Genomic DNA, 56,316 nt, shown 5'->3' with positions numbered 1-56,316 from the left:
CCATGACGACGCGGGCCAGCAGCATGTTCTCGCCCACCAGCGAGCCGTCGGGCGTGCCGGACAGGCGCAGGTAGCCGCCCAGCGAGCGTGCCTGACCGCGCTCGGCATGCGCGAACTCGCCGTAGAGCTGGCCGGCCCATTCGCCGAGACGGAAGGCCGTGAGACCCAGCAGCGACGCGTTGATGACGCTGGATTCGCCGCGCGGGTGCAGCCATTCGATGCGTGCCGTCGTCCACTGGCCGCGGCTGGGGAAGGCCAGCGAGTCCAGCGTGTCGGTGTGCAGTTCCAGGTATTGCTGGCCATAGGACTGCGAGCGCCGGATGCTGGGCGTGGTGACGGGCAGCACCACTTCGTCGTCGGCACGCAGGCGGCCGATGCCCAAGCGCAGGTCACCCAGGCCGGCCACCCGGTGGCCCAGTTCGAGCTGGGCGCTGGTCAGGCTGCTGGACAGGCGCAGCGCGCGCTGGCCCTGGTCGAAGACATCGTTGCTGCCGGCCGTGTAGGCGAGCTTGGCACTGGCGAACCACTGCGAGCCGGGGCCCAGCGGCTGGTAGAACTCGGTGTTCAGGCCACGCGTGGAGCCGATGCGCGCGACGCTGCGCAGCTCCGCACCCCAGGGGTTGAGCCAGTTGGCCACGTGCATCGCCACGAGCGAATAGCTGTTGGCGTCGGCGAAGTTGCTGTACAGCTCGAGGCCCAGGCGCACGCGGCTGGCGGCCCAGTCGGCTTCGGTCAGCTTGAACTCGACGCTGCGCTTGCCGTCGCGGTCGTCGATCTCGGTCTCGATGCGCTCGAAGTCGCCGGTGCCGTCCAGCCGCTCGACGGCACGGGTCAGCTCCGCGCGGCCGACCGGGTCGCCCGGCTGCAGCGCCAGCTCGGCGCGCAGCGCCTCGTGGTTGAGGCGGCGCGTGCCGCTGATCTTCAGCTCGGCCAGCGGCAGCGCCGTCATCGCGGACTCGGGTGGCCCCAGTCGGCGTGCCTGCAGCGCCACGGCGGCGGCGGGCGAGGCGAGGGTGGCCAGGCGCTCGCCGGCGGCCAGCGCTGCGCGCCGACCGGTGGCGATGGCCTCGTCGGCGCGGTAGAAGTCCATGAAGCCCATGCCGGGCAGGTCGGGGTCGACGACGATGTCCTGCGGCTGCAGCTCGCGCAGCGAGCGCTGCACGTTCTGCTCGGTCAGGATCTGCAGCATCTGGTTGGCCACCATGACGGCGCTGGTGATCTCGCGCTCCTCCAGCAGCGGCGTGCCGACGTTGACGGCGATGACGATGTCCGCACCCAGCGCGCGCGCCAGGTCGATGGGCAGGTTGCGCACCAGCCCGCCGTCCACCCGTGGGCGGCCGTTGACGCGCAGCGGCGCGAACACGCCGGGCACGGCCATGGACGCGCGCAGCGCCTCGAACAGTGGTGTGTCGGCCTGGTCCAGCATCGCGCCGGACAGCAGGTCGGTCGCGACGGCGCGAAAAGGGATGGGCAGCCTGCGCAGCGGGTCATCGGCGCGCGTGGCGGGCAGCAGCGACGACAGCGTCGCTTCCAGCTGACCGTTGGCGGCGGCGCCCCCGGGCAGCATGGCGCCGCGCTCCAGGTTGAAGCCGAACTCGATGCGCGACGGCAGGCGCTCGTCGTCCTCGCGGCGGCGGATGGCCAGGCGGTCGCGCGCCGGCCGGTCGGCCAGGATGGCGCCCCAGTTGGCGCTCTTCACCAGCGCCTCCAGCTCGTCGACGCTGCGCCCCGACGCATAGGCCCCGCCGACGACGGCGCCCATGCTGGTGCCGACGATCAGGTCCACCGGTATCTGCATCTCCTCCAGCACGCGCAGCACGCCGATGTGGGCCAGGCCCCGCGCGCCGCCGCCGGAGAGGACGAGGCCGATCTTGGGGCGGGGCGGTTCGGCAGCGATGGCCGAGCCCGCAAGCAGCAGGCACAGGAGGAGCAGGCGTTTCATGGCGGGCCGCACCATATCAGGCGGCGACAATGGCGGCATGAATCCGCTGCCGTCTCTTCGCATCGGCGAGGGCTGGGACACCCACCAGCTCGTCACCGGCCGCCCGCTGATCCTCGGCGGCATCACCGTCCCGCACACCCACGGCCTGCTGGGCCACTCCGACGCCGACGCGCTCGCACACGCGATCACCGACGCGCTGCTGGGCGCCGCCGCTTTGGGCGATATCGGCAAGCTCTTCCCCGACACGGCCGCCGAGTTCAAGGGTGCCGATTCCATGGTGCTGCTGGCCGAGGCCTACCGCCGCGTGCGCGCGGCCGGCTGGCAGCTCGTCAACCTGGACACGACCATCGTCGCCCAGGCGCCCAAGATGGCGCCGCACATCGGCGCGATGCGTGCGCGCCTGGCCGAGGTGCTGGGCGTGGACATGGGCCAGGTCAACGTCAAGGCCAAGACGGCCGAGAAGATGGGCCCGGTGGGCGAGGGCCGCGCCATCGAGGCGCGGGCGGTCTGCCTGCTGGCGGCTGGCTAACGCACGCCGAAGGGCACCAGCTCGCCGTCGCGGCGCAGGCGCTCCACGGCGGCGCGCAGTTTGCTCAGCAGGGCCGGCGCCGTGTCACGGTGGCAGGCCATCTCGGCGTCGATGCGGCCGAAGTTCTGCAGTGCCCGCGCCGGCTCGCTGCCCATGCCCTGGAAGGTGGTGCGGGCCAGCAGCTCGTTGACCAGCCAGTAGTCCACGCGCCGCGCCTGCAGCATGCGCAGGCCTGTGGTGGAGTCGCGCACCTCCTGCAGCGTCAGCCCATGCTCGCGCACCCAGGCCGCGGGCAGCGACTCGCGCTGGGCGGCGATGACGGCGCCGCGCAGGTCGGCCACGCCGGCCACCGCGCGGGTTTCGTCAAGGCGGCCGTACAGCATCAGGGAACTGCTGGACACCACGCCGGCCCAGGCCAGCAGCGGTTCGCGCGCCGGCAGGCGCGGCACGCCCACGGCGCAATGGCCGGGCTGCTGCGTCAGTGTCTGCATCAGCCGGGCGACGGGCATGACCGTGATGCGCAGTTCGACACCGCTGGCCTCGCCGATGCGCTTGACGAGATGGGCGCCCGGCCCGCTGACCTGGCCTTGCGCGGACACGTCGAACAGACCCGGGCTGGTGAACACCAGCATGTTCACTTCTTCGGCCCGGGCGGCCGTGGTCAGCAGCAGTGAGAGCAGCAGCAAGGCCCGGAGCATGGGCGCCAGAGTAGCGCAGCCCGTCAGGCCGCCTGCAGCTTCAACACCGTCTGCAGCCCGCCACCCTGGGCGTTGCTGATGGACAGTTGCCCACCCAGGCGCTGCACCGACTTCTCGACGATGGCCAGGCCCAGGCCCGCGCCGCTGGCGGCGGTGCGCGCCGCGTCGCCGCGGTAGAACGGCGTCGTCAGCCGCGCCAGGCGGTCGGGCGGCACACCGGGGCCGTGGTCGCGCACGCGCAGCTCCACCCAGGTACCCTGGCGCGTGGCGCTGACATCCACGCGCGCCGGCTCGTCGGGCTGGTGGCCGTAGCGGCGCGCGTTCTCAAACAGGTTGAGCAGCACGCGGCCCAGCTCGGTGTCGTCGACGAAGACCTTCAGCGCCTCGCTGACCTGCACGCGGAAGCGGATCTGGTCGGGGTCGCGGAATCCCTGCACCTCGCGCTCGACGATGTCGGTCAGGCGGGTCTCGCGCAACTGCGTTTCGTTGGGCCGCGCGTAGTCCATGAACTTGCTGATGATGGCGTCCAGCTGGTCGATGTCCTGGGCCATGAAGTGGCGCGCCTGCTCGTCGGCCACGCTCATCTCGGTCTCCAGCCGCAGCCGGGCGAGCGGTGTGCGCAGGTCGTGCGAGATGCCGGCGAGCATGACGGCGCGGTCCTCCTCCAGCTTGGCCAGCTCGCGCGCCATGCGGTTGAAGCCCATGTTGACCTCGCGGATCTCGCTGGTCATCGTCGTCTCGTCCAGCCGCGAGTCGTATTCGCCGTCACGGATGCGGCCGGCCGCATCGGCCAGCTCGCGCAACGGCTGGTTGATGAGCCGGGCGATCAGCGCCGAGCCGACGACGGTGGCCAGCAGCGCGATCAGCACCCACCACCAGTTGCCGGCCAGCGAGATGGTCAGCGGCGTGGCACTGGTCTTCAGCCAGAAGGCGTCCTCGCCGACGATGTAGCGCACCCACAGGCCCGGCGCGTCGTTGACGCTGCGCGCCACCACCGTGTCCGGCCCCAGCGTCTGGCGCAACTCGGCGGCCAGCTGCTTGGCGAACGGGCTGGTGTCATAGGGCAGCCAGCGGTCGCTGGTCTCGGCCACGCTGACCTGCACCGTGTCGCCGCGTGCCATCGACGTGATGACGGCGACGCGGTTGATGGGGTCGGTGTGCTCCAGCGCGATGCGGCTGAGCTTGACGAGGCCGGCCAGCTGCTCGGCGGATTCGAGCGCGCGGGGCTCTGCCTCCAGCGCCTTGAAGGTCTGTTGCCATGCAAACACCGCGCCGGCCAGCAGCAATGCCAGCCAGGCGAAGGTGCGCCAGAAGAGGTTGAGGGCGAGGTGAGGGCGTGCCATGCCCTGGAGCTTATGGGTTAGCTGTTCTCATCCGGCACGAACACGTAGCCTACGCCCCACACGGTCTGGATATAGCGCGGCTGGGCCGGGTCGGCTTCCAGCATCTTGCGCAGGCGCGAGATCTGCACGTCCAGGCTGCGGTCGAACGGCTCGAACTCACGGCCGCGGGCCAGTTGGGCCAGCTTGTCGCGCGACAGCGGCTGGCGCGGGTGGCGCACCAGTGTCTTCAGCATCGAGAACTCGCCGGTTGTCAGCGGCAGCTGCTCGCCGTTCTTCATCAGGCGGCGCAGCGCCAGGTCGAACTCGAAGGGGCCGAAGGTGACCGTCATCGGCTCCTTGCTGGGCGCGCCCGGGGCTTCCGGCGGCGGGCGGCGGCGCAGCACGGCGTTGATGCGGGCCAGCAGTTCGCGTGGATTGAAGGGCTTGGCGAGGTAGTCGTCCGCGCCCACCTCCAGGCCGACGATGCGGTCCACGTCCTCGACCTTGGCCGTCAGCATGATGATGGGCGTGCTGTCGTTGGCGGCGCGCAGGCGGCGGCAGATGGTCAGGCCGTCTTCGCCGGGGAGCATCAGGTCCAGCACGATCAGGTCGACGGTCTCGCGCGTCAGCTGTTTGTTCAGTGCGCGGCTGTCTTCGGCCAGCAGGACGTCAAAGCCTTCCTGCGTCAGATAGCGGCGCAACAGGTCACGGATACGGGCGTCGTCGTCGACGACAAGAATTCGGTTCTGGCGGGGCGTCGCGCTGCTGTTCATCGCGGTTCCTGAATTTGTAACAGCGCCATTGTGTGCAGGTTTGGAAACCGGGCCTTGTAGGACAGCAGGAAGACGTTACAGCTCGTTGCCAACTGGTCGGGCTAAGCTGGGCTTCCCCTCCTTGTAAAGGCAGATCTCCATGCGCGCAGTCGTCGCCCTTTCAACCCTTGCCCTGAGCGTGGCCGCACATGCGGCCGCGGATGCGCCGCCGCGTGAGCGCCTGAGCCTGTCGGCCAGCGCCAGCGCCGACGTCGCGCGTGACGTGCTGGGCATCGCCTTCTCGACGACCCGTGAAGGCACCGACGCCGCCGGCGTGCAGACGGCGCTGAAGCAGGCGTTGGACGCCGCGCTGGCCGAGGCACGCAAGGTCGCCAAGCCCGGCCAGGTCGATGTGCAGACGGGCGGCTTCTCGCTGAGCCCTCGCTACGACCCCAAGAGCGGCAAGGTCAACGGCTGGCAGGGCAGCGCCGAGCTGCAGGTCGAAGGGCGTGACACGGGAGCCATCGCCCAGCTGGCGGGCCGCATCAACACGCTGACCATCGCCCGCGTGGGCTACAGCCTGTCGCGCGAGGCGCGCGAAAAGGCCGAGGCCGACATTTCGGCCCAGGCCATTGCCCGCTACCGCGCCAAGGCGGCGGACTACGCCAAGCAGTTCGGCTACGGCGGCTATGTCGTCGGCGAGGTGAACGTGTCCAGCGACGAGCCCGGCCCGCGCCCCGCGATGGCGATGATGCGCATGAAGGCCGCCGCGGGGGCCGACGAGGCCTTGCCGACGGAAGCCGGCAAGGCGGTGGTCACGGTGAACGTCAACGGGACCGTTCAACTGACCCGGTAGCCTGCCTAGACGGCGGTCCAGCCGCCGTCCATCGCCCAGGCCTGGCCGCGCACGTTGATCGCGGCATCCGAGCACAGGAACACGGCCAGCTGGCCCAGTTCGTCCGGCGTCGTGAACTGCAGCGAGGGCTGCTTCTCGGCCAGCAGGCGGCGCTTGGCTTCGTCGTTGTCGACACCGTCCTTGGCGGCCAGCGCGTCGACCTGCTTCTGCACCAGCGGCGTCAGCACCCAGCCGGGGCAGATGGCGTTGACGGTGACCGCCGTCGTCGCCGTCTCCAGCGCGATGCTCTTCGTGAAACCGACCAGGCCGTGCTTGGCCGCCACATAGGCCGACTTTTGCGCCGAGGCGACCAGGCCGTGCGTGGACGCGATGTTGATGATGCGGCCCCAGCCTTTCTTGAGCATGCCGGGCAGCGCCAGGCGAGTGGTGTGGAAGGCCGAGCTGAGGTTGATGGCGATGATGGCGTCCCACTTCTCGACCGGGAAGTCCTGCACCGGCGCGACATGTTGGATGCCGGCGTTGTTGACCAGGATATCGATGCCGCCGAACTCGGCGTCCGCGTAGGCCTGCATGGCCGCGATCTCGTCCGGCTTGCTCATGTCGGCGCCGTGGTAACCCACCTTGACGCCCAGCGCGGCCACTTCGGCCTTGGGGCCTTCGGCGTCGCCGAAGCCGTTCAGGATCAGGTTGGCGCCCTGGCGCGCGAGCGCGAGCGCGACGCCCAGGCCGATGCCGCTGGTGGAGCCGGTGACGAGGGCGGTTTTGCCTTTCAACATGCTGGGGTTCCTTGGTGGTTGCTACGATGATTTTCGAGAAGGACGCCATCATGACCGAACCGCGCTTGAAATTCGTGACCTGCCTGGACGCCACGGGCCTGCACCGCATGGCCTACTGGGAGTGGGCTGGCCCGAGCGCGGATGCACCCGTGCTGGTGTGCGTGCACGGCCTGTCGCGCCAGGGGCGGGACTTCGACGCGTTGGCGCGCGTGCTGAGCGGTCGCTACCGGGTCGTCTGTCCGGACGTGGTCGGTCGCGGGCGCTCGGACTGGCTGCGCCAGCCCGGCGGCTACCAGATCCCGTCCTATGTGTCCGACATGGTGGCGCTGCTGGCACGACTGGACGTTGAGCAGGTGGACTGGGTCGGCACCTCGATGGGCGGCCTCATCGGCCTGGGCCTGGCTTCGTTGCCGCGGCCAGAGGGTGCGCTCAGCCCCATCCGTCGCCTGGTGCTGAACGATGTCGGCCCGGCGATCCGCTACGAGGCGCTGCAGCGCATCGGTGGCTATCTCGGCAAGGTGCAGCGCTTCACGTCTCTGGACGAGGGCGCGGGCTACCTGCGCAGCATCTCCGAGGGCTTCGGCCCGCATTCCGAGGCCGAATGGCTGGCCCTGTCCGAGCCGCTGTTCCGCGAGGAAGACGGGGGCTGGAAGCTGCGCTACGACCCCGCCATCGCGCTGCCCTTCGCGGCCGTGACGCCCGAGATCGCCGCCGCCGGCGAGGCCATGCTGTGGGGCGCCTATGACGCGCTGCGCTGCCCGACGTTGTTGATCCGCGGCGCCGAGTCCGACCTGCTCAGCGCCGAAACCGCGCGTGCGATGACGCAGCGCGGCCCGGGCGCCCGCCTCGTCGAGCTGCCCGGCGTGGGCCATGCGCCGACACTGATCCACGACGACCAGATTGCCATCGTGAGGGACTTCCTCAGTACATGAAGACCGGCTTGATGCCCGAGGGCGCGGCCACGGCGCCCATCGTTGCGCTGCTGGATGCGGGCGCCGCGCACTCCAATGCCGAGGTCGTCCGTGCGCGCGCCTTTGCCGAGCCGCTGCTGGCGGGCGAAGCGCTGGACACCGGCGAAAACGCGCTCACCCATGCCGACGGCGTGGCGGCCATCCTGCAGGCCGTCGGTGCCGCGCAGGAGCTGCAGGCCGCCGCCTACCTGGTCTATGCGGGCGACTTCCTGACCAAGCCCGAGGAGGTCGTCGCCAAGGCCTTCGGCGACAGCTATGCCAGCCTGGTCATGCACACGCGCCGCCTCGTGCAGTTGCAGCGCGCCGCGCGCGACGCCAAGGTGCACACCGACCAGCGCGCCGATGTCCGCGCCGAGCAGACCGAGCGCGTGCGCAAGATGCTGCTGGCCTTCTCGCGAGACCTGCGCGTGGTGCTGCTGCGCCTGGCGTCGCGGCTGCAGACGCTGCGCTGGTACGCGGCCAGCAAGCAGGCCTGCCCGGGCGAGCTGGCGGCGGAGTCGCAGTCGGTGTTCGCGCCGCTGGCCAACCGGCTGGGTATCTGGCAGATCAAGTGGGAGCTGGAGGACCTGGCTTTTCGTTTTCGCGAGCCCGAGACCTACAAGGCGCTGGCCAAGGCCTTGCACGAGACCCGCGTGGAGCGCGAGCAGCGCGTGGAGGCCGCACGCGCCGCTTTGCAGGCCGACCTCTATGCGCAAGGCCTGGCCGCGGAGGTACAGGGCCGCCCCAAGCACCTGTACAGCATCCACAAGAAGATGCAGGGCAAGGACCTGGCGCTGGACCGCGTCTTCGACCTGCGCGCGCTGCGCGTCATCGTCGCCAGCGTGGCTGACTGCTACACGGCGCTGGCGCGGCTGCATGAGATCTTCACGCCGGTGCCTGGCGAGTTCGACGACTACATCGCCAAGCCCAAGCCCAATGGCTACCAGTCGCTGCACACCGTGGTGCTGGGCCCGGACGGCCGCGCGATGGAAGTGCAGATCCGCACGCGTGAGATGCACGACCATGCCGAGCATGGCGTGGCCGCGCACTGGGCCTACAAGGAGGCCGGTGCGCGCGGCTATGCCGGGGTCAGCGCGGCCGGCGAGTTCGAGGAGCAGGTGGCGCGCGCACGCAAGGCCGTGCTCAACCAGCTGCTGGCCTGGGAGCGCGACACGGTGCAGAAGGCGCAGGCCGGCGGTGCGCCGAGCTTCGACGACCGCATCTACGTCTTTACGCCGCAGGCCACCATCGTCGAGCTGACGGCCGGCGCGACGCCCATCGACTTTGCCTACGCGGTGCACACGGACCTCGGCCACCGCTGCCGCGGCGCGCGCATTGACGGGCAGATGCTGCCGTTGAGCACGCCGCTGCAAAGCGGCCAGACGGTGGAGATCACGGCCGCCAAGGAGGGTGGGCCGTCGCTGGACTGGCTCAACCCCGAACTGGGCTACCTGCAGAGCCCGCGGTCGCGCGCCAAGGTGCGTGCCTGGTTCAACGCCTTGCAGCAGACGCAGACCATCGCCAAGGGCCGCGAGCTGGTCGAACGCCTGCTGCAGCGTGAAGGCAAGACGGCGGTCAAGCTCGACGAGCTGGCTGCGCGGCTGGGCTTCAAGGGCGCGGATGCGCTGTTCGAGGTCGTCGGCAAGGACGAGTACTCGCTGCGCAACATCGAGCTGCTGCTGCGCCCGCCGGAGCCGGTCGCGGACGAGAACGAACTGCTGGCCCAGCGCCACACGCGCAGCGCCAGCACCGGCACGCGCGGCGGTGTGCTGGTGGTGGGCATTGACTCGCTGCTGACGACGCTGTCGCGCTGCTGCCGGCCCGCGCCGCCGGACGCCATCTCAGGCTTTGTCACGCGTGGCAAGGGCGTGGCCATCCATCGCAGCGATTGCAGCAACCTGGCCGAGATGAAGCGGCGCTCGCCCGAGCGCGTCATTGCGGTGGAGTGGGGCGGTGGTGAAGCCGCGTCGGGCTCGGGCAAGGGCGCACCGGTCTACCCGGTCGATGTCCTTGTCGAGGCCGGCGACCGCCAAGGCCTGCTGCGCGACGTGCTGGAGGTGTTCGCCAAGGAGAAGATGAACGTCGTGGCCGTCAACACGCAGTCCTTGAAGCCGGGTGCGGCCAAGCCCAAGGCCGGTGGCGGTGACACGGCGTGGATGAGCTTCACGCTGGAGCTGTCGGACGCGTCCAGGCTGACCAAGGTGCTGCGCGAGCTGTGCGCCATCTCCGGCGTGCGCTCCGCTCGGCGCAAGTGAGTCTGGACCGGGCCTGCAAAAACCTGCTATAGTGCGCAGCTCTTCAGGCGCGTAGCTCAGTTGGTTAGAGCACCACCTTGACATGGTGGGGGTCGTTGGTTCGAATCCAATCGCGCCTACCAAATACGGTAGGAAAGAAAAAGCACCCGGCGGCGACGCCAGGTGCTTTTTTCTTGTTCTGTACGAAAACTGCGGCGCCTGAATCGCCCAAAGCGCCCAAAAGATGTGTCCGAGGTGGTGGGTAGACATGGCGCAAAGAGGGCCTTGTCGCCGGTGACGGCACTTTATGGCGCAACTATCACCGATACCAAAGGGCCGCCGTGCGCCGGAAGGCGCTCATCCGCGCTTCCCGCTACCAAAGCGTCTGGCACAGATACTTCGTGTGCATGTAGTCGTCCAGTCCGTAGCGCGAGCCCTCGCGGCCATAGCCTGATTCCTTGATGCCCCCGAAGGGCGCGGCCTCGGCCGCCAGCGCGCCTTCGTTGATGCCGACGATGCCGGTCTCCAGCGCCTCGGCGACGCGCCAGATGCGCTGCACGTCGCGCGAGAAGAAGTAGGCGGCCAGGCCGAAGGGCGTGTCGTTCGCTGCGGCGATGACCTCCGCCTCGTCGCTGAATCGCGTGATGGGCACGACGGGGCCGAACGTCTCCTCGCGGCTGCATTCCATGCCGGACCCGACGTCGATCAGCACCGTCGGCGCGAAGTAGTTGGGTCCCAGGTCCAGACGCGTCCCGCCGACGACGACACGCGCACCGCCTGCGACGGCGTCCTGCACATGGCGCTCGATCTTGTCGACGGCGCGCCGGTTGATCATGGGGCCGATCTGCGAGCCGGGCTCGCTGGCCGGGCCGACCTTCAGCGCGCCGACGCGGGCGGCCAGCTTGTCGACGAAGGCGTCGTGCACGCGCTGGTGCACGAAGACGCGGTTGGGGCAGACGCAGGTCTGGCCGCCGTTGCGGAACTTGGCGGCCATCAGGCCGTCGACGGCGGCATCCAGGTCGGCATCGTCGAAGACGATGAAGGGCGCGTTGCCGCCCAGCTCCAGCGACAGCTTCTTCAGCGTGCCGGCCGACTCGCGGGCCAGGTGCTTGCCGACCGGCGTCGAGCCGGTGAAGGTGATCTTGCGCACGCGGCCGTCGGCGAGCCAGACGTCCACGACCTCGGCCGCCCGCTCGCGCGAAGCGACGACGATGTTCAGCACGCCGGCCGGCACGCCGGCCTCCTCGGCGAGCCGGGCCAGGGCCAGCGAGGTCAGCGGCGTGTCCTCGGCCGGCTTGGCGACGACGGTGCAGCCGGCGGCCAGGGCCGGCGCGATCTTGCGGGCGATCATCGCTGCGGGGAAGTTCCACGGCGTGATCGCCGCGACGACGCCGACCGGCTCCTTCAGCACCATCATGCGGCGACCGCTGACCGGCGCCGGGATGATGTCGCCATAGGCGCGCACGGCTTCTTCCGCGAACCATTCGACATAGCTGGCGGCATAGGCCACCTCGCCACGGCCCTCGGCCAGCGGCTTGCCCTGCTCGCGCGAGATCAGGCGTCCGAGGTCCTCCTGGTGGGCCAGGATCAGCGCGTTCCAGCGCTTCAGGATCTGGGCGCGCTGCTTGGCCGGCAGGGCCCGCCAGGCCGGGCCGGCGGCGTAGGCCGCGTCCACGGCGGCGCGCGCGTCGGCGGCGCCGCTGTCGGGCACGCTGGCGATGGCGACGTCCAGCGCCGGGTCGCTGACCGGCAGCGTGCGGCCGTCCTGGCCTTCGCACCAGCGGGCGTTGATGAAGTTCTGCGTGCGCAGCAGGTCGGGGCGGCTGAGGCTCAGGGGCATGGCGCTAACTCGGAAATCTGTTGAAAGCTCAGGCCTGGGCCACCAGGCGGGCGATGGCCTCGCCCATCTCGGTCGTCGACGCGCTGCCGCCGAGGTCGCGGGTGCGCGGGCCTTCGCGCAGCACGGTCTCGATGGCGGCCAGCATGGCGTCGTGGGCGTCCGCGGCGCCGAGGAATTGCAGCATCAGCGCGGCCGACCAGATCATGGCGACCGGGTTGGCGATGTTCTGGCCGTAGATGTCGGGCGCCGAGCCGTGCACGGGCTCGAACAGCGACGGGAAGCTGCGCTCGGGGTTCAGGTTGGCGGACGGTGCCAGGCCGATGGTGCCGGTGGTCGCGGGGCCGAGGTCGGACAGGATGTCGCCGAACAGGTTGGACGCGACGACCACGTCGAAGCGGCCCGGCTGCAGCACGAAGCGGGCGCTGAGGATGTCGATGTGCTGCTTGTCGACCGTGATGGCCGGGTAGTCGGCGCCGACCGCGTCGGCGCGGCCGTCCCACCAGGGCATGCTGATCGCGATGCCGTTGCTCTTGGTCGCCACGGTCAGGTGCTTGCGCTCGCGGGCCTGGGCCAGCTCGAAGGCGTAGCGCAGCACGCGGTCGGCGCCGAAGCGCGAGAAGACCGATTCCTGGATGACGATCTCGCGCTCGGTGCCCGCGTACATGATGCCGCCGAGGTTGGTGTACTCGCCCTCGGTGTTCTCGCGCACGACCAGGTAGTCGATGTCGCCCGGCTTGCGGCCGGCCAGCGGGCAGGGCACGCCCTCGAACAGGCGCACCGGGCGCAGGTTGATGTACTGGTCGAACTCGCGGCGGAACTTCAGCAGCGATCCCCACAGCGAGATGTGGTCGGGCACGATGGCCGGCCAGCCGACGGCGCCGAACAGCAGCGCGTCATGGCCCTGCAGCTGGGCCTTCCAGTCGTCCGGCATCATCTGGCCGTGGGCCTGGTAGTAGTCGCAGCTGGCCCAGTCGATGTGGGTCAGCTGCAGCTCGATGCCGAAGCGCGCCGCGGCGGCGCCCAGCACGCGCAGGCCCTCGGGCATCACTTCCTTGCCGATGCCGTCGCCGGGGATGACGGCGATCTTGAAAGTCTTCTTGCTCATGATGATTTCTCGTTCAGGTCAGGCCGCGGCGGCCTGTTCGTCGAGCCAGCCCTGGCGCAGTTCGGGCACCGAGCGGGCCAGCAGCTCGTAGTAGGGATGATGGGGGCCGCGCTCGTAGTCGGCGCGCGCCACCTGCGCCAGCTTGCGGCCGTGCTGCATGACGACGATCTCGTCGCAGACCGAGCGCACCGTGTGCAGGTCGTGGCTGATGAAGAGGTAGGACAGGCCCAGCTCGCGGCGCAGCTCGGCGATCAGGTCCAGCACGGCGGCGCCGACGACGGTGTCCAGCGCCGACGTGACCTCGTCACAGAGGATGAGCTCGGGTTCGGCGGCGAGCGCCCGCGCCAGGTTGACACGCTGCTTCTGCCCACCCGACAGGCCGCCCGGCAGCCGCCCGGCCACCGTGGCGGGCAGCTTGACGAGGTCCAGCAGCTCGCGGATGCGGCGCTGCAGCGGCTCGCCCGACAGGCCGCGGTAGAACTGCAGCGGCCGCGCCAGGATGCGCTCGATGGTCTGGGACGGGTTGAGCGCCGTGTCGGCCATCTGGAAGACGATCTGCACGCGGCGCAGCTCTTCCTTGCCGCGTTGCTCCAGCGTCGGCGGCATGGGCTGGCCGTCGAACAGCATCTCGCCGCGGCAGGGCGCGATCAGGCCGGCGATGGCGCGTGCCAGCGTCGTCTTGCCCGAGCCGGACTCGCCGATGACGCCGATGGCCTGGCCGCGGTAGAGCTTGAGGTTGATGTCCTCCAGGATCAGCGCCTTGGGCTGGCCCTGCTTGTCGCGCGGGCCATAGCCGGCCGACAGCTGGCGCACCTCCAGCAGCGGCGTCTCCGCGGCCACGGCGCCGGTCGAACCGGCCTCGCGCTCCTTGGGCCGCGCGGCGGCCAGCAGGCACTGCGTGTACTCGTGCGAGGGCGCGGCCAGGATCTGCGCGGTACCGCCCAGCTCGCGCATCTGGCCGTCGCGCAGCACGAGGATGTGGTCGGCCATCTGGGCGACGACGGCCAGGTCGTGGCTGACGTAGACGGCCGTCGTGCGGCGCTCGCGCACGACACGGCGGAAGGCGCGCAGCACCTCGATCTGCGTCGTCACGTCCAGCGCCGTCGTCGGCTCGTCGAGGATGACCAGCTCGGGGTCGGTGATCAGCGCCATCGCGGCCATCAGCCGCTGCAGCTGGCCGCCCGAGACCTGGTGCGGGTAGCGGGAACCGATGGTGTCGGGGCTGGGCAGGGCCAGCTCGCGGAACAGCGCCACGGCCTTGGCTTCGGCCTCGGGGCGGGTCGAGGTGGCGTGGATCAGCGCCGGCTCGACGACCTGGTCCATGATGGTCCGCGACGGGTTGAACGAGGCCGCCGCGCTCTGCGCGATGTAGGCCACGCGTCGACCGCGCAGCGCACGCTGGCCGGCCGCGTCGAGTTCCAGCACCTCGGTGTCGCCGATGCGCACGCTGCCCGCCGCGATGCGGCAGCCCGTGCGCGCATAGCCCATCATGGCCAGCGCGGTGGTGGTCTTGCCGGAGCCGGACTCGCCGATCAGCGCCAGCACCTCGCCAGGGGCGATGGTGAAACTGAGGTCGTGGACGATGGTCTGCTCGGCATCGCGCGCGCCGGCGACGATGCGCAGGCCTTGGACTTGGACCTGGGCGCCCATCAGTGGTCTCCGCGGGCGGCGCGGCCCGGCAGGTTGTCGATCAGCAGGTTGACCGCGATGGTCAGGCTGGCGATGGCCAGCGCCGGCGCGATGATGGCCGCGCTGCCGTTGGCCAGCGCGCCGATGTTCTCGCGCACCAGCGAGCCCCAGTCGGCGTCCGGTGGCTGCACGCCCAGGCCCAGGAAGCTCAGCGAGGCCAGCAGCAGCACGACGTAGACGAAGCGCAGGCCCAGGTCGGCCAGCATCGGGTTGACGATGTTGGGCAGGATCTCGTGCAGCATGATGTAGAGCCGCCCCTCGCCGCGGGTGCGGGCGACTGTCACGTAGTCCATCGCGTTGATGTTGACGGCCAGCGAGCGCGCGATGCGAAAGGCGCCGGGCACGTAGATCATGGCCGCGGTCGGGATCAGCATGGGCAGCGTGGAGCCAAAGGCGGCCACCATGATCAGCGCCAGCATCTTGGAGGGGATGGAGGTCAGCGTGTCGATGCCGCGGCTCAGCACGGCGTCCACCCAGGGCGCGCTGGCGGCGGCCAAAAGCGCCAGCAGCGTGCCGATGCTGCTGGCCAGCAGCGTGGCCAGCAGCGCGATGCCGACCGTGTAGCGCGCGCCCTCGACGACACGGGCCAGCATGTCGCGGCCCAGGTAGTCGGTGCCCAGCCAGTGGTGGGCGCCCATCGGCGCGAACACGTCGCCATTGCCCATGTCGCCGCCGTCCTGGCCCAGCAGGGCCGGGCCGAACGCGGCCACCAGCAGCCAGGCAACCAAAATGGCCAGGCCCAGCAGGCCGGGCCAGGGCATGGCAAGCCGGCGACGGCGCGGTGAGGGAGCGAAGGAAGCAGAGCTGGTCATGGGCGTCTTCTCGATCAGCGATGGCGCAGCCGCGGGTTGGCGACGATGCTGCACAGGTCGGCCAGCGTGACCAGCAGCAGGTAGACGGCGCAGAACAGCATGGCGCAGGTCTGCACCAGCGGCATGTCGCGCTGCGACACGCCGTCGACCATCAGGCTGGCGATGCCGGGGTAGTTGAAGATGGACTCGACGATGATGACGCCGCCCAGCAGATAGGACAGCGACAGCGCCACCGCGTTGGCGATCGGGCCGATGGCGTTGGGCAGCGCGTGGGCCAGCACCATGCGCGTGGGCGAGGCGCCCTTGAGCTGGACCATCTCGATGTAGGGCGCCTTCAGCTGGTCGACGACGGCGGCGCGCGTCATGCGCATCATCTGCGCGACGGTCACGCAGCACAGCGTCAGCACCGGCATCGCGAACTGACGCAGCATCTGCCCGACCGACTCGACGCTGCTGGCCGACGACAGTGCCGGCAGCCAGCGCAGCTGCACGGCGAAGATCAGCACGGCCAGCGTCGCGACCAGGAACTCCGGCACCGACACGACGGCCACGGCGCCCGAGCTGGCCATGCGGTCGAACCAGCTGCCGCGCCACATCGCCGACGCGATGCCCAGCATCAGCGCGACCGGCACCGAGATCGCGGCCGTGATGCCGGCCAGCAGCAGCGAGTTGGGCAGGCGGCTGGCAATCATGTCGGCCACGGGCGCGCCGCTGACGATGGACATGCCCGGCTGCCCCGTCAGCAAGCCGCGCAGCCACTGCCAGTAGCGCACGGGCGCCGCCACGTCCAGGCCCATCTGATGGCGCAGCGCGGCGAGCGACTCGGCCGTCGCCTCCTGGCCCAGCTGGGCCTCGGCGGCGTCTCCGGGCAGCACGGCCGTGATCGCGAACACGACGGCCGACACCACCAGCAGCGAGACCCCCGCCATCGCGACGCGGCCGGCCAGCAGGCGCAGGATCAGCAGGTTCATCGCTCAGGCTTCCAGCCAGACGTTCTCGGCGAAGGAGTAGCCCATCAGGCCGCCCAGCGGGATCTGGCGCAGGCCCTTGAGCTTGGCGGTGTGGCCGTCGATGCTCTCCAGGAACATCGGGATGCCGACGCCGGCCTCTTCGTGGATCAGCACCTGCATGTCGGCGTACATCTGCTTGCGCTTGGCCTGGTCGGTCTCGGCGCGGGCGGCGAGCAGCAGCTGGTCGAACTTGTCGTTCTTCCAGCGCGAGCCGTTCCAGGCGGCGTCGGACTTGAAGAACTGCGTCAGCAGCGTGTCGGCGCTGGGGCGCGGGTTGACGTTGCCGAAGCCCACCGGGCTGTTGAGCCAGTGGTTGGACCAGTAGCCGTCGGCGGGCATGCGCTTGACGTCCAGGTTCAGGCCGATGCGCTGCGCCGACTGCTGCAGCACCAACGCCATCTCGACCGAATACAGCGCCACCGGCGAGGTCACGACCGGGATGCGTGCGCTGCCGATGTTGGCCTTGGCCAGGTGGAACTTGGCCTTCTCGGGGTCGTAGGGCCGCTTGGGCAGGCCGGCGAAGTAGAAGCGGTTGCTCGGGTCGATGGGCTGGTCGTTGGCGACGACGGCATGGCCCAGCGCGATGGACTTGCGCATCTGCTCGCGGTCGAACAGGTACTTCATGGCCAGCACGAAGTCCGGGTTGGCGCCCGGGCCCATGTCCTTGCGCATGATCAGGTCGGAGTACTGGCCCGACTGCGTGCCGAAGATCGCGTAGCCCGGCGTGCCGCGCACACGTTCCACGGAGCGCGGATTGACGGCGGCCACCAGGTCCAGGTCACCGGACAGCAGTGCATTGACGCGCGCGCCCTCGTCGCCGATGCCGACGAACTCGATCTCGTCGAGGTAGGGCTGGCCGGGCTTCCAGTAGGCGTCGTTGCGCACGACGATGGAGCGCACGCCGGGCTTGAACTCCTTCAGCTTGAAGGGGCCGGTGCCGATGCCGGTCGCGAAGTCGGTCGTGCCGTCCTTGACGATCAGGAAGTTGAAGGTGCCGAGGATGACGGGCAGGTCGGCATTGGGCTGCACCAGCGTGACCGTGACCTCGTTGGCGCCGCTGGCCTTGACGCTGTCGATCTGGTCGGCCAGCGCCTTGGCCTTGGAGGCAGTCGCGGCGTCCTTGTGGCGCAGCAGCGAGAACAACACGTCGGCGGGCTGCAGCGCCTTGCCGTCGTGGAAGACGACGCCCTTGCGCAGCTTGAAGACCCAGGTCTTGGCGTCCTTGGTCGTGAACGACTCGGCCAGCGCCGGTTGCGGCGTCAGGCTGCCGTCCAGCGCGGTCAGCCCGTTGTAGAGCATGGTGCCGCGCGAGTAGTCGGTCTGGTTGGCCATCTTGGCAGGGTCCAGCGTGTCGCTGATGGCGGCGGTGGCGCCGGCCACGCGGATGCGGCCGCCGCGTCGCGGCGTCTGCGCGTGGGCCGACAGTGCCGTGCCGGCCACGCCCGTGGCCAACGCCAGCTGCATGCCGCCGCCGGCGAGCATGGCCAGCAGGTCGCGCCGTGTCGCACCGCGCTTGAGCGCGCCGAGCAGCTCCAGGCTCTCCTGCGGGCCGACCATGTCTTGCAGCTTGCTGTGTCCGTTCATGTGAGTCTCCTGACGCAAGGTCTATCTCAGGACATCCTGTCCTTGAGGCGGTAGTAGAGGCCGACGGCCGGTAGGAACCAGGGTGGGCCGACATGGCCCGGGATGGCAGGCCAGGGCCGGTCGCGCCAGGGGTTGGCGGCGGCATTGCCCAGCAGGGTTTCGGCCATGCGCTGGCCCATGTGCACCGACATCTGCGTGCCGTGGCCGCTGTAGCCCAGTGAATAGAAGACGCCGTCGCGCTCGCCGGCGTGCGGCAGGCGGTCGCGGCTCATGTCGACGAGGCCGCCCCAGCAGTAGTCGATGCCGATGCCCTTGAGCTGCGGGAAGGTCTGCTCCAGGCCTTCGCGCAGGATGTCGCCACTCTTCTGGTCCGACGTCGGGCTGGAGATCGCGAAGCGCGCCCGCCCGCCCCAGACGAGCCGATGGTCCGGCGTCAGGCGGAAGTAGTGGTGGATGTTGGCGATGGTGACGTAGGTGCGCCGGCCCGCCAGCAGGGCCTGGGCACGCTCGGCGCCGAGGGGCTCGGTGACGATGATGAAGCTGCCGATGCCGACGATGCGCCGGCGCAGCCAGCCGAAGCTGCCGTAGCCGCCGTGCAGGCTGGCGCCGGTGGCCAGCAGCACTTGGGCGGCACGGATGGCACCGCGCGGCGTGTGCACCATGTGCTCATGGCCGGTGCCCAGGCGCTGCAGGCGCTGCACGGGCGTGTTCAGGTGGATCTGCGCGCCGCGCTTCTCGGCGGCGGCTGCCAGGCCGCTGGCGAAGCGGCCCATGTGCATCTGCGCGCTCTTGCGTTGCAGCAGGCCACCGACGAAGCGGTCGCTGCCGACCTCGTCGCGCACGGCGCGGGCGTCCAGCAACTCGACGTCGCGGTCCACCTCGCGCCGCATGCGCGCGTGGCTGCGCGCCAGCGCCTCGTAGTGGGCGGGGCGGGTGGCCAGCTTGAGCTTGCCATTGCGCTGGAAGTCGCAGTCGATGCGCTCTTCGCGCACCAGGGCCTCGACCGAGTCGACGGCGGCGTCGAACTCGTGGTACCAGGCGCGGGCCTGCTCGATGCCGTACTGCTCGGCCGCCGCGATGTAGTCCACCGCCAGGCCGTTGTTGACATGGCCGCCGTTGCGCCCCGAGGCTTCCTTGGCCACGCGGTCGCAGGCTTCCAGCACGACGACATGCCGGCCCCGCTGCGCCAGCGTGCGCGCCGCGGACAGGCCGGTGAAGCCGGCACCGACGATGACCACGTCGGCCTGCGCCGGCAAGTCGGCTGCCTGGGGCTGGAAGGCCTGGGCAGAGTCGGTCCAATAGGAATCGAGTTTCACGGCGGGTTGTCCTGGGTCACGGGGCGTGTCAGAAGGATTTCATTGAAGCATGTGAGGCCAATGCAAATGCGGGCTTGTGGCCGCCGGCAGCACATGAAACTGTCTTTTTGACCCCCCGCTTCGGCATAGGCTGCGGCCCGCACCGTGGCGAGGCAACCATGCACCTCGAGCCGACCTGGCCAGACCGATCGGCACGCTTTTGACGCGCCGTTCGGGTTGAGCCGTCGAAGGGTTGCTGCACGTCGAACGCAGCCGCCTGACTGCCGCCCAGCGGGCCGCGGTGGATGACATGCCCGTTGGGCACCTGGCATTGATCGGTATCGAGGGCTTGCACGGGCGGGTCTTTCGGCTGCGGTCGTAACACCGGTATCGATGCTAGGGACGGCACCCCGAAATTTGGCGCCGTTGGCCGGCCGCGGGGCGCAGATCATTGCGACTTGAACGGTGCGTGCAGTGCATGCTGCGGTTCTTTGCAAACAGCAAGATCGTCCTAGCGTTGCGCGTCCTGGATGGCCAGGATGGCGTCGAGAATGCCGCTCCGGAGCCCGCCTTGAAGACCGTGAATCCCGCCCCGACGCCGTCGACCGACGGCATTGTTCTGCGCGCCCTGCAGGAAGCCGACCTCGATGCCGCCCTGGGCCTGTCGCAGGCCGTGCACTGGCCGCACCGGCTGGCGGACTGGCAGTTCGCGTTGCGCTTTGGCCACGGCGTCATCGCCGAGCGCGACGGCGACATCGTGGGCTGCGCGCTGAACTGGCCCTGGGGACCTGCGCATGCGACGCTGGGCCTGGTCATCGTCGACCCGAAGTGCCAGGGCCGGCGCGTCGGCTACCGCCTCCTGCAGGCCCTGTTGGCCGAGCTCGGCGAGCGCAGCGTGCTGCTGCACGCGACCGCCGAGGGCAGGGGCCTGTATGAGCGCCTGGGCTTCGTGCGCACCGGCGAGGTCAGGCAGCACCAGGGGCTGGCGCAGTCCGCGCCGCTGGTGGCGCTGGACGCTGGCTGGCGGCTGCGCCCGTCGGACCATGCCGACGCGGCGGTGCTGATCGAACTGGATGCCGCGGCGCGCGGCATGCCGCGCGAGGCCTTGATGCGCGAGCTGCTGGCCGCGTCGGACACCGTCGTGCTGGACCAGGAGGGCGTGTGCCGAGGCTTCGCGATGCTGCGCCGCTTCGGCCGTGGCCTCATCATCGGCCCCGTCGTGGCGCCGGATGAACTCGGTGCCAAGGCGCTCATCGCGCATCTGGTCGGCGTCAGCGCGGGCAAGTTCGTGCGCATCGATGTCGACTTCGACAGCGGCCTGACCGAGTGGCTGGAAAGCCTCGGGCTGATGCGTGTCGACGGCCCGACCGAAATGGTGCGGGGGCCGGTGCCGGCCAGCGTGCCAGGCGTGCGTCGCTTCGCGCTGGTGACGCAGGCGCTGGGCTGACCGGCACGGGCGCAGGGCCGTGCGGCCCTGCGCGCCAATTCACGATTTCATCCCGTCGCGCGGGGTGACAAGCACACATCATTCTGCGCACTGCTCCATACACTTTTCGCAGGCTCAAGGCTTCACGAAAGCACAGGAAAGGCCCACCGTGTCCATCGTCTTCCGACCCAAGTACATCAGCTTCGACTGCTACGGCACCTTGATCTATTTCCAGATGGCGCCCTGGGCGCGGCGGCTGTTTGCCGACCGCATCGCGCCGGAGCAGATGGACGCGTTCTGCGCCGACTTCTCGGCCTTCCGGCTCGACGAGGTGCTGGGCGACTGGAAGCCCTATTACGACGTCGTCTACAACGCGCTGCTGCGCACGGCCAACAAGTGGCGCGTGCCCTTTCGTGAGGCCGACGTGGCCGAGATCTATGCCGCCGTGCCGACCTGGGGCCCGCACCCCGACACCGTCGCCGGCTTGCAGAAGATCGCCGGCAAGATCCCGCTCGTGATCCTGTCCAACGCGATGGACCACCAGCTGGTGCACAACGTCGCCAAGCTGGAAGTGCCCTTCCACCGCGTCTACTCCGCCCAGCAGGCCAAGGCCTACAAGCCGCGGCTGCGTGCCTTCGAGTACATGGTGCAGCAGCTCGACGCCAAGCCCGAGGACTTCCTGCACGTCTCGTCGAGCATGCGCTACGACCTGATGTCGGCCCGTGACATGGGCATCCGGGACAAGGCGTTCGTCAACCGCCGTCATGAGCCGGGCGCGCCGGGCTACGAGTACGCCGAGATCTCCGACATCGGCGGCCTGGCCGGCCTGGTGGGGCTGTGATCTCGCAGGCGGCTGGCTGATGGCGCTGCTGCTTCTCTCCACGGCAGAGCGCGGCGAGGTCTGGCCGCGCGTGTTCGCCGAAGCGGGAGAGGCCGTCGTCGTCGGCGAGGCGTCGGTGGCCGACCCCGCCGCCATCGCCCACATCGCCTGCTGGGTGCCGCCGCAGGATTTGTCGCTCTACACCGGACTCAAGACCGTCATTTCGGTCGGCGCCGGCGTCGATCACCTGCCGCCGCTGCCCGCCGGCATCGCGCTGTCGCGCACGATCGCGCCGGGCATCGAGGCCATGGTGCGCGACTGGGTCGTGATGGCGGCGCTGATGGCCCACCGGGACATGCCCATCTACATGGCGCAGGCCCGCGATCGCTTGTGGAAGCCGGGCAAGGTCATGGCGGCCAGTGCTCGTACGGTCGGCATCCTGGGCATGGGGCGCATCGGGCGGCTGGCCGCCGCCAGCCTCGGCAGCCTGGGCTTTCGCGTGCGCGGCTGGAGCCTGTCAGGAACGCCGGTCGATGGTGTCGACATGTTTGCAGCCGCCGAACTGGACGGCTTTCTCGGCGGCACCGACATCCTCGTCTGCCTGCTGCCGCTCACCGGGGCCACGCGCGGCATCCTCGGCGACGCGCTGTTCGCAAAGCTGCCGCCTGGCGCGCGCCTGGTGCACGCCGGTCGGGGAGCGCATCTCGACATGGCGGCGCTGTCGCGTGCGCTCGACGCGGGCCAACTCGCATCGGCCATCCTCGACGTGACAGACCCGGAGCCGCTGCCTGCGGAGCACCCGCTCTGGAGCGATCCGCGCGTGATCGTCACGCCGCACGTCGCCGCGCAGACGGACGCCCGCGAGGGGGCATTGCACGCCCTGGCCGTGATCCGCGCGGTGCGTGAAGGCCTGCCCATCCCCGGCCTCGTCGCGCGCGAGCGCGGCTACTGAGCGCGCCGAACCTGCCCGGCGTTGACTGCCGCAGGTTCTGCCGCGAAAGCCCGAATAACGAGGCTTGGCCGCTGTCACCGGTGGGGCTTTCAGCACCACCCGCCATGACGCCGCACCTAAGCTGACCGCGTGTCCACGAACCCTGTTTCGCACGCCATGCAGCACCCCGCCAACCCCCATCTTGACCAACTCCTTGCGCTGGACCGCGGCCATCTGATCCACCCTGTGGCGCCCTGGCGCAAGCATGAGCAGCGCGGCGCCACGGTGCTCGAGTCGGGGCAGGGCGCCTGGCTGCGCGATGCCAACGGCCACGAGCTGCTCGATGCCTTCGCGGGCCTGTGGTGCGTCAACATCGGCTATGGCCACGAGAGCGTCGTCGCGGCAGCCGCCGAGCAGATGCGCAAGCTGCCGTATGCAACCGGCTACTTCCACTTCGGCAGCGAACCGGCCATCCGCCTGGCGGCCAAGCTGGTCGACATCACGCCGGCCTCGCTGACGCGTGTCTATCTGACGTTGGGCGGTTCCGAGGCTGTGGACGCGGCCATCCGCCTGATCACGCAGTACTACAACAACACTGGCCGGCCGGCGAAGAAGCACTTCATCGCGCTGCAGCGCGGCTATCACGGCTCTTCGTCGATGGGCTCGGGCCTGACCGCGCTGCCGGTGTTCCACCGTGGCTTCGACATGCCGCTGCCCAACCAGCACTACATTCCCTCGCCCTATCCCTACCGCAACGCGGAGGGCGGCGACGACCAGGCTGTCATCGCGGCTTCGGTCGCGGCGCTGCGTGCCAAGGTGGCCGAGCTGGGCGCCGAACGCGTGGCGGCCTTCTTCTGCGAACCCATCCAGGGCTCCGGCGGCGTCATCGTGCCACCCAAGGGCTGGCTGAAGGCGATGCGCGATGCAGCGCGCGAGCTCGACATCCTGTTCGTCGTCGACGAGGTCATCACCGGCTTCGGCCGCACCGGGCCGATGTTCGCCTGCGAGGCGGAAGGCGTGGAGCCTGACCTGATGACGCTGGCCAAGGGCCTGACGGCAGGCTATGCGCCGATGGGCGCGACGCTGATGTCCGAGCAGGTCTATGCCGGCATCGCCGACGGCGCGCCCGTCGGCGCGCCCATCGGCCACGGCGCCACCTATTCGGCGCACCCGGTCAGCGCCGCGGTGGCGCTGGAGGTGCTGCGGCTGTACGAGGAGGGCGGCATCCTGGCCAACGGCCAGCAGGTGGCGCCGCATTTCGCGGCCGTGCTGGACGGCCTGGCCGACCACCCGCTGGTGGGCGACGTGCGCTACCGCGGCCTGCTGGGTGCGCTGGAGCTGGTCAGCGACAAGGCCAGCAAGCGCGGCTTCGACGCCAGCCTGGGTCTGGCCGACCGGCTCTTCGACACCGGCTACCGCAACGGCCTGGTGTTCCGCTCCTTCGGCGACCACATCCTGGGCTTCGCGCCGGCGCTGTGCTTCAGCGCCGACGAATTCGCGCAGATGGGCCAGCGTCTTAAGAAAACGCTGGACGATGTGTTGGCGGCACCCGACGTGCGCGCCGCAATGAGATGAAACTGCCCCTCGCCCAGTCTCGCCCTGCTGAACGCGGGCGTGCCCAGTCGGTCCCCCGAGGGGACGGCGATGCTCGCGGGGCGTGCCCCGCTCGCACATCGCCAGACGGGCCGGCTTGGGAGCGGCCCGGCGCTCGGCCCGAAATACGCCCGTTTCTCCCGCTGCGCGGAGAATCGGCGCTCCAGCGTTCAACATTCCAAGCACCGTGGTAGCTCCTCTCAAGCTCGACCGCCTCGACCTGCGCATCCTCAGCCAGCTGCAGAAGAACGGGCGCATCACCAATGTCGACCTGGCCGATGCGGTCGGCCTGTCGCCCAGCCCCTGCCTGATCCGCGTCAAGCGCCTGGAGCAGGCCGGCTACATCTCGGGCTACGGCGCGCAGCTGCGGCTGGAGAAGCTGGGCGACACGCTGACCGTCTTCACCGAGGTCACGCTGTCCGACCACCACCGCGAGGACTTCGCGCGCTTTGAAGCCGCCATCCGCGAGGTCGACGAGATCCTCGAATGCCATCTGGTCAGCGGCGGCTACGACTACCTGCTGCGCTTCATGACACGTGGCGTCAACCACTACCAGTCCATCATCGAAGGCCTGCTCGAGCGCAACATCGGCATCGAGAAGTACTTCAGCTTCATCGTCATCAAGTCGCCCTTCATCAAGACGCACTACCCGATCGAGCGCCTGTTCCCGCAGGAGCCCTGAGCCGCGGTTCAACGCGCTGATCCTCGCTCGGCTTTCGCAGCTTCCTCCTTCGGGGCCTGCCGCAAACGGCAGATTCAGCTCCGCGTTCTGGCCAACACTTGTCGTCGTTCGTTGGACTTTTCGCCCCCCGTTTTCAAGGAGCATTGATGAAGGCATTCGGCAACGTTTTGGCATCGGCGGCGCTTGCAGCCGGTCTTCTGGCCGCCAGTGGCGCCCAGGCCCACGGCTTCTGGTTCGCGCAGCGTGCCAACGCCCTCGCAATGGTCTTCGGCGTCGGCGCCGACGACCTCGACGTGGTGAAGCGCCTGCCCAAGATCACCAGTTTCGGCGCCTACGACGATGACGGCAAGGAAGTGGCCAGCAAGCTCGTCACCAATGGCGCTCTCGTCACCGTCGACGTCGACAACCAGCCCGCCTTCGTCGCCGCCGTCATGGACTACGGCATGTGGAGCAAGACGGCCGACGGCAAATGGCACAACAAGGGCAAGGACGAGGTGCCCGGCGCCATCATCAGCGAGAAGAACTACAAGTACGGTGTGCACCTGCGCCGCGAGCTGAACGGCCCGGTGCCGCTGCTGCCCAGCCAGACGTTGCAGATCGTGCCGGTGAAGACGCCGCTGCCCGTCAAGGCGGGCCAGCCGCTGAAGCTGCGCGTGCTCTACCAGGGCAAGCCGGTGGCCGGCGCGCGCGTGCTGTCCGACTGGGTGAACGATCCGGACGAGAAGGGCGCGACCTCCGGCAAGGACGGCAGCGTCACGATCAAGGTGCGCAATCAGGGCCTGAACGTCATCGTCGCCGTCTTCAAGTCGGCGCCCGAGGACGCCGCCAAGACCAACGCGGTCGAGAACCTCGCGTCGCTGTCCTTCGTCCTCCCCCATGAACCCGAATGATGTGGTCCCGTCTCTGTCGAAAGGTCTTCCCATGAAAAAGCTGTCCACCCTCCTTCTGCTGGCTGCCGCGCTGACGGCCGGCACCGCCTGGGCCCATGGCGACGGTGTTGCTCGCCACGGTGGCATCGTGCAGATGGCCGGCGAGCTGAAGTGCGAACTCGTCGCCAAAGGCGATGCGGTCGAGCTCTACGTCGATGATCACGGCGAGACCGTGCCGGCGGCCAAGCTCACCGGCAAGCTCACCGTGCTGAGCGGCGGCAACAAGTCCGAGGCCAAGCTCGAGCCGGCGGGCGACAAGCTCGTCGCCAAGGGCGTGAAGCTCGTCAAGGGCGACAAGGTGATCGCCATCGTGACCACGGAAGACAAGCAGAACAACAGCGCGCGCTTCGTCATCAAGTGACGTGAACGGGCGACCGTCGCCAACTTGCGGCGGCCGCGGCGGGCTCTGTTGCCGCACACTCTGAGCGATGCCCGCCGCCAAATCCACCGCCCCACCCGACGCTTCGCCGAGGTTGTTCAAGACCGCCAAGGCCTTTGAGACCTGGCTGAAGAAGCATCACGCCACGTCCGACGGCCTCTGGCTCCAGATCGCCAAGCGGGGCGCCGCTGAACCCAGCGTCACCTACCCCGAGGCGGTGGAGATCGCGCTCTGCTGGGGCTGGATCGACGGCCAGAAGAAGGGCCTCGACGATCAGCACTTTCTGCAGCGCTTCACGCCGCGGCGCGCGCGCAGCATCTGGTCGAAGATCAACGTCGACAAGGTCGCGGCGCTCATCGAGGCCGGCCGCATGCAGGCGCCGGGCTACGCTCAGATCGAGGCGGCCAAGGCCGACGGACGCTGGGCACGGGCCTACGACGGAGCGCGCACGTCGGCCGCGCCCGAGGACTTGTTGGCGGCGCTGGAAGCCGAACCGAGGGCCAAGGCCTTCTTCGCGACGATCAACGCCGCCAATCGCTACGCGGTGCTGTGGCGCATTCAAACGGCCGTGAAGGCCGAGACACGCGCAAAGCGGATTGCCCAGCTGGTGGAGATGCTGGGCCGCGGCGAGACCATTCACATCTTCAAGCCCCGTACCAAGGCATGACTGCGGGGGCCACGCGTGGTCTGCCGGGAGTACCTTGCTTGCCGGATGTCACGGACGGCTTCGACACGCCGTTCGGAAACAGGCGTCATGTCGAGACGGCAGTCGAGCATCGGATTGGAGAGCCCGGCTGAACGCCAGCGGCCGGGTGCGGCCAGGGGCGGTCCGCCCTAGAAGTCCGACACCTTGCCCCACTGCGACTTGTCGAAGCGGGCCAGCCGGTACTGCGCGATCTCCGCGATCGGCGGGCGGCCGAGCAGGATGTCGGCCACCAGATGGCCGGCGCCGGGGCCGATGCCGAAGCCGTGGCCCGAGAAGCCCGCGGCCAGCAGCAGGCCCGGTAAGCCGATGTCGCCGTCGATGACGGGCACGCCGTCCGGCGTCGAGTCGATGTAGCCCGCCCACTCCGCCTGCACCTGCACCTGCTGCAGCGCGGGCAGCAGCGCGCGGGCGCGCCGCAGCGTCAGGTCCAGCGTCGCGCGCGCGGGCTTGGGGTCGAGCACGCGCACGGCCTCCATCGGCGTGGGCTGGTCCATGGCCCAGCGGCTGCGGGTCTCGAAGCCTGCCTGCCAGGCCTGCAGGCCGCCCGGCGACAGCATGCGCCAGCGCTTGGCGAACATCGGCACGAAGTGCTTGGCGCCATGCAGCATGCCGGGCGTGGGGTCGACCTTGCCGAAGCCCGAGATGGCCAGCGTGTAGCCGCCGTCGCCCCGGCGCGTGACCGAGGCGCCGGCTGTGTGCAGTGCCGCGGGCAGGCCCTGGGCGCCGGGCGCGACGGACAGGATGGAGCTGCGGATGGCGGCCTGCGGGAAGGCGATGCCCAGCTGATGCAGGAAGCTGCCTGCCCAGGCGCCGCCGGCCAGCACGACCTGGCGCGTGCGGATGACGCCGCGCTCGGTGATGACGCCGCTGACGGCGCCGCCTTCGCGTTCGATGCTGCGCGCTGCGCAGCCCTGCACGACGAAGCCGCCATGCTTGAGCACACCCTGGGCGATGGCGGGTGCCGCGCGCGCGGGGTCGGCGATGCCGTCCGTGGGCGACCAGACGCCGCCCTTCCAGGCCTGACCCGTCGCCGCGCCGCGCTCGGCCGCCTCGGCGGCGTCCAGCATGCGCGTGTCGACGCCGACGCCACGGGCGAACTTGCCCCAGGCCGCCCAGGTGTCCAGTTCCTTGTCGTCGTTGGACAGGTAGAGCAGGCCGCAGCGCGAGAAGCCCATGTCGTCGCCGATGTCGGCGGCCATGTCTTCCCACAACGCGAGGCTCTTGGTGGACAGCGGCAGCTCGCGCGCGTCGCGGTTCTGCTGGCGGCACCAGCCCCAGTTGCGGCTGGACTGCTCCGCGCCGACGCGGCCCTTCTCGATCAGCACGACGCGCTGGCCCGCGCGCGCCAGCCAGTACGCGGCGCTGACGCCGACGATGCCGGCGCCGATGACGACGCAGTCGGCATGGGCGGGCAGGGTGTCGGATGTGACGATGGACTTCAGGGGTGCGGGCATTGGATGTCGGGTTTGGGGCCATGCGCCTGCAACCGTTCGAGCCGCCGCAGTGCCGATTCAGTCTAGGAGCAAGCCCGCGGCATAGGGCTGCGCATCGCGCGCCGTGGACGACATTCCCGACTCCGCAGACGGGGGCCGCCCGCAGGATGTGCCGCTGGCTGCCCGTCCCCATTGGTGCAAACGCGCACCAAGGCACGAGCTGGGCGCACCAGCACTCGGCATGCAGCAGACTGTGCTGTAGCCGGCCTGCCAAATCGACACGAGATTGCGTGCACAGGGGCCTAAACGACAGGTGGCTTGGGGGGCAACTTACATAATTGCTTCATGAACCGCCCGGTCGTCATTGCCGCCCTGCTGATGTCGATGCTGCTGCAAGCAGTCTCGCTGGGCGGGCATTGGGTCGGCGTGGCGAACCCTGCAGAAGCCCTGCATGCGGTGATGCATTGGTCCGGGCTGTCGCACCACCACGACCATGCCGTCACCGAGGCCGTGGCCGACGACGACGCAGGCTTTGAGGCCTTTGCCGCCGAGCTGGCATCGGTCACGCTGAAGCCTCACCAGAGCTACCACCAGGACCACTCGGTGGATTCCAACCATCACATGGGCCAGGACGCTTGCGTCAGCGCCATGGGACCTCTGCCTGCCGGCCTCGGCGGCACGTTCTTGGCGGTGAGCAGCCCGCGGCCCCCGGCGCTGTCCGAGGCCGAGCCCGTCGACCCCTGCCTCGCCGGCCCGCGGCGACCGCCCAAACACCGCGCCTGATTCCGAGCGGGCTCCCGCACCGGTGCCGACAGGCACGCGCGTCGCGGTGAGCGTTGTCCATGCAGCAGCCAGATCCATGACCTGCGCGCCAGCGGCGCGCGGCTGGATCGTGGCGGCTCGAGATCGGCAGGAAGAACTTGAAACCCATCCACAGGATCAGCTCACGCGCCGTCGCCGCAGCGATGGCCTGTTGCGCAGCGTTGCTGGGCCCGGTGCCGGCAACCGCGGCGCCGGTGACGCTGGCGCAGGCTGTCGAGGCGGCCTGGCAGCGCACCCAGGCCGGCGTGGCGTCACAGGCCCAGCAGCTGCGCGCCGACGCGGAGCGCAAGGCCGCGGCCAGCTATCTGGCCGCGCCGCCGGCGCTGTCGCTGTCGCAGCGCAGCGACCGCTGGCAGAACAACCGCGGCGTGCAGGAAAACGAAGTCGGCGTCGCCCTGCCGCTGTGGCTGCCCGGCCAGCGCGGTGCGCGCCTGGCGGCTGCCGACAGCGAATCCAGCCTGGCCACCCAGGGTGCCCAGGTGGCCCTGCTGCGCCTGGCTGGCCAGCTGCGCGACCTGGCCTGGAGCCTCGCGGGGCTGAAGGCCGAAGCGGCCAATGCCCGCGTCCAGCAGGCCTATCTGCAGGCCCTGGCCGCCGACGTTGAGCGGCGCGTCAAGGCCGGCGACCTGGCACGCAGCGACGCCCTTGCCGCGCAGGGCGAAAGCCTGGCGGCGGGCGCCGAGCTCGATGCCGCCGAGCAGCGCCTGGGCGCCGAGCGCCAGCGCTGGACGGCGCTGACCGGCCTGGAGGCCGACATCGAGGCCACCGAGCCCACGGCCCCCGAGGCCGACCCGCTCGACCAGGACCGCCACCCGCTGCTGGCCCAGCAGTCGCTGGCCGTGGACGCCGCGCGGCGCCAGCTGGAGGTCTCGCGGCGCGACGTCGCCGAGGCCCCCGAGCTGAGCGTCATCTACCGCAGCGAGCGCGATGCCCGCGGCCAGCCCAGCCAGGGCAGCATGGTGCTGGGGCTGCGTGTGCCCTTCGGCACGGCGGTGCGCAACGAGCCGCTGCGCGCCGCGGCGCAGGGCGCGCTCGACCAGGCCCTGGCCGAGCAGACCCGCACGCGCCTGGAGCTCGCCGCCGAGCTGGCCATCGCCCGCGATGCCCAGCAGGCCGCCGACCGCCAGGCCGCGCTGCAACGCGATCGTGCGGCCCTGCTGCGCCAGCGCGCGGCGCTGCTCGACAAGTCATTCCGTGCCGGCGAGACCGCGCTGCCCGAGCTGTTGCTGGCCGTCCAGGCCGCCGCTCAGGCCGATGCCGCACTCGCCCGCCAACAGGCCGCGCAGGGCAATGCCCGCGCGCGCTTCCTCCAAGCTTCAGGTGTCCTGCCATGAACCCCTTCTCCTTCCAGAGCCGCCTGGCGCTGGCCGCCGGCCTGTGCCTGCTGCCGCTCAGCCTGGCCCTCGCATCGCCGGGCGCCCACGGCCCCAACGGCGAGCATCTCGACGGCCCGGCCGCCGCCTCCGCCAGCTCCGGCCTGCCGCGCATCGAAGCGCATTCAGAGCAGTTCGAGATCGTCGGTCGCCTGGCCGCCTCCGGCCTCGTGCTCTACGTCAGCCGCTACGAAACCAATGAGGCCGTGCTGGGTGCCCAGCTCGATGTCGAGCTTGGCAACCTGAAGGCGCGGGCCGCCTTCGAGGCCGAGCCCGGCAGCTACCGCCTGAGCGACAAGAAGCTCATCGACGCGCTGCACCAGGCCGGCAACCATGCCCTGGTCTTCACCGTGACCGCGGGTGCCGACAGCGACCTGCTGGACGGCACGCTGGCCGTCGCCGCGCATGACGACCACGACCGTGCCGAGGGCACCGGCATCGGGCTGCGCCGTGGCGCCGCCGTCGCCGCAGGCGCTGGCCTGCTGGCCGCCCTGGCCGCGGTGCTGCTGCGCCGCCGCCGCAACGCCTACGGAGCTGCACGATGAAGACGACGCTGAGCTTGCTGACCCCGCTGACGCTGGCCCTGCTGATAGTCACGGCCCAGGCCTCGCCGGGCGCCCATGGCCCCAACGGCGAACATCTCGACGGCCCCGCGGTCGCCAAGGTCGACGGGCTGGCCCGCCTGCCCGACGGCAGCGTGCAGGTCCCCGTGCCCGCCCAGCGCCGCATGGGCCTGCTGACCCGCATGGTGCCGCTGACCGACGCGCCCGCCGCGCTGCAGCTGCCGGCCCGCGTCGTCATCGACCCGAACGCCAGCGGCCGCGTGCAGACCGTGCAGGGCGGCCGCATCGAGGCCGGCCCCAAGGGCCTGCCGGTGGCGGGCCAGCCGGTGCGCCGCGGCGAGGTGCTGGCCTATGTGCGCTTCCACGCCGAGCCCTTTGCCAGGGCCAACCAGCAGTCCTCTTTGAGCGAACTGCACGCCAGCCGCGCCACCGCGGCGCAACGCGTGCAGCGCCTGCGCTCGCTGGAGGGCAGCGTGCCGCGCAAGGAGATCGAGGCGGCCGAGGCTGAGCTGGCCAGCCTGACGGCGCGCGAGCGTGACGTCGGTGCGAGCCTGCAGGCACGCGAGGCGCTGGTGGCGCCGGTCGACGGCGTCATCGCCAGCACGGCCGCGCTGGCCGGCCAGGTCGTCGAGCCGCGCGACGTGTTGTTCGAGGTGGTGGACCCGGCGCGCGTGCTGGTCGAGGCCAGCACGGCCGACCCGGATGTGGCCCGGCGCATCACTGGCGCCAGGCTGCAGGAACAGGTCGGCGTGAAGCTGAGTCTGGCCGGCGCCGGTCGCGTGCTGCGCGACGGCTTGCTGCCGCTGACCTTCCGCGCCCAGGCCGAGAAGGGGCGCGCGCTGCCGCTGGCCATCGGCCAGACGCTGGGCGTCATCGTCACGCTGGACATGCAGCTCAAGGGCTTCGTGCTGCCGGCCCAGGCCGTCGTGCGCAACCCGGCCAACGAGGCCATCGTCTGGATCAAGTCCGGCGCCGAGCGCTACATCCCGCAGCCGGTGCAGTACCGGCCGCTGGACAGCAACTCGGTCGTCGTGACACAGGGCCTGGGCGAGGCGAACCGCGTCGTCGTGCAGGGCGCGTCGCTGATCGCGCAGATCCGCTGAACGGACGGACGACATCATGTTCAACTGGATCGTCCGCTACAGCCTCCACAACCGGCTCTTCGTGCTGGCCTTTGCGGCCATGCTGATGGTCTACGGCGCCATCACCGCCTGGCGCACGCCGGTCGACGTCTTCCCCGACCTCAACAAGCCGCTGATCACGGTGCTCACCGAGGCCGGCGGCATGGCGCCGGAAGAGGTCGAGCAGCTGGTCACCGTGCCCATCGAGACCGCGCTGAACGGCATGCCCGGCGTGACGCGCGTGCGCTCGACCTCGGGCGTGGGCCTGGCCATCCACTACGCCGAGTTCGACTGGGGCACCGACATCTACCGCAACCGGCAGATCGTCGGCGAGCGCCTGGCGCTGGTGCGCGAGCAGCTGCCCGCCGGCATCGCGCCGGTCATGGGGCCGGTGTCTTCCATCATGGGCGAGGTCATGCTGATCGCGCTGCCGCTGAAGGCAGGTGATCCAAAAGCAGCCACGCCCATGCAGGTGCGCGAGTACGCCGACTTCGTGCTGCGGCCGCGCCTGCTGTCCATCGTCGGCGTGTCGCAGGTCATCCCGATCGGCGGCGAGGTGCGCACGCTGCGCGTCGAGCCCGACACGGTGCGCATGGCCCAGGCCGGCGTGTCGCTGACGCAGATCCAGACGGCGCTGTCCGGCTTTGCGAGCAACGCCGGTGGCGGCTTCATCGACCTGAACAGCCGCGAGTACCTGATCCGCCACATGGCGCGCACCAACCGCGTCGAGGACCTGCAAGGTCTGGCCGTGGCCTGGAAAGACGGCCGGGCCGTGCTGCTGGACCAGGTCGCCACGGTGCGTGTGGCGCCGGCCATGAAGCGCGGCGACGCCGGCTACAACGGCGTGCCCGCCGTCATCGTCAGCGTGCAGAAGCAGCCCGGCGCCGACACGGTGCGCCTGACCGGCCAGATCGAGACCGCGCTGAAGGAGCTGCAGGCCGGCCTGCCGGCCGGCGTGGCCGCGCCCAAGGTGCTGTTCCGCCAGGCCGACTTCATCGAGGCCTCGGTCGGCAACGTCACCGAGGCGCTGCGCGACGGCGCCGTCATGGTGGCCATCGTGCTGTTCGCCTTCCTGCTGTCGGCACGCACGACGCTGATCTCGCTGACGGCCATCCCGCTGTCGCTGGCGGTAACGGCACTGGTGTTCGAGCTGCTGGGTCAGTCCATCAACGTGATGACGCTGGGCGGCATCGCGATCGCCATCGGCGAGCTGGTGGACGACGCGGTCGTCGACGTCGAGAACATCCTGCGCCGCCTGAAGCAGAACCGCGCGGCCGGCAACCCGCTGCCGGTGCGCGAGGTTGTGCGCCAGGCCAGCGTGGAAGTGCGCTCGGGCATCGTCTATGCGACGACCATCGTCGTGCTGGTGTTCGTGCCGCTGTTCGCGCTGCCGGGCATCGAGGGGCGGCTGTTCTCGCCGCTGGGCATCGCCTACATCGCCTCGGTGCTGGCCTCGATGGCCGTGTCGATGACGCTGACGCCGGTGCTGTGCGCCTGGCTGCTGCCGCGCATGAAGCGGCTGGACCATGAGGACAGCCCGCTGGTGCGCTGGCTCAAGCGCCACGACGCCCGGCTGCTGGCCTGGTCCTTCCCGCGTGCCCGCGGGCTGGTGGGCCTGGCCGCCATCGCCGTGCTGGTGGCCGCGGCCAGCGTGCCCTTCATGCCGCGCGCCTTCCTGCCGGCCTTCAACGAGGGCTCGCTGGTGCTGGGCATGATGTTCAACCCGGGCACCTCGCTGGACGAGGCCAACCGCCTGGGCCGCCTGGCCGAGGGGCTGATCCGCGAGGTGCCCGAGGTGACGCAGGTCGGCCGCCGCACCGGCCGCGCCGAGCTGGACGAGCATGCCGAGGGCGTGCACTCGTCCGAGATCGACGTCGACCTGAAGAAGAGCGAGCGTGACCGCGAGACCATCATGGCGGCCATCCGCGAGAAGCTGTCGGTGCTGCCCGCGCAGGTCGCCATCGGCCAGCCAATCTCGCACCGGCTGGACCACCTGCTGTCCGGCGTGCGCGCGCAGATCGCGCTGAAGATCTTCGGCGACGACATCGATACGCTGCGCGGCCTGGCCGAGCAGATGCGCGGCAAGCTCAGCGCGGTGCCTGGCCTGGTCGACCTGACCGTCGAGAAGCAGGTGTTGATCCCGCAGATCACCGTGCGGCTGGACCAGCGCAAGGCGGCCCAGGCGGGCCTCTCGCCCGGCGAGGCCATGCGCACGCTGCAGGCGCTGACCGATGGCGCCCACGGCGCCGAGATCGTCGACGGCCAGCGCCGCTACGACCTGGTGCTGCGCCTGCCCGACGGCCAGCGCAGCCCCCAGGACCTGGCGCGCACGCTGATCGACACGCCGGCCGGCCGGCTGCCGTTGTCGGCCATCGCGACGGTGGAGGAGAGCGACGGACCCAACCAGATCGGCCGCGAGAACAGCCGCCGCCGCATCGTCGTCTATGCCAACACCGACGGGCGCGACATGAGCAAGGTCATCGCCGACATCCGCAAGGCCATCGCCGAGACGCGGCTGCCGGAGGGCAACTTCATCAGCCTGGAGGGCCAGTTCCAGGCCCAGGAGCAGGCCACGCGGCTGATCGTCGTGCTCTCGCTGTTGTCGCTGACGATGGTCTTCCTGGTGCTGTATTCGCGCTACCGCTCGGCGGTGCTGGCGGGGGTCATCATGGCCAACATCCCGCTGGCGCTGATCGGCAGCGTGGTGGCGATGTGGCTGGCGGGCGTGACGCTGTCGGTGGCCTCGATGGTCGGCTTCATCACGCTGGCCGGCATCGCGACGCGCAACGGCATCCTGAAGGTCAGCCACTACATCAACCTGTGCCGCTTCGAGAACGAGCGCTTCGGCCAGGACATGATCGTGCGCGGCTCGCTGGAGCGGCTGACCCCCGTGCTGATGACGGCCCTGGTCGCCGCCTTCGCGCTGACGCCGCTGCTGCTGGCCGGCGACACGCCGGGCAAGGAGATCCTGCACCCGGTCGCCGTCGTCATCTTCGGCGGCCTGATCAGCTCGACGCTGCTGGATTCACTGCTGACGCCGGTGGTGTTCTGGCTGGTCGGCGAGGGCCCGACGCGGCGCCTCATCGACGAGCAGCAGGACGCCGAGGTCGAAGCCCAGCAACTGCCCACCCGCGAGGCCTTCTGATGAACGCTTTCGCACGACGTTTGACCCTGTGGGCCCTGGCGCTGGCTACTTTGCTGCCGGTGCCGATGGCGATCGCGCATGGCGGCGGCAAGCCCCGGCACGGCGGCCTCGTGCAGTCGGCCAACGACCTCAGCTTCGAGCTGGTGGTCGAGAGTGAAGGCGCCACGATCTACGTCGAGGACCACGACAAGCCGCTGGCCACTGCGGGCTTCGGCGGCAAGCTCGGCGTGCTGCTGGCGGGCGTCAAGGCAGACGCACCGCTGAAGCCCGCCGCGCCCAACGCCCTGGTCGCCAGCGGCCTCAAGTTCGCACCCGGCGCCAAGGTCGTCGCCGTGATCACCACACCCCAGAACCAGTCCCTCGCCGTGCGCTTCACGTTGCGCTGACGACCCCGTTCCCTTCCCGCTATTCAAGCCCGTTCTTTCCCAGGAGTTTTCGCGATGTCAAACAAGTGCCCCTCTCGCGCCGCGATTCCCGCGGCTGTACTCATGGTCTGCAGCCCGGCCCTGTGGGCGGCAGATGGCGATGCGGCGTCGGCGACGGACGCCGCCAACAAGCTCGACATCGTCAAGGTGCAGGGCGTCAAGCAGCCCTACCGCACGTTGTCTGCCACCGGCGCGATGAAAACCGACACACCGGTGCGCGACATGGCGCAGAGCGTGCGCGTGCTGTCGGCCGACATCCTGGAGGACGCCGGCATCACCAAGCTGGCCGACGCGCTGGACCTGGGCAGTGGCATCTCCAAGCAGAGCAACCTGGGCGGCCTGTGGGACAGCTACGCGATGCGCGGCTTCACCGGTGACCCCAACTTCGGCTCGGACTACATGGTCAACGGCTTCAACTACAGCCGCGGCTACAACGGCGTGCGCGACTCGGCCAACACGGCCTCGGTCGAGGTGCTCAAGGGCCCGGCCTCGGCCCTCTACGGCCGCGGCGAGCCCGGCGGCACGGTCAACATCACGACCAAGAAGCCGCTGTTCGTGCCCGAGTACACGCTGGGCCTGTCCGGCGGCAGCTACGGCGCCTTTCGCCAGACGGCCGACCTGAGCGGACCGATCAGCTCGGAGATCGCCTACCGCCTCAATGCGGCCCATGAGAAGAGCGACAGCTACCGTGACCAGGTGGAGTCCGAGCGCACGCTGGTGTCGCCGTCCTTCCTGTGGATGCTGGGCGAGGACACGACGATCTCCTACGAGCTGGAGTACTCCAAGCAGGAGGCCAGCTTCGACCGCGGCGTGGTCGCCGTCAACGGCAAGCTGGACGTGGTGCCGCGCTCGCGTTATTTCGGCGAGGCGAACGACGGCCCGCACGTCATCAAGACCACCGGCAACCAGATCTTCGTGCAGCACTACTTCAACGACGACTGGTCCATCCAGACCGGCGTCAGCTACCGCGAGAGCTCCATCAAGGGCATCTCGACCGAGGTGACGGCCTTCAAGAGCGGCAGTACCAGTGTCGTGAACCGCCAGCGTCGCACACGAGACAACCAGGCGCTGGACGTGTCGGGCCGCTTCGAGGTGCTGGGCAAGGTGCGTGCCGCCGGCATGCAGCACAACGTGCTGTTCGGCGTCGATGCCTACAAGTTCACCGACAACCGCCTGCAGTTCCGCGTCCGCAATGTGCCGGCGCTGGAGCTCGACATCTACAACCCCGTCTACGGCAACACGCCGCCGGCCTTCCCGGCCACGCCGCTGACCTGGACGCACGAGGAGCAGCGCTCCAAGTCGGTCTACGGCCAGGACCAGATCGACCTGTCCGCGCAGTGGAAGCTGCTGCTGGGCGTGCGCTACGACAGCTATGACCAGTCGGTGCTGAACCGCAACAGCAGCAAGACGGTGGAACAGTCGTTGAGCGCCACCTCGCCGCGCGCCGGCCTGGTCTACCAGCCCAGCAAGACGGTGTCGATCTATGCCACGGCGTCCAAGAGCTTCCGCCCGAACAGCGGGGTCAGCCGGGCCTTCGAGTCCTTCGCGCCCGAGAAGGGCAAGTCGGCCGAGGTGGGGGCCAAGTTCGACTCGGCCGACGGCAAGATCACCAGCACGCTGGCGATCTACAAGATCTCCAAGAACAACGTGCTGACGCCCGACCCTGTGGACCCGAACAACTTCTCCATCGCCGCCGGCGAGGTGCAGAGCAAGGGCGTCGAATTCGACCTGGGTGGCGAGGTCGCGGCGGGCCTGCGACTGTCGGCGGCCTACGCCTTCACCGATGCCAAGGTGACCGAGGACAACAACGCCTTCCTGGTCGGTCGCCAGCTCGCCAACGTGCCGCGCCACAGCGCCAACCTGATGCTGGTGCAGGCTTTCAAGCTGGGCGGCAACTCCGCGACGGCGGGCCTGGGTCTGAACTACATCGGCGAACGCGAAGGCGCTGTGGCGCCGGTGGTGGTGGCCGACGACTTCAAGCTGCCGGCCTACACGACGGTCAAGCTGCTGGGCAGCTATGCCATCGGCAAGAGCTGGAAGCTGTCGCTCGACATCGATAACGTGTTCGACAAGACCTTCTACAGCAGCTCCTACAGCCAGATGTGGGTCTTCCCCGGCAACGGCCGCAAGGTCACGCTGGCGGGGCAGTTCAAGTTCTGAGCTGACTGAACTGCCAGAGCGAACCCGGCCATGAAGTCCATGCTGCGCTTTCATCGCTGGGTCGGCCGTGGGCTGGCCGCGCTGCTGCTGGTCGCCGCGCTGACGGGTGCCGGCCTGCAATGGCTGCAGCCGCTGCCTGACTCGGGAACGGCTGCGGCGCCGTCCCTCGAGGCGCAAGCCCGTGCCCTCGACGGCGGCCTGGCAACGCTGCAGGCCACCCAGCCCGGCCTGCAGTGGCGCCTGGTGCAATTGGGCGAGCCGGCGCTGCAGGTCGAACTCGACGATGCCCTGGGCAAGCGCTGGCGGGCCGAGCTGGCGGTGCCGGATGGCCGCCTGCTGGCACTGCACGGCGAGGATGAACTGCTGGCGCCCTGGCTGCTGCGGCTGCATCGGTGGCAATGGCTGGGGCCGGCGGGCTCATGGGTGACGGGGCTGGCGGCTTTGCTGGCGCTGAGCTCGGTGGCCGTCGGCCTGCGCCTGTGGTGGCGGCTGCGGCGCACGCGGGCTCCGCAGTTGCGGCGGCGCTGGCACCGACGCATCGGCATCGTGGCGGTGCTGCCGCTCGCGCTGCTGTTCGGCACGGCCGCGATGCTGAGCTGGCCGGGCGCCGTGCGTACGCTGATCGTCGCGCTGGGTGGCAAGGCGGCCGCGGAGCCCCCGGTGGTGCCTGTGCGTGCGGATCTGCCGCTGGTGTCGGCCGGCCAGGCCCTGCTGAGCGCCGCGGCCGCGCTGCCCGAGGCCCGGCCGCAGCGCCTGTACCACCAGGCGCCGGGGCTCTTGCGCCTGCGCCTGCGCGGCGAGGAATGGCACCCCTACGGGCTCAGCCAGGTCTTCGTGGCCGAGCAGGGCGGGGCGGTGCTGGCGGTGCGCGACGGGCGGCAGCTCCCGCTGGCCGAGCGCTACGTCAATGTGATCTTTTCCTTGCACGCCGGCGCCGTGCCGCCGGGGGGCAGCCTGGCGATCGCCGTGCTGATGCGCCTGGCGTGGACGGCACTGGCACTGGCCCTCGCGGCCCTGCTGCTGACCGGTCTGCCCTGGCGCCAACGCAAGCGGCCTGTTTGAGGCGTAACTTCTCTCTTCTCAGCGAGTCCCACATGTCCACTTCGTCCAGACTGTCCCGTGCCGCGGCGGTGCCGTGGCCAGCCGCATCGGCGCAGGGCGCCGTCGCCGCGCACAAGAAGCGCATCACGTCCATCGACGCGCTGCGCGGCTTCGTGATGATCGTGATGATGCTCGACCACGTGCGCGAGCACCTGTACCTGCACCTGAACGTCACCGACCCGATGACCGTGCCCGGTACGCCCAGCGACCTGTATTTCTCACGCCTGGCGGCGCACTTCTGCGCGCCGGTGTTCGTGTTCCTGACGGGCCTGTCGGCCTGGCTCTATGCCAACCCGCCGAGCGGCGCGCCGCGCAACGTGCGCGAGTTCCTGCTCAAGCGCGGCCTGCTGCTGATCGCGCTGGAGCTGACCGTCGTGAACTTCGCCTGGCAAGGCAAGTACGAGGTGCTCTACCTGCAGGTGATGTGGGCGATCGGCTTCAGCATGGTGGCGCTGGCCTTCCTGTCCGGGCTGCCAAGGGGGCTGCTGGCGACGCTGGGCTTGGTCATCGTGTGCGGCCACAACGCGGTGGCCGGCTACACCGTGCCGAACGACAGCCCCTGGTATCCGCTGTGGACGCTGATGCTGCACCGTGGCTGGCTGGTGGCCGAGGGGGCGGTGAAGGTCAAGCTCAGCTATCCGGCGCTGCCATGGGTCGGCGTCATCCTACTGGGCTACACCTTTGCGCCGCTGTTCTCGTCCGTCGTCGACGCGCTGAAGCGCCGCCGCACCCTCATCGTCACCGGCCTGGCCTGCTGGGCCGTGCTGCTGGTGCTGCGTGGCTTCAACATCTACGGCGAGAACGCGCCGTGGACGCCGCAGGCGACGACGCTGGAGACGGTCAAGGTCTGGCTGAACTTCACCAAGTACCCGCCGTCGCTGGACTTCCTGCTGATGACGCTGGGCGGCGGCCTGCTGATGCTGGCGGCGCTGGAGTTCGCCGACAACGGCTTCACCAAGGTCTGCACGACCTTCGGCGGGGCGCCGATGTTCTATTACATCGTCCACCTCTATGTGCTGATGGTCAGCTATCGCATTGCCTTCGCCATCGTCGGCCCCAACCAGGGCACGCGCTTCGGTGTGGATGCCGATTCGTACTGGATCGTCTGGGTCGTCTGGCTGGCCGTGACGGCCTTGCTGTACTACCCCGTGAAGGCTTACGGCGAGTTCAAGCGGCGCACGAGCATCGGCTGGGTGAAGTATTTCTGAGCCTCAGGCTCGAGCAGGACAAGACTTGAAATGGCAGTGATGAACGACACCCGCTTCTACATCGATGGCCAATGGGTCGAGCGCCCCGATGCCCCCCGACTCGCCGTGGTCGATCCCGTCTCCGAGCGCGTCATCGGCCACGTTGCCGCCGGCTCGGCGGTCGATGTCGACCTGGCCGTGCGGGCCGCCCGCCGGGCCTTCGACAGCTTCTCGCGCAGCACGGTCGAGGACAGGCTGGCCTTGCTGCAGCGCATCCTGGCGCTGCTGGAGGAGCGCGCCGAGCTGTTCGCGCAGGCCATCGTCGCCGAGATGGGCTCGGCGATCGGCTTCGCGCGTGCCTCGCACGTGCCCTTCGGCATCGCTCATGTGCGCGCGCAGATCGAGGTGCTGCAGGGCTATGCCTTCCTGCGGAACGCAGGCGGCACGGCCACGGCCAAGGAGGCGATCGGCGTCTGCGCGCTGATCACGCCGTGGAACTGGCCGCTCTACCAGGTCACGGCCAAGGTCGCGCCGGCCATCGCGGCCGGCTGCACGGTCGTGCTGAAGCCCAGCGAGCTGTCGCCGTTCAGCGCGCAGCTGTTCGCGCAGGTCATGCACGACGCCGGCGTGCCGGCCGGCGTGTTCAACCTCGTCGGCGGCACCGGCGAGGTGGTCGGTGCGGCGCTGTCGGCGCATCCGGAGGTGGACATGATCTCGATCACCGGCTCCACGCGCGCCGGCGTGCTGGTCGCGCAGGCCGCCGCCGTGACCGTCAAGCGCGTGGTGCAAGAACTCGGTGGCAAGTCGCCCAATGTCTTTCTCGACGATGCCGATTTCGAGCAGGGCATCGCCCGCGGCGTGCTGGCCGGCATGCGCAATGTCGGTCAGTCCTGCAGCGCGCCGACGCGCATGCTGGTGCCGGCGTCGCGCCTGGCCGAGGCGGAGGCGCTGGCGGTCCAGGCCGTGGCCGGCATCCGGGTCGGCGACCCTCGCGACGAACAGACCACGATGGGACCGATTGCCAACGAAGCGCAGTTCAAGCGTGTGCAAGAGATGATCGCCGTCGGCATAGCCGAGGGCGCCACGCTGATCTGCGGCGGGCCCGGCCGCCCGCAGGGGCTCGACGCTGGCTTCTTCGTGCGGCCGACGATCTTCTCGAACGTGACGACCGACATGCGCGTGGCCCGTGAGGAGATCTTCGGCCCGGTGCTCGTGATCCTGCCTTACCGCGACGAGGAGGAGGCCATCGCCATCGCCAACGACACCGTCTACGGCCTCGGCGCCCATGTGCAGTCGGGCGACATCGAGCGTGCCCGGCGCGTGGCGGGTCGCATCCGCGCGGGCCAGGTGCTGATCAACTACCCCGCCTGGAACGCGCACGCCCCCTTCGGCGGCTACAAGCGTTCGGGCAACGGCCGCGAGTACGGCGTCCACGGTCTGGAGGAATACCTCGAGACCAAGGCCATCATCGGCTACGCCTAGGCGCGCCACGGCGCCGGGTTGAGCGCCTGCCGCAACATGGCAAGGAAGGCCGTGGTCCGTGCGCTGCGGCCGTGCCGTGAGCCCAGCAGGGCCACCACGTCGGCCGCCGGGGCTTCCCAGCCCGGCAGTACGACGGCCAGGCGACCCTGCGCCAGGTCCTCGGCGACGTGCCACTCCGAGCGGATCGCGACCCCCATGCCGGCCAGGGCCCAGTCGCGCACGACGGCGCCGTCGTTGCTCGACATCGCGGGGTCGACGCGCACCGTTTCAGACTCGCGACCCTGCAGCCGCTTGAAGCGCCACAGCGTGACGTCCTCGTCGTTCTCCCGCACCACCAGGCAGCGCTGCCTGAGCAGGTCGTCGGGCCGGGTGATGGCCTCGTTCTGCGCCAGATAGGCGGGGCTCGCGCACAGGATGCGCCGGTTGGGCGCCAGCGTCGTGACGACCTGGTTCAGCGGCCCCGGCGGCCCGATGTGGATCACCACGTCGCAGCTGTCGATCAGACGCGCGCCGGGGTGATCGGAGAGGTCGAGCGAGATCGTCACGCCGTCGTGCGCGCGCGCAAAGGCTTCTGCGACCGGCGCCACGTGCAGCCGGCCGAAGCCATGCGGCGCCGTCACGCGCAGATGACCGCTGACCACGCGGGTCCGGTCTGCCAGCGCTTCCGCCAGCGCCTCCATGGTCTGCGCCACCTGACGCCCGTGCGACGCCACCAGGGCGCCCTCGTCGGTCAGACTGGTGCGGCGCCCAGTCCGGTCGATCAGGCGCACGCCGGCGCGCGCTTCCAGGGCTTGCAGCCGCTGCGAGACGGCGGGCGGCGTGACGTTGAGTTTGCGCGCGGCTTCGGCCAGCGACGCCGAGTCCGCCAGCACGGCAAAGAAAGCCAGGTCGTCGGAGCTGATCATTAATAGCTGACTTATCTGTGGATGTACGAATCGTAAATTGCGTCCTTATATGCCGGCGCCCAGAATGGCTTCGTCCCCCTGACGCAAGGAATGCCGTGACCGAGGCCCTGACCGAAGAACGCGAAACCCTGGAGCCGGCTGCTACGACGACGCTGCAGGACCTGGAAACCCCCTGCCTCGTGCTCGACGCCGAACGCATGGAGCGCAATGTCACGCGACTGCGCGCCAGGCTGGCCGATCTGGGTGTCGGGCTGCGGCCGCATCTGAAGACCTGCAAGTCCGTGGAGGTGGCGCGCCGCGTCATGGATTCGCCGCGCGGCCCGGCGACCGTCTCGACGCTGAAGGAAGCCGCGCATTTCGCGGCCGCCGGCGTGCACGACATGATCTACGCGGTGGGCATCGCGCCGGCCAAGCTGGCGCAGGTGCTGGCCCTGCGGGCTTCAGGAGTCGACCTCGTGGTGCTGCTGGACACCGTGGCGCAGGCCGAGGCCGTGGCGGCCGCGTCGCGCGAGGCGGGCCGGCCCATCCCCGCGCTGATCGAGATCGACTGCGACGGCCACCGCTCGGGCGTGCGGCCCGGCGACAACGACCTTCTGCTGGCCATCGGCCGGGCGCTCGTGCAAGGCGCCGAACTGCGGGGCGTGCTGACCCACGCCGGCGGCAGCTATGCCGCGCGCGGCGAGCAGGCGCTGCGGCAATGCGCCGAGGACGAGCGGCGCGGCGTGGTCCAGGCGGCCACGGCGCTGCGTGCGGCGGGCCTGCCCTGCCCGGTGGTGAGCCTGGGCTCGACGCCGACCGCCCACAGCGCGACCGACCTGACCGGGGTCACCGAGGTCAGGGCCGGCGTGTTCGTCTTCTTCGACCTCGTGATGGCCGGCATCGGCGTCTGCCGGGTGGAGGACATCGCGCTGTCGGTGCTGGCGACGGTGATCGGTCATCAGCGTGACAAGGGCTGGATCCTGATCGACGCGGGCTGGATGGCGATGTCGCAGGACCGTGGCACCGCCAAGCAGGCCGTCAACCAGGGCTATGGCGTCGTCTGCGACCTCGCCGGCCGCGCCTACCCGGACCTCATCGTTGCCGATGCCAACCAGGAGCACGGCATCGTCACCGTGCGCCCCGGCGCCGCGGGCGTGCTGCCCGACCTGGCCATCGGCGACCGCGTTCGCGTGCTGCCCAACCATGCCTGCGCCACCGGCGCTCAGCACCGCAGTTATCACGTGGTGCGCGGCTCCGGGGCCGAGGTCGAGGCCGAATGGCCGCGCTTTGGAGGCTGGTGATGCCCGCACCTTTGACGCCCGTGGAATCCACGCCCGAGCTGTCTGACCGGGCCGATGTGGTGGTCATCGGCGCCGGCATCGTCGGTGTCTTCACGGCCTACTATCTGGCGCGGCGCGGACTGAAGGTGGCGCTGATCGAGAAGGGGCGTGTCGGCGCCGAGCAATCCAGCCGCAACTGGGGCTGGTGCCGCCAGCAGAACCGCGATGCCCGCGAGTTGCCGATGGCGACGCTGGCGCTGGATCTGTGGGAGCGCTTCGCCGCCGAGACCGGCGAAGACACGGGGTTCTCGCGCTGCGGCCTGCTCTACCTGAGCAACGACGATGCGGAACTGGCCGGCTGGGCACGCTGGGGTGAGTTCGCACGCGGCGCTGGCGTGAAGACGCAGATGCTCAATTCGGCCGCAGCCGCCGAACATGGGCGCGTGACCGGCCGGCCCTGGAAGGGCGGCGTCTTCTCGCCGACCGACGGCACGGCGGACCCGTCGCGCGCCGCCCCGGCCGTCGCACGCGCGTTGATGCGGCTGGGCGGCAGCGTGCACCAGGGCTGCGCGGCGCGCGGCATCGAGACCGAGGGCGGCCGGCTGTCGGCCGTCGTCACCGAGCGAGGAACGATACGCACCCGGGCCGCCGTGCTGGCCGGCGGTGCCTGGGCCTCGTCCTTCTGCCGCCAGCAAGGCATCCGTTTTCCGCAGGCCACCATCCGCCAGACGGTGATGGCGGTGGCCCCGGGCACCGCCGAGCTGCCGGCCACGCTGCACACGGCCGGCATCTCGCTGACGCGGCGTGGCGATGGCGGCTATCTGCTGGCGATCAGCGGCCGCGCCCGTGTTGACCCGACGCCGCAGTTCCTGCGCTATTCACCCCAGTTCCTGCCGATGTTCCTGCGTCGCTGGCGCAGCCTGTCGCCCGGTGGCCCGGAAGGACTGCGCTCGGGCCACGAGAGCCTGGCGCGCTGGCGCCTTGATCGGCCGACGCCGATGGAGCGCATGCGCATCCTGGACCCGAAGGTGGATGCGGCGACCGTGCGCCTGACCCACCGTCGCGCGCTGGAACTGGTCCCCGCACTGAAAGCGCGTGCGGTCACCGCGGCCTGGGCCGGCTACATCGACAGCACGCCCGATGGCGTGCCGGGCATCGGGGAGACGGCCACGCTGCCGGGCCTGGTGCTGGCGGCGGGCTTCAGCGGCCACGGCTTTGGCATCGGCCCCGGTGCCGGCCACCTGATCGCCGACATCGTCAGCGGCGCGACACCCATCGTCGACCCGCGCCCCTACCACCCGGACCGCTTCCAGACCTCCGCCTGGGGCCAGGTCGCGGAGTTCTGAGGACTGCCATGGACACCACCATTCCCACGCTGGCTCCGCCCGGCGGCCACTACCGCCATGTCGTCTGCCACGGCGACCTGGTCTTCGTCTCCGGCCAGCTCGGCGCGCGGCCAGACGGCACGCACACGGCAGACCTGCCGTTCGAGGATCAGGTGTGCCAGGCGCTGGCCAACCTGCGCGCCGCACTCGCCTCGGCGGGCGCGGACCTGGACAGCGTCGTGAAGCTGACGGCGTACATCGTCGACGTGGCCCACTGGCCGCGCTTCAACGCGGTCTATGCGTCGGTGATGGGCGAGGCCCGGCCCGCACGCACCGTGGTGCCGGTCCCCGAGCTGCATTACGGCTACCTGGTGGAGCTGGACGCCGTCGCCGTGCGCCGTGTGCCCGGCGCAGCGCCCTGAGCGCGGCAATCGACCGATGCCACAGCTTTGGTTTCCGCGGCGCCGCATTACGCAATTCGCTGCCGTCCCGGCGGGCCGGAATGATCGAATTGACGGCGGGCCCGGCCCTAAGCTGGCGGTCATGCACAACCGAACCGCAGGCTCCGCGGCGAGCCCCCGCCGTCGCTCGCTGGAGCCGGCGCTGCAGCACATCCGTGCCCACCTGGGTGAGCCCCTGCGCCTGGAGGGGCTGGCGGCCCTGTGCGGCCTGAGCCTGTGGCGCTTCGCGACCGTGTTCCGCGAGCATGTCGGCATGTCGCCCTACCGCTATGTCAACGCATTGCGCATCCAGCATGCGCAGACGCTGCTCAGCCAGGGGGTGCCGGCGGCGCGTGCGGCCAGCGAGGTCGGCTTCTACGACCAGAGCCACCTGAACCGCCGCTTCAAGCGCCAGTGCGGCATGACGCCGCGTGAGTTCCAACTTCGCGCGGGGACTTCATGCTGACGTCCGATGCCGACATCGCCGACCTGCTGCCCGACTTGGTCGCGCTGCGCCGTGACCTGCACGCCCATCCCGAGCTTGCCTTCGCTGAGCACCGCACGGCCGGTGTCGTGGCCGACGCGTTGCGGACGCTGGGCCTCGAAGTGCACGAGTGCATCGGTGGCACCGGCGTCGTCGGCGTGCTGCGCAACGGCGAAGGGCGCAGCGTCGGTCTGCGTGCCGACATGGACGCGCTGCCGACGACCGAGCAAAGCGGGCTGGTGCACCAGAGCCTTTTCAGCGGCGCCCATCATGGCTGCGGGCACGATGGGCACACGACGATGCTGCTGGGCGCAGCGCAGCATCTGGTGCGAACAAGGCGGTTCGCTGGCACCGTGAACTTCATCTTCCAACCCGCCGAGGAGGGCCGCGGTGGCGCGCGCGCCATGATCCAGGACGGGCTCTTCGAGCGCTTTCCCTGCGACACCGTCTTCGCGCTGCACAACTGGCCCGACCTGCCGCTGGGCCAGGCGCAGACCCGGCCAGGACCGATCATGGCGGCGGCCGATCGTTTCGACATCACCGTGCGCGGTCGTGGTGGCCACGCGGCGCAGCCGCACCGCACGCCCGACGCGTTGCTGGCGGCCAGCCAGCTGGTCTGTCAGCTCAACACCCTGATCGCGCGGCGCATCGACCCGACCGAATCCGCCGTGCTTTCGGTGACGCGCATCCAGGGCGGCAATTCGCACAACGTGATGCCTGCCGAGGTGCAGATCACCGGCACCGTGCGCAGCTTCGACGCCGCGAGCCAGGACCTCATCGAGTCGGCCTTGAAGGACTGCGCAGCCGGCGCGGCATTGGCCAGCGGCTGCGACGTCGAGGTCGACTACGTGCGCTATTACCCGGCCACGATCAACAGTCCGGACCAGGCGCGGTTTGCGCTGCAGGCCGCCGCGGCGGCGGGGCTGGATGCCCGCGAGGCGCCCCGGCCTGCGTTCACATCCGAGGATTTCGCCTTCATGCTGCTTGAGCGCCCCGGCGCCTATCTGTGGCTGGGACAAGGGCCGAAGTCGGTGGGCGATGGCGACTATCGACCGCTCCACCATCCCTGCTATGACTTCAATGATCGGCTGCTGCCGCTCGGCCTGAAATGGTTCGTCCAGATCGTCGAACTGGCGTTGGCGCCGACGTCGAAGGGCTGATTGAGAAGGCTTGCGCGCAGGTGCGGCAGATTGCGCTGCAGGGGCGGGGAAATCGCGCAATTGCCACCGCCATGAGGGCAGGCTTCAGCACCTGCGTGGACGCACGTCTGCCTAGCATGTCGCTTCATCTGACCTCCCGGAGAGAGCCCGCCATGCCAAACCTTCTTGTCACCTTCAAGCTCGACCAGCTCGGTGAACCGCGCGAATTCAGGCCGCCCGTTGACCGCGTCATCGAGGGCGACATCGTCTGCCGCAACTGGGATGTCGACAGCGCCAAGGATGGCAAGGTGCGGGCCGGCGTGTTCGAGTCGACGCCGGGCGTCAATCGCTCCATCAAGGGCGAGACCTGGGAGTTCTGTCTGATCCTGTCGGGCCTGGCAGAGATCACGGAAGACGGGCAACCGCCCGTGACCTACAAGGCCGGCGACTGCTTCATCATGAAGCCTGGATACACCGGCACCTGGCGAACGCTGGAAACGGTCCGCAAGGTGTGGGTCACCGCCTAGTTCGGCTGTCGCGGGCTCCCAGCCGGTCAGCTCACCTGCGCAAGATCGAGCGCGACATCAATGGCCTCGGCCAGTTCGCGCTGGCCAAAGGGCTTGGAGAGCCTGACGGCGGACGACGGGATGGGCGCGTTGGGTTCCATCTCCGCAAAGCCCGTCGCGATGATGGTGGCCAGCGTGGGCCGCGTGCTGCGCACGACCGCCAGCAACTCGCTGCCCGTCATCGCGGGCATGACCTGGTCGGTGATGACAAGGTCGAAGCCGTTCTCCTTGCGCAGCAGATGCAGCGCGTCCAGGGCGGCGCCGGCGCTGGTGACCTGGTGCCCCAGGTCCGTCAGCAAGGCGGCCGTGCTGTCCAGCACGAGCCGATCGTCGTCCACCAGCAGGATGTGCAGCGGCCTGGGGCCCGACCTGGGCGGCTGCGGTGCTGCGGGAATGGGCACTTGATCAGGCGCTGCCAGCGCGACGGGCAGCCACAGCTGGGCCTCGGTGCCCTCGCCGACGCGGCTGCGCAGCACGAACTTGCCGCCGGATTGCGAGGCCATGCCCTCGACCATGGACAGCCCCAGCCCGGTGCCCTTGCCGACGCCCTTGGTCGTGAAGAAGGGCTCGGTGGCGCGCGCCAGCGTCTCGGCATCCATGCCGGCGCCGGAGTCCGTCACTGACAGCTTCAGGAAGGTCGCCGATGGCGGCGCTCCGGACTCGCCCGCGCTCCCTTCGGCCCGTTCTTCGCTCAACGCGATCGTGATAAGGCCGCCGTCGGGCATCGCATCCCTGGCGTTGACGGTGAGATTCAGCAGCGCCAGTTCCAGCTGATTGGGGTCGACCAAGGCCGCGGGCAGCCCGGCAGGTGCGTCGAAGGCGATGGCGATGGTGGGGCCCAGCGAGCGCCGCAGCAGATCTGCCATGCCCAGCACGAGCCGGGCCAGGTCGACTTCCTCGGGCTTCAGGTCCTGGCGCCGGGCGAAGGCCAGCATCCGCTGCGTCAGCGAGGCACCCCGCCGCGTGGCGTTGAGTGCGTTTTGCACCAGCTTGGCCATGAGCGGATCGCCATCGCCCAGTCGCCGCTCCAGCACCTGCAGGCTGGATAGGATGACCGCCAGCACGTTGTTGAAGTCGTGCGCGACGCCACCGGTGAGCTGGCCTATGGCTTCCAGCTTCTGGGACTGGAACAGCGACTCACGGGTGGCTTCCAGCTTGCGCTGCGCCTCGACCTTCTCCGTGACGTCGCGGGTGATCTTCGCGAAGCCGATCACCAGTCCGTCGTCGTCGCGCACGGCATCCAGCACCACGCTGGCCCAGAACGCCGTGCCGTCCTTGCGCACCCGCCAGCCCTCGCTTTCGAAGCGGCCGTGCTCCAGCGCCATGCGCAGTGCCCGGGCGGGGTCACCGCGCAGGCGGTCTTCTTCTCGATAGAAGGTCTCGAAATGCCGGCCGATGATCTCGGCAGGTTGATAGCCCTTGATGCGCTGGGCGCCGGTGTTCCAGCTGGCCACGAAGCCATCCAGATCGATCAGGTAGATCGCGTAGTCGACAACGCCCTGCACCAGCAGGCGAAACTGCTCCTGGCTGCGGCGCAGCGCGGTCTCCGCCGCCCGGCGCTCGGTCAGATCGCGCGTCACCTTGGCGTAGCCCATGACCGTGCCGTCGACGGCGAGGATGGGGTCGATCACGACGTGGGCCCAGAACTGCGTGCCGTCCTTGCGCACGCGCCAGCCTTCGCCCTCGAACTGCCCGCGCGCGGCCTCGGCAAGGGCTCGTGCAGGAACACCCGCCGCTCTGTCCTCGGGCGTGTAGAAGTCGGAAAAATGCCTGCCGATGATCTCCTGCGCGCCGTAGCCCTTGAACCGCTGGGCGCCCGCGTTCCAGCTCGTCACGGTGCCATCGGCATCGAGCATGTAGATGGCGTAGTCGGTGACGGCATTGACAAGCAGGCGATAGCGGTCGTCTTCGGGAACCCCGGCGACAGATCTGCGGATTGCTGGCGACTGTTCTTGCGGCATGTCGGCGGTTGAATGCGAGGGGTGCCACCGGACCTCGCGGGAGTCGAGCTGCCGTGGAGCACGCATCCGGCACCATATGGATGTGCTTAATCGCACAAGATTAAGGCGAATGGGGCCCCTGGCTTGTCAGACAACCACCTGATCCGGCCCGCGACGCGTCTCCCCCAAAAGGGGGAGATATCCCCCATCGCCGCGGCGGCATCCCCCTTCGTTCCCCCTCATGGGCGATGGATTCGTCACGGGGCGCCGCCGAAACTGGCTTCATCGACACCGGAGCCACCATGCAAACCCAGCCCGCCGCCATCACCGAAGACGCCGTCCTGCAGATCCGCAACACGCTGCGGCGCCTGCGCGCCCTGCATGATCCCGCGGCTCAGAGCAGCGCGATCGGCAACATCTGGCGCGTCGTCGAATCGCCCAAACCCGATGTGGTCGCCTGGGAAGACACCGAGATCGACGTGCGGCGCATGGTGCTCTGACCTGCCCGCGCAGCCGGCAGGCCGCCGCTAGTCCAGCGGCCAGATCGGCCGGGGCAGGTGCCGGTAGGGCAGGTGGCCGAGATCGGACTGCAGGCTGCCCGGCGAATCGGCATAGACCGTGGCCTTGGCGATGTCGTCGAAGCCGGAACGGAAATGCTGCGTGGACTTGACGACGACCAGGCGCCTGGCCTTGGGGTCGATGCCCAGCTCGGTGAAGCACTGTTGCGAGAACACCTGCTGGCGGATGCTGTTCAGCACGATGTCAATGCCTTGCACGCGCACGGCGGCGGCGGCGCCCAGCGCATCGAAGCCACCCGGCGTCAGGCTGCGCTGGCGCGCATCGCCGCGGCAGGCCAGCACCTCCACATCCAGGTCCAGCGGGTCGCCCGACATCGGGCCCACCTTGCCGCCGATGCGCATCTGCAGGCGGGCGCCGACGCCCGCAGCCGTCGCGATGGCCACGGCCTGAGGGTCCCAGATCATGCCCAGCGCGACGTCGCGGATGCCGCGCTGCAGCAGCTCGTGCAGCACGAAGGTGGCGTCGCCCGCTGCACCGCCACCGGCGTTGTCGGCGGTGTCGGCCAGCACGACAGGGCCGGGCGCACCGTCCATGGCTGCGATGGCCGCGTCCAGCGCGGCGCGCAGCGGCAGGCGTTTGGCGCTGGCGCGCTCCCGCAGCGCGTAGAAGGATTCGGCCAGTTCCGCCAGCAGCGCGTCGGCCGCCGCCGTGCCTGCAGCCGTGTCCCGGGCCAGCACCAGCAGCGCCGCGCTGGTGTGCGGCGTGTCCGCCCACGGGAAGCCGTGCAGCGCCGATGCCGACACGATGCCGGGCAAGGCCTCGCGCGCCTGCAGCGTCTGCACGAAGCCGCGCATGGGCCCCTCCGTCGTGCCGAAGATGCCCAGCATGGGCACGCGCCGCCAGTGGGCCTTCAGCGCCAGCTCCCCGCGCGACATCGCGCCCAGCATCGCGTGCAGTTCCTCGCCGCGCGCGGCGTAGTCGATGTGCGGGTACTCCTTGCAGGCCACCAGCGCGGCGCCGGACTCGACCATCGCCGGACTCAGGTTGCAGTGCAGGTCCAGCAGCGCGCCGATGGGCACGGCCGGGCCGACGATGTCGCGCGCCCGCTGCAGAAGGTCGCCCTCGCAGTCCGGGTAGCCCTGAGCCAGCATGGCACCGTGCAGCACCAGCAGCACGGCGTCCACCGGCAGCGCGGCGCGCAGGTCGGCCAGCAGCTCGTCGCGCAGCTGCTCGTAGTCACCGCGTGACAGCGGGCCGGACGGCTGCGCCTCGGCATACAGCCCCGGCAACAGCGTGTCGCCCTGGCGGGCGGCTGCCGCCAGCACGCCCATCAGCGTCGGCTGCGCGACGATCTTCTGCAAGGCCTGCGGGTCGCTGCGCTGGATCAGCACGCCCTCGCGGAAGGACTTCACGCTCGTGGGCAGCGGCGAGAAGCTGCTGGACTCGTGCACCATCCCTGCCAGGAACAGCCGCAGGGGCTTGCTCATGTTCGACCTCGCTCAATAGTTCTGGTTGAAACCAATCAGGTGGTGGTACCAGCCGACGACCAGCAGCACGGCGAAGGCCAGCAGCCACACCACCGCCATCACGCGGCTGGCCATGCCAGTTTGACGGAAGGCGTTGCGCACCTGCCAGCCGGCTGCGATCAGCCCGCCAATGGCAGCGACGGCCGTGGCGAGCTGGGCCAGCGGCAGCAGCAGGCTGATGTCGGCCAGGTCTTCCAGCAGCACCACGGCCCAGCCCCACAGCGCGATGCTGACCAGCGCCAGCACGCTCGCGCTGCGCAGCCCGGTGATCGGCTTCGGCGGAACGGCCGTCACGCCATGCCGGCGGCGCAGCACGGCGGCCACGGGCCACAGCAGTGCGGTCACCAGCAGCACGGCCAGCGCCGCGCACAGCACCAGCAGCACCGGCGGGCTGGCCAGGAATGGCACGGGCTCGAAGACGAAGGCGAAGGCGAAAGGCTCCAGCCCCCAGTGCTTCACCTTGCCGTTCTCCACCGCGGCCTGCAGCCGGCGCTTGCCATGCTCCTCCTCCCAGAAATAGGGCTTCACCTCGCGGTAGGTGCTGCGCGAGCCGGCCAGGTCGATGGACAGGCGCCCGTCCTCCAGCGCCTGCACCTTCAGCGGGCTCAGCAGCTGCAGCACGGACAGCCAGCTGGAGTCGCCGCGACGCGTGCTGCGGTAGGCGCCGGCCATCTGCTGCGCATGCTGCTTGGCCGTGGCTTCGTCGACTTCCGGCTTGGTGGCCGGCCGGCCGTCGGGCAGGTAGCGGTCCGCGAACGACTCGAACAGCTTGTCGCGCAACCACGCGCCCTGGCGCTCGTGCCCGGCGGCGTTGACCGACACGTAGATGCCGATGCCGTCGTCGACGAACAGCAACAGGTCGCTGTGGAACAGCACCGTGTCGCCGCCGTGCGCGAGCACGCGGTGACCGTTGATGTTCTGCTCATAGAAGCCCAGGCCGATGCCCGCCAGACCCGGCAGTGGCCGCGTGAGCTGGCTGTGCATGAGCTTGACGGTCTCGGGCTTGAGCAGCTGCGTGTCGCCCAGCTTGCCCTGCTGCAGGAAGGCGAGCATGAAGCGACCCATGTCGGCGCCGGTGGACGACATGCTGCCCGCGGGCGGCATGCTGATGATCTCGAAGCCCTTGGCCTTGTCGTCCTGGCTCATGTAGCCCTGCGACATCTGCGCCTTCAGCGCGTCCGGCAGCGGCTGGCGGAAGGTCGAGTTCTTCATGCCCAGTGGGCCGAGGACATGCTGGTCGATGTAGTCGTCGAAGCTCTTGCCGCTGGTGCGCTGGACGATGTAGCCGGCCAGCGCGGTCGCGTAGTTGGAGTAGCCGGGCGTGGTGCCGGGGTCGTAGATGTAGGGCGGGATGTAGCCCTTCAGCACCTTGCCGAGGTCGGGCGTGACGGGCGCGTAGGTCAGCAGGTCGCGCGCGGTCTCCTCCAGGCCGGTCGTGTGTGTCATCACGTGGCGCAGCGTCAGTGCCTTGCCGTTGCGCGCCGGGATCTTGAAGTCCAGGTACTGGTTCAGGTCCACGTCGAGGTTGAGCTTGCCTTGCTCGACCAGCTGCATGACGGCCGTCCACGTGAAGAGCTTGGACACCGAACCCGGGCGGAACAGCGTCTTGTTCGCGTCCACAGGGATGTTCTTCTCCCAGTCGGCCAGGCCATAGCCCTTTTGCAGTAGCGGCTGACCGTCCTTGACGAGGACGACGACGGCGCCGGGCACGCGCGCGCCTCGCAGCGCGCTGGGCATCAGGCCGTCCAGCCAGGCTTCGGCATCGACAGCCGTGAGCGCGGTGGCCGGCTTGGGCTGGGCAATGGCGGCCGGGAGCGCCCCGACCACGGCGGCCAGCGCGAGCAGGCGCAGGCTCTTGAACAAGGTCTTCATGCGGGTTCCAGGTTTAGAAGTTGAAGCTCAGGTTCGCGCCGACGGTACGCGGCTGCGCCGTCGTCACGTTGAGCGGCAGGCCGAAGGCGGTCAATGCCGTGTCGGCGCCCAGGACGGCGCGCTTGTCGGTGAGGTTGCGCACAAAGGCCGACAGCTGCCAGGCGCCGAACGCCACGCCCCACTGCGCGTCCACCAACGTGTAGGCCGGCTGGCTGAAGTTGGGCACCGAGCTGCCCGCCTGGTCGAAGCCGGCGTTGCGCTGGCCCACGCGGCGCACGTTCAGGCCGGCGTAGGACGGGTGGTTGGCGATGTCGAAGGCGTAGCGCAGGCCCAGCGTGTAGGCCAGCTTGGCGGTGTTGGGCATGCGCGAGCCGGCCGGGCCCAGGGCGGGGGCGTCCTCGGTCAGCTTGGGATCGGTGTACGCCAGGCTGCCGTCCAGGTTCCAGTGCGCGTCCAGCTTGTAGTGCGCGGCCAGTTCGAAGCCGCGCACGCGCGCCTTGCCGGCGTTGACGACGATGGTGCTGGCACCAATGGCCTTGGGCTGCTGCAAGTCCTTCCAGCGGATGTCGAACAGGGCGGCCTCGATGTTCAGCGCCTTGTCCAGCAGGTCGGCCTTGTAGCCCAGCTCGTAGCTCCACAGCGTGTCGTGGCCGAAGGTCTTGGGCGTGTCCGGGATGACCTGGCCGTTGGCGTCGATGGCCGGCGAGTTGGGGCCGCCCGGGCGGTAGCCGCTGGCCGCGCGGAAGTAGACGTTGCTGGTCTTGTCCAGCGCGTAGCGCAGCGTGGCGAGGTAGGTCTTGGCGGTGTCGTCGCTGGGCGCCGAGGAGCTGAGCACGTCGTTGACGAAGACGGTGTAGACCTGATCGTTCTTGGCCACGCGTGCGCCCAGCGTCAGCGACCAGATCGGGTCGATGTTCCAGGTCAGGTCGCCGTAGAAGGCATGCTCCCGGTAGCTGGAGGGCTGGCCGGTGGTGGTCAGCGTCATGTCGCCGCCGCCGCCCGCGGCTTGCGCCCACAGGCGCTGGCCGACGTGGCCGGTTTCCTTGTCGCGGTAGTAGCCCAGCAGCCACTCCAAGGTGCCGCGTGGCGAGGTCAGGCGCAGCTCCTGGGTCTGCTTGCGCAGCGAGAACCTGTTGTCGAGCGCGACGAAGTCGAAGGCCGGGTTGTTGCCCAGCAGCGCCGTCGCGTCCTGGCCGGTGCTGCTGTCCGTGCGCGCCGTCGACGCGATGGCGTTGAACCGCGCCCAGCCGAAGTCGTACTCGAAGTCGGCCGACGTGAGCCGGGTCTTGATCTTGTAGGGTTCGCTGGTGTCCAGGTGGCGGGTCAGGTCGCCGTACAGCGGCTGGCCGGTGGCGATGTCGTACTCGACGACGTTCAGCCCGTTGCGCTGGATCTCCTGCTGCGTCGCCGTCAGGCGCACCTTCATCTTGGACATGGGCTCCAGCAACAGCGACAGCCGCGCGCCGCGCGTGTTGCCATCGTTGATGTGCTCTCCCGCGGCCTTGCCCACGGCCTTGATGTAGCCGCCCTCGTGGTCATTGAAGGCCGCCACGCGCAGGGCGGCGACGTCCTGGCTCAGCGGCACGTTCAGCACCGCATGCTCGGTGTGGCCCAGCGCGCCGCCGCGGCTGCTGCGCGCGCCCAGGGCCACCTTGCCGGAGAACTGTGTGCTGTCGGGCTCGTTGGTCACGTACTTCAGCAGGCCGCCCATGGCGCCGGCGCCGTACAGCGTGCCCTGCGGGCCGCGCAGCACCTCGATGTGGTGCAGGTCCAGCAGCGACAGGTCCAGCGCCGTGTTGGCGCCGCCCACGAAGGCGCTGCTGGAGCCGAAGGCCACGTCGTCGATGTAGACGCCCACCGTGGCGATCTGCTGCTCGCCGACGCTGACGCCGCGCATCGTCACTGCGCCGCGGCCTGGGCCGCCGGAGGTCTTCACGTCCACGCCGGGCAGCGTGCCGACGTAGTCGCTCAGCGACGCGGCGCCGCCGCGCTCCATGCCTTCCGCGCCCAGCGTCTCGACGCGCAGCGGCACGTCGCGCACCGGCTCGCGGCGGCGCGTGGCCGTCACGGTCACGACGTCGAGCTTCTCGGTCTCGCGCGCGGCCTTGGCCTCAGCCGCGCCGCCCTCCGCGGCGGGGGCGGCTTGCGCCCACAAATTGGGCGCGCAGAGAGCCCCGAGGCAGGGCACGAGCAGCGCCGCGAGCTTGTGGCGTCTGGGCGGCGTGGTGGGGCGAGCGAAGCGGGTGGACCGGCTCATGGGGCACTCCTTGGTCAGAAGATTTGTTCCGATCCATGAAGTTTCCAGTTTGGAAAATTCTTTCCCATCGGTGTAAACCTTATATGAACCGGCGTGCGGCCTAAGGGCATATGGGGAGACGGCCCGCCCAGGGGCTGCCCTAAGATGGAGCGACTCTTCCCAGCGCGACATGGCCACACCCACCGTCAATCCCGGCGACCACATCCGCAGCGTGCGCAAGCGGCTTGGCCTGACATTGAGCCAGGTCGGCGAGCGCACCGGCCTGGCGGTGTCCACGTTGTCCAAATTGGAAAAAGGCAACGTCTCGCTGTCCTACGACAAGCTGATGCTGCTCAGCAAGGGCCTGGGCGTGGACATGGCCGAGCTGCTGCACGACGCCCCCAGCGCCCGCCCGGCGCCCAGCGGTGGCGGC

48 protein-coding genes and 1 tRNA gene (2 of these 49 running past the window's edge) are annotated in these 56,316 nt (G+C 69.8%); 31 read left to right on the top strand and 18 right to left on the bottom strand.

Annotated elements, in window-relative coordinates; translation table 11 throughout:
• Positions 1 to 1,942, bottom strand: partial view of a patatin-like phospholipase family protein gene (locus tag AC1D29_RS18515; protein WP_477900070.1) — the 5' portion only. It extends 245 nt beyond the left edge of the window; 1,942 of the gene's 2,187 nt are visible here — the first part of the coding sequence; its start codon is at positions 1,940 to 1,942; its stop codon lies off the left edge, out of view.
• Between the two features lie 37 nt (positions 1,943 to 1,979).
• Between AC1D29_RS18515 and ispF the strand changes: the two genes are divergently transcribed.
• Positions 1,980 to 2,471, top strand: coding sequence for a 2-C-methyl-D-erythritol 2,4-cyclodiphosphate synthase (gene ispF / locus AC1D29_RS18510; RefSeq protein WP_477900068.1), 492 nt, complete (start codon positions 1,980 to 1,982; stop codon positions 2,469 to 2,471).
• Here the strand turns inward: ispF and AC1D29_RS18505 are convergent.
• The 3 genes from AC1D29_RS18505 to ompR are packed head-to-tail and all read right to left on the bottom strand — an operon-like array spanning position 2,468 to position 5,264.
• Positions 2,468 to 3,169, bottom strand: a complete 702-nt coding sequence (locus tag AC1D29_RS18505; protein WP_477900066.1) for a substrate-binding periplasmic protein — start codon at positions 3,167 to 3,169, stop codon at positions 2,468 to 2,470. The two genes, ispF and AC1D29_RS18505, sit on opposite strands and share 4 nt — an antisense overlap.
• A gap of 23 nt (positions 3,170 to 3,192) precedes the next feature.
• Positions 3,193 to 4,512 carry an ATP-binding protein gene (locus AC1D29_RS18500; protein WP_477900064.1) on the bottom strand — a complete coding sequence of 440 codons (1,320 nt, stop codon included), beginning with the start codon at positions 4,510 to 4,512 and terminating at the stop codon, positions 3,193 to 3,195.
• A gap of 17 nt (positions 4,513 to 4,529) precedes the next feature.
• Positions 4,530 to 5,264 carry an osmolarity response regulator transcription factor OmpR gene (gene ompR, locus AC1D29_RS18495; protein WP_477900062.1) on the bottom strand — a complete coding sequence of 245 codons (735 nt, stop codon included), beginning with the start codon at positions 5,262 to 5,264 and terminating at the stop codon, positions 4,530 to 4,532.
• Between the two features lie 139 nt (positions 5,265 to 5,403).
• Between ompR and AC1D29_RS18490 the strand changes: the two genes are divergently transcribed.
• On the top strand, positions 5,404 to 6,099 hold the full coding sequence (locus tag AC1D29_RS18490) for an SIMPL domain-containing protein (protein WP_477900060.1): 696 nt from the start codon (positions 5,404 to 5,406) through the stop codon (positions 6,097 to 6,099).
• A gap of 5 nt (positions 6,100 to 6,104) precedes the next feature.
• Here AC1D29_RS18490 and AC1D29_RS18485 read toward each other — a convergent pair whose 3' ends face one another.
• The gene (locus AC1D29_RS18485; protein WP_477900058.1) at positions 6,105 to 6,875 is read right to left on the bottom strand and encodes a 3-hydroxybutyrate dehydrogenase; all 771 of its coding nucleotides are present in this window, start codon (positions 6,873 to 6,875) and stop codon (positions 6,105 to 6,107) included.
• 50 nt (positions 6,876 to 6,925) lie between these two features.
• Here AC1D29_RS18485 and AC1D29_RS18480 point away from each other — a divergent pair, with 50 nt between their 5' ends.
• From AC1D29_RS18480 to AC1D29_RS18470, 3 genes are all read left to right on the top strand, one after another.
• The gene (locus tag AC1D29_RS18480) at positions 6,926 to 7,807 is read left to right on the top strand and encodes an alpha/beta fold hydrolase (protein ID WP_477900056.1); all 882 of its coding nucleotides are present in this window, start codon (positions 6,926 to 6,928) and stop codon (positions 7,805 to 7,807) included.
• Complete coding sequence (locus AC1D29_RS18475; RefSeq protein WP_477900054.1) at positions 7,804 to 10,080, top strand: RelA/SpoT family protein; 2,277 nt, start codon at positions 7,804 to 7,806, stop codon at positions 10,078 to 10,080. Before AC1D29_RS18480 ends, AC1D29_RS18475 begins: the two co-directional genes overlap by 4 nt.
• Before the next feature lie 45 nt (positions 10,081 to 10,125).
• Positions 10,126 to 10,202: transfer RNA gene (locus AC1D29_RS18470), tRNA-Val, on the top strand.
• 230 nt (positions 10,203 to 10,432) lie between these two features.
• Here the strand turns inward: AC1D29_RS18470 and AC1D29_RS18465 are convergent.
• From AC1D29_RS18465 to AC1D29_RS18435, 7 genes are read right to left on the bottom strand one after another with little or no spacing between them, the layout of a single operon-like run.
• The gene (locus tag AC1D29_RS18465; protein WP_477900052.1) at positions 10,433 to 11,899 is read right to left on the bottom strand and encodes an NAD-dependent succinate-semialdehyde dehydrogenase; all 1,467 of its coding nucleotides are present in this window, start codon (positions 11,897 to 11,899) and stop codon (positions 10,433 to 10,435) included.
• 28 nt (positions 11,900 to 11,927) lie between these two features.
• Positions 11,928 to 13,004 carry a tartrate dehydrogenase gene (locus AC1D29_RS18460; RefSeq protein ID WP_477900050.1) on the bottom strand — a complete coding sequence of 359 codons (1,077 nt, stop codon included), beginning with the start codon at positions 13,002 to 13,004 and terminating at the stop codon, positions 11,928 to 11,930.
• Positions 13,005 to 13,022: 18 nt separating this feature from the next.
• Positions 13,023 to 14,654, bottom strand: coding sequence for an ABC transporter ATP-binding protein (locus AC1D29_RS18455; protein WP_477900048.1), 1,632 nt, complete (start codon positions 14,652 to 14,654; stop codon positions 13,023 to 13,025).
• Positions 14,654 to 15,505 (bottom strand): ABC transporter permease, encoded by an 852-nt coding sequence (locus AC1D29_RS18450; protein WP_477900046.1) that lies wholly within the window; start codon positions 15,503 to 15,505, stop codon positions 14,654 to 14,656. The genes AC1D29_RS18455 and AC1D29_RS18450 overlap by 1 nt, the downstream gene beginning before the upstream one ends.
• Positions 15,506 to 15,519: 14 nt before the next feature.
• The gene (locus AC1D29_RS18445; RefSeq protein WP_477900044.1) at positions 15,520 to 16,476 is read right to left on the bottom strand and encodes an ABC transporter permease; all 957 of its coding nucleotides are present in this window, start codon (positions 16,474 to 16,476) and stop codon (positions 15,520 to 15,522) included.
• A gap of 3 nt (positions 16,477 to 16,479) precedes the next feature.
• Positions 16,480 to 18,099, bottom strand: a complete 1,620-nt coding sequence (locus tag AC1D29_RS18440) for an ABC transporter substrate-binding protein (RefSeq protein WP_477900042.1) — start codon at positions 18,097 to 18,099, stop codon at positions 16,480 to 16,482.
• A 26-nt stretch (positions 18,100 to 18,125) separates the two neighbouring features.
• Complete coding sequence (locus AC1D29_RS18435) at positions 18,126 to 19,415, bottom strand: NAD(P)/FAD-dependent oxidoreductase (protein ID WP_477900040.1); 1,290 nt, start codon at positions 19,413 to 19,415, stop codon at positions 18,126 to 18,128.
• Between the two features lie 550 nt (positions 19,416 to 19,965).
• On the opposite strand from AC1D29_RS18435, the gene AC1D29_RS18430 reads away from it, so the two are divergent.
• The 8 genes from AC1D29_RS18430 (at position 19,966) to AC1D29_RS18395 (ending at position 26,821) form a co-directional block, all read left to right on the top strand.
• Positions 19,966 to 20,841, top strand: coding sequence for a GNAT family N-acetyltransferase (locus tag AC1D29_RS18430; RefSeq protein WP_477900038.1), 876 nt, complete (start codon positions 19,966 to 19,968; stop codon positions 20,839 to 20,841).
• A 154-nt stretch (positions 20,842 to 20,995) separates the two neighbouring features.
• Positions 20,996 to 21,661, top strand: a complete 666-nt coding sequence (locus tag AC1D29_RS18425; protein ID WP_477900522.1) for a haloacid dehalogenase type II — start codon at positions 20,996 to 20,998, stop codon at positions 21,659 to 21,661.
• A gap of 19 nt (positions 21,662 to 21,680) precedes the next feature.
• Positions 21,681 to 22,592, top strand: coding sequence for a 2-hydroxyacid dehydrogenase (locus AC1D29_RS18420; protein WP_477900036.1), 912 nt, complete (start codon positions 21,681 to 21,683; stop codon positions 22,590 to 22,592).
• A gap of 156 nt (positions 22,593 to 22,748) precedes the next feature.
• On the top strand, positions 22,749 to 24,146 hold the full coding sequence (locus tag AC1D29_RS18415) for an aminotransferase class III-fold pyridoxal phosphate-dependent enzyme (protein WP_477900034.1): 1,398 nt from the start codon (positions 22,749 to 22,751) through the stop codon (positions 24,144 to 24,146).
• 205 nt (positions 24,147 to 24,351) lie between these two features.
• Positions 24,352 to 24,846 carry an Lrp/AsnC family transcriptional regulator gene (locus AC1D29_RS18410; RefSeq protein ID WP_477900032.1) on the top strand — a complete coding sequence of 165 codons (495 nt, stop codon included), beginning with the start codon at positions 24,352 to 24,354 and terminating at the stop codon, positions 24,844 to 24,846.
• A gap of 146 nt (positions 24,847 to 24,992) precedes the next feature.
• Positions 24,993 to 25,736 (top strand): DUF4198 domain-containing protein, encoded by a 744-nt coding sequence (locus tag AC1D29_RS18405; RefSeq protein WP_477900030.1) that lies wholly within the window; start codon positions 24,993 to 24,995, stop codon positions 25,734 to 25,736.
• 31 nt (positions 25,737 to 25,767) lie between these two features.
• Positions 25,768 to 26,136, top strand: coding sequence for a hypothetical protein (locus AC1D29_RS18400; RefSeq protein ID WP_477900028.1), 369 nt, complete (start codon positions 25,768 to 25,770; stop codon positions 26,134 to 26,136).
• 67 nt (positions 26,137 to 26,203) lie between these two features.
• On the top strand, positions 26,204 to 26,821 hold the full coding sequence (locus tag AC1D29_RS18395; RefSeq protein ID WP_477900026.1) for a YdeI/OmpD-associated family protein: 618 nt from the start codon (positions 26,204 to 26,206) through the stop codon (positions 26,819 to 26,821).
• 167 nt (positions 26,822 to 26,988) lie between these two features.
• On the opposite strand, the gene AC1D29_RS18390 is transcribed toward AC1D29_RS18395, so the two are convergent.
• Positions 26,989 to 28,314, bottom strand: coding sequence for an NAD(P)/FAD-dependent oxidoreductase (locus tag AC1D29_RS18390; RefSeq protein WP_477900024.1), 1,326 nt, complete (start codon positions 28,312 to 28,314; stop codon positions 26,989 to 26,991).
• 324 nt (positions 28,315 to 28,638) lie between these two features.
• On the opposite strand from AC1D29_RS18390, the gene AC1D29_RS18385 reads away from it, so the two are divergent.
• The 10 genes from AC1D29_RS18385 (at position 28,639) to AC1D29_RS18340 (ending at position 41,672) form a co-directional block, all read left to right on the top strand.
• On the top strand, positions 28,639 to 29,076 hold the full coding sequence (locus tag AC1D29_RS18385; protein ID WP_477900022.1) for a hypothetical protein: 438 nt from the start codon (positions 28,639 to 28,641) through the stop codon (positions 29,074 to 29,076).
• A gap of 137 nt (positions 29,077 to 29,213) precedes the next feature.
• On the top strand, positions 29,214 to 30,449 hold the full coding sequence (locus AC1D29_RS18380) for a TolC family protein (RefSeq protein ID WP_477900020.1): 1,236 nt from the start codon (positions 29,214 to 29,216) through the stop codon (positions 30,447 to 30,449).
• Positions 30,446 to 31,033 carry a hypothetical protein gene (locus AC1D29_RS18375; protein WP_477900018.1) on the top strand — a complete coding sequence of 196 codons (588 nt, stop codon included), beginning with the start codon at positions 30,446 to 30,448 and terminating at the stop codon, positions 31,031 to 31,033. Before AC1D29_RS18380 ends, AC1D29_RS18375 begins: the two co-directional genes overlap by 4 nt.
• Positions 31,030 to 32,154, top strand: a complete 1,125-nt coding sequence (locus AC1D29_RS18370; RefSeq protein ID WP_477900016.1) for an efflux RND transporter periplasmic adaptor subunit — start codon at positions 31,030 to 31,032, stop codon at positions 32,152 to 32,154. The genes AC1D29_RS18375 and AC1D29_RS18370 overlap by 4 nt, the downstream gene beginning before the upstream one ends.
• Before the next feature lie 16 nt (positions 32,155 to 32,170).
• A complete protein-coding gene (locus AC1D29_RS18365; protein ID WP_477900014.1) occupies positions 32,171 to 35,317 on the top strand; it encodes an efflux RND transporter permease subunit in 3,147 nt (1,048 codons plus the stop codon).
• Entirely contained in the window at positions 35,317 to 35,703 is a 387-nt protein-coding gene (locus AC1D29_RS18360) for a hypothetical protein (RefSeq protein WP_477900012.1), read from the top strand. The genes AC1D29_RS18365 and AC1D29_RS18360 overlap by 1 nt, the downstream gene beginning before the upstream one ends.
• Positions 35,704 to 35,805: 102 nt before the next feature.
• Positions 35,806 to 37,902 (top strand): TonB-dependent siderophore receptor, encoded by a 2,097-nt coding sequence (locus AC1D29_RS18355; protein ID WP_477900010.1) that lies wholly within the window; start codon positions 35,806 to 35,808, stop codon positions 37,900 to 37,902.
• Between the two features lie 30 nt (positions 37,903 to 37,932).
• Positions 37,933 to 38,964 carry a PepSY domain-containing protein gene (locus tag AC1D29_RS18350; RefSeq protein WP_477900008.1) on the top strand — a complete coding sequence of 344 codons (1,032 nt, stop codon included), beginning with the start codon at positions 37,933 to 37,935 and terminating at the stop codon, positions 38,962 to 38,964.
• A gap of 32 nt (positions 38,965 to 38,996) precedes the next feature.
• Complete coding sequence (locus AC1D29_RS18345; RefSeq protein ID WP_477900006.1) at positions 38,997 to 40,211, top strand: acetyltransferase domain-containing protein; 1,215 nt, start codon at positions 38,997 to 38,999, stop codon at positions 40,209 to 40,211.
• Between the two features lie 39 nt (positions 40,212 to 40,250).
• The gene (locus AC1D29_RS18340) at positions 40,251 to 41,672 is read left to right on the top strand and encodes an aldehyde dehydrogenase family protein (RefSeq protein WP_477900004.1); all 1,422 of its coding nucleotides are present in this window, start codon (positions 40,251 to 40,253) and stop codon (positions 41,670 to 41,672) included.
• Here AC1D29_RS18340 and AC1D29_RS18335 read toward each other — a convergent pair.
• Positions 41,669 to 42,577 (bottom strand): LysR family transcriptional regulator, encoded by a 909-nt coding sequence (locus AC1D29_RS18335; protein ID WP_477900002.1) that lies wholly within the window; start codon positions 42,575 to 42,577, stop codon positions 41,669 to 41,671. The genes AC1D29_RS18340 and AC1D29_RS18335 overlap by 4 nt on opposite strands.
• A gap of 197 nt (positions 42,578 to 42,774) precedes the next feature.
• Here AC1D29_RS18335 and AC1D29_RS18330 point away from each other — a divergent pair, with 197 nt between their 5' ends.
• The 6 genes from AC1D29_RS18330 (at position 42,775) to AC1D29_RS18305 (ending at position 47,751) form a co-directional block, all read left to right on the top strand.
• Positions 42,775 to 43,857, top strand: coding sequence for an alanine racemase (locus AC1D29_RS18330; RefSeq protein ID WP_477900520.1), 1,083 nt, complete (start codon positions 42,775 to 42,777; stop codon positions 43,855 to 43,857).
• Positions 43,857 to 45,182, top strand: coding sequence for an NAD(P)/FAD-dependent oxidoreductase (locus tag AC1D29_RS18325; protein ID WP_477900000.1), 1,326 nt, complete (start codon positions 43,857 to 43,859; stop codon positions 45,180 to 45,182). Before AC1D29_RS18330 ends, AC1D29_RS18325 begins: the two co-directional genes overlap by 1 nt.
• 8 nt (positions 45,183 to 45,190) lie before the next feature.
• Positions 45,191 to 45,583, top strand: a complete 393-nt coding sequence (locus AC1D29_RS18320; protein WP_477899998.1) for a RidA family protein — start codon at positions 45,191 to 45,193, stop codon at positions 45,581 to 45,583.
• Positions 45,584 to 45,704: 121 nt separating this feature from the next.
• On the top strand, positions 45,705 to 46,067 hold the full coding sequence (locus tag AC1D29_RS18315) for a helix-turn-helix transcriptional regulator (RefSeq protein ID WP_477899996.1): 363 nt from the start codon (positions 45,705 to 45,707) through the stop codon (positions 46,065 to 46,067).
• Positions 46,061 to 47,245, top strand: coding sequence for a M20 aminoacylase family protein (locus AC1D29_RS18310; protein ID WP_477899994.1), 1,185 nt, complete (start codon positions 46,061 to 46,063; stop codon positions 47,243 to 47,245). Before AC1D29_RS18315 ends, AC1D29_RS18310 begins: the two co-directional genes overlap by 7 nt.
• 152 nt (positions 47,246 to 47,397) lie before the next feature.
• Positions 47,398 to 47,751, top strand: a complete 354-nt coding sequence (locus AC1D29_RS18305) for a cupin domain-containing protein (RefSeq protein WP_477899992.1) — start codon at positions 47,398 to 47,400, stop codon at positions 47,749 to 47,751.
• A gap of 26 nt (positions 47,752 to 47,777) precedes the next feature.
• On the opposite strand, the gene AC1D29_RS18300 is transcribed toward AC1D29_RS18305, so the two are convergent.
• Entirely contained in the window at positions 47,778 to 49,751 is a 1,974-nt protein-coding gene (locus AC1D29_RS18300) for a hybrid sensor histidine kinase/response regulator (protein ID WP_477899990.1), read from the bottom strand.
• A gap of 281 nt (positions 49,752 to 50,032) precedes the next feature.
• Between AC1D29_RS18300 and AC1D29_RS18295 the strand changes: the two genes are divergently transcribed.
• Positions 50,033 to 50,230 carry a hypothetical protein gene (locus AC1D29_RS18295; RefSeq protein ID WP_477899988.1) on the top strand — a complete coding sequence of 66 codons (198 nt, stop codon included), beginning with the start codon at positions 50,033 to 50,035 and terminating at the stop codon, positions 50,228 to 50,230.
• A gap of 27 nt (positions 50,231 to 50,257) precedes the next feature.
• Here AC1D29_RS18295 and AC1D29_RS18290 read toward each other — a convergent pair whose 3' ends face one another.
• Genes AC1D29_RS18290 through AC1D29_RS18280 form a run of 3 tightly spaced genes read right to left on the bottom strand, consistent with a single transcriptional unit; the run spans position 50,258 to position 55,904 of the window.
• The gene (locus AC1D29_RS18290) at positions 50,258 to 51,736 is read right to left on the bottom strand and encodes a M81 family metallopeptidase (RefSeq protein WP_477899986.1); all 1,479 of its coding nucleotides are present in this window, start codon (positions 51,734 to 51,736) and stop codon (positions 50,258 to 50,260) included.
• Between the two features lie 12 nt (positions 51,737 to 51,748).
• On the bottom strand, positions 51,749 to 53,647 hold the full coding sequence (locus AC1D29_RS18285; protein ID WP_477899984.1) for a serine hydrolase domain-containing protein: 1,899 nt from the start codon (positions 53,645 to 53,647) through the stop codon (positions 51,749 to 51,751).
• A 13-nt stretch (positions 53,648 to 53,660) separates the two neighbouring features.
• Positions 53,661 to 55,904, bottom strand: coding sequence for a TonB-dependent receptor (locus AC1D29_RS18280; RefSeq protein ID WP_477899982.1), 2,244 nt, complete (start codon positions 55,902 to 55,904; stop codon positions 53,661 to 53,663).
• 169 nt (positions 55,905 to 56,073) lie between these two features.
• Between AC1D29_RS18280 and AC1D29_RS18275 the strand changes: the two genes are divergently transcribed.
• Positions 56,074 to 56,316: the 5' end (the start) of a helix-turn-helix domain-containing protein gene (locus AC1D29_RS18275; protein WP_477899980.1), read on the top strand. It continues 462 nt past the right edge of the window; the window shows 243 of its 705 coding nt (coding positions 1-243); its start codon is at positions 56,074 to 56,076; its stop codon lies off the right edge, out of view.

This window comes from Roseateles sp. P1_C6 (assembly GCF_056406315.1).
The sequence above is the reverse complement of the archived record's forward strand: the minus strand, read 5'-3'. Positions and strand labels throughout refer to the sequence as shown.

Bases quoted from the DNA above. Each gene is read 5' to 3' on its own strand.
- ispF (WP_477900068.1), top strand. From the start codon at position 1,980: ATGAATCCGCTGCCGTCTCTTCGCATCGGCGAGGGCTGGGACACCCAC.
- AC1D29_RS18505 (WP_477900066.1), bottom strand. From the start codon at position 3,169: ATGCTCCGGGCCTTGCTGCTGCTCTCACTGCTGCTGACCACGGCCGCC.
- AC1D29_RS18500 (WP_477900064.1), bottom strand. From the start codon at position 4,512: ATGGCACGCCCTCACCTCGCCCTCAACCTCTTCTGGCGCACCTTCGCC.
- ompR (WP_477900062.1), bottom strand. From the start codon at position 5,264: ATGAACAGCAGCGCGACGCCCCGCCAGAACCGAATTCTTGTCGTCGAC.
- AC1D29_RS18490 (WP_477900060.1), top strand. From the start codon at position 5,404: ATGCGCGCAGTCGTCGCCCTTTCAACCCTTGCCCTGAGCGTGGCCGCA.
- AC1D29_RS18485 (WP_477900058.1), bottom strand. From the start codon at position 6,875: ATGTTGAAAGGCAAAACCGCCCTCGTCACCGGCTCCACCAGCGGCATC.
- AC1D29_RS18480 (WP_477900056.1), top strand. From the start codon at position 6,926: ATGACCGAACCGCGCTTGAAATTCGTGACCTGCCTGGACGCCACGGGC.
- AC1D29_RS18475 (WP_477900054.1), top strand. From the start codon at position 7,804: ATGAAGACCGGCTTGATGCCCGAGGGCGCGGCCACGGCGCCCATCGTT.
- AC1D29_RS18465 (WP_477900052.1), bottom strand. From the start codon at position 11,899: ATGCCCCTGAGCCTCAGCCGCCCCGACCTGCTGCGCACGCAGAACTTC.
- AC1D29_RS18460 (WP_477900050.1), bottom strand. From the start codon at position 13,004: ATGAGCAAGAAGACTTTCAAGATCGCCGTCATCCCCGGCGACGGCATC.
- AC1D29_RS18455 (WP_477900048.1), bottom strand. From the start codon at position 14,654: ATGGGCGCCCAGGTCCAAGTCCAAGGCCTGCGCATCGTCGCCGGCGCG.
- AC1D29_RS18450 (WP_477900046.1), bottom strand. From the start codon at position 15,505: ATGACCAGCTCTGCTTCCTTCGCTCCCTCACCGCGCCGTCGCCGGCTT.
- AC1D29_RS18445 (WP_477900044.1), bottom strand. From the start codon at position 16,476: ATGAACCTGCTGATCCTGCGCCTGCTGGCCGGCCGCGTCGCGATGGCG.
- AC1D29_RS18440 (WP_477900042.1), bottom strand. From the start codon at position 18,099: ATGAACGGACACAGCAAGCTGCAAGACATGGTCGGCCCGCAGGAGAGC.
- AC1D29_RS18420 (WP_477900036.1), top strand. From the start codon at position 21,681: ATGGCGCTGCTGCTTCTCTCCACGGCAGAGCGCGGCGAGGTCTGGCCG.
- AC1D29_RS18415 (WP_477900034.1), top strand. From the start codon at position 22,749: ATGCAGCACCCCGCCAACCCCCATCTTGACCAACTCCTTGCGCTGGAC.
- AC1D29_RS18405 (WP_477900030.1), top strand. From the start codon at position 24,993: ATGAAGGCATTCGGCAACGTTTTGGCATCGGCGGCGCTTGCAGCCGGT.
- AC1D29_RS18400 (WP_477900028.1), top strand. From the start codon at position 25,768: ATGAAAAAGCTGTCCACCCTCCTTCTGCTGGCTGCCGCGCTGACGGCC.
- AC1D29_RS18395 (WP_477900026.1), top strand. From the start codon at position 26,204: ATGCCCGCCGCCAAATCCACCGCCCCACCCGACGCTTCGCCGAGGTTG.
- AC1D29_RS18390 (WP_477900024.1), bottom strand. From the start codon at position 28,314: ATGCCCGCACCCCTGAAGTCCATCGTCACATCCGACACCCTGCCCGCC.
- AC1D29_RS18385 (WP_477900022.1), top strand. From the start codon at position 28,639: ATGAACCGCCCGGTCGTCATTGCCGCCCTGCTGATGTCGATGCTGCTG.
- AC1D29_RS18375 (WP_477900018.1), top strand. From the start codon at position 30,446: ATGAACCCCTTCTCCTTCCAGAGCCGCCTGGCGCTGGCCGCCGGCCTG.
- AC1D29_RS18370 (WP_477900016.1), top strand. From the start codon at position 31,030: ATGAAGACGACGCTGAGCTTGCTGACCCCGCTGACGCTGGCCCTGCTG.
- AC1D29_RS18365 (WP_477900014.1), top strand. From the start codon at position 32,171: ATGTTCAACTGGATCGTCCGCTACAGCCTCCACAACCGGCTCTTCGTG.
- AC1D29_RS18360 (WP_477900012.1), top strand. From the start codon at position 35,317: ATGAACGCTTTCGCACGACGTTTGACCCTGTGGGCCCTGGCGCTGGCT.
- AC1D29_RS18355 (WP_477900010.1), top strand. From the start codon at position 35,806: ATGGTCTGCAGCCCGGCCCTGTGGGCGGCAGATGGCGATGCGGCGTCG.
- AC1D29_RS18350 (WP_477900008.1), top strand. From the start codon at position 37,933: ATGAAGTCCATGCTGCGCTTTCATCGCTGGGTCGGCCGTGGGCTGGCC.
- AC1D29_RS18345 (WP_477900006.1), top strand. From the start codon at position 38,997: ATGTCCACTTCGTCCAGACTGTCCCGTGCCGCGGCGGTGCCGTGGCCA.
- AC1D29_RS18340 (WP_477900004.1), top strand. From the start codon at position 40,251: ATGAACGACACCCGCTTCTACATCGATGGCCAATGGGTCGAGCGCCCC.
- AC1D29_RS18335 (WP_477900002.1), bottom strand. From the start codon at position 42,577: ATGATCAGCTCCGACGACCTGGCTTTCTTTGCCGTGCTGGCGGACTCG.
- AC1D29_RS18330 (WP_477900520.1), top strand. From the start codon at position 42,775: ATGGAGCGCAATGTCACGCGACTGCGCGCCAGGCTGGCCGATCTGGGT.
- AC1D29_RS18325 (WP_477900000.1), top strand. From the start codon at position 43,857: ATGCCCGCACCTTTGACGCCCGTGGAATCCACGCCCGAGCTGTCTGAC.
- AC1D29_RS18320 (WP_477899998.1), top strand. From the start codon at position 45,191: ATGGACACCACCATTCCCACGCTGGCTCCGCCCGGCGGCCACTACCGC.
- AC1D29_RS18315 (WP_477899996.1), top strand. From the start codon at position 45,705: ATGCACAACCGAACCGCAGGCTCCGCGGCGAGCCCCCGCCGTCGCTCG.
- AC1D29_RS18310 (WP_477899994.1), top strand. From the start codon at position 46,061: ATGCTGACGTCCGATGCCGACATCGCCGACCTGCTGCCCGACTTGGTC.
- AC1D29_RS18305 (WP_477899992.1), top strand. From the start codon at position 47,398: ATGCCAAACCTTCTTGTCACCTTCAAGCTCGACCAGCTCGGTGAACCG.
- AC1D29_RS18300 (WP_477899990.1), bottom strand. From the start codon at position 49,751: ATGCCGCAAGAACAGTCGCCAGCAATCCGCAGATCTGTCGCCGGGGTT.
- AC1D29_RS18295 (WP_477899988.1), top strand. From the start codon at position 50,033: ATGCAAACCCAGCCCGCCGCCATCACCGAAGACGCCGTCCTGCAGATC.
- AC1D29_RS18290 (WP_477899986.1), bottom strand. From the start codon at position 51,736: ATGAGCAAGCCCCTGCGGCTGTTCCTGGCAGGGATGGTGCACGAGTCC.
- AC1D29_RS18285 (WP_477899984.1), bottom strand. From the start codon at position 53,647: ATGAAGACCTTGTTCAAGAGCCTGCGCCTGCTCGCGCTGGCCGCCGTG.
- AC1D29_RS18280 (WP_477899982.1), bottom strand. From the start codon at position 55,904: ATGAGCCGGTCCACCCGCTTCGCTCGCCCCACCACGCCGCCCAGACGC.